Here is a 57671-nt window from a genome sequence, read left to right as displayed (position 1 = left end):
AAGCCCACCACGAAGTCCTGGTAGGCCTGGAACATCTCGGCCATCAGCCCTTCGGGGAACAAGCCGTCGACGGCGTGCCAGGCCAGCTCCAGATTGCCCCCGAACTCCAGCAGGAAGTGGTCGATCGTCACCTGAGGCGTCTGCGAGATGAAGTAGTTCTGCTCGCCGAGCCAGTCCACGGGGGACGGCGCGGGCTTGCCGTCGACATCGCTGCCCAGTGCGCTGGTGAACACGACCGGCATGACGTCGCCGGCGCCCCCGCGCGCCCTGGCCCGTTCGCGCAGGATGCGCACGCCGCTGACGTAGCGGTGCTCGAAGTCGTCCCAGCTCTGCCGTTGCAGCTCGCGGACCAGCTCGGCGAAGTCGCCCGCCGACACCGCGTCCACCTCCAGCAGGTCGAAGGAGGCGAACTCGCCCACCAGGGAATCGACTTCCTCGTGCACCGGCAACCGGTTCACGGCCGTGAAGTTCAGGGTGAACCGCTGGCTCTTGCTCCAGGTGCCGATGGTGACGGCGAACGCGGCGAGCATGGCACTGGACGCGGTGACGCCGAACTCGCCCGCCCTGGCCTTGATCCGGCCCCACACCTCGGCGTCCAGCCGGGCGTGCCTGCGCACGAACGCCAGTCGTTCCCCGGTGCCGGTGGCCTGCACCGTGGGCAGTTCGGGTGCGGAGGGCAGTTCACGGACCCGCTTGCGCCAGTACTCCAGTGCGCGTGCGTAACGCGGGGTCCGTCGCAGTTCCTCCTCCGCGAGCACGTAGTCGCGGAAGGACAGGGTCAGCGGCGAGGGGTCCAGTTCGGGCTCGTGGTAGAACTCCCGCCACTCGGGCAGGAGCTGGTAGAAGAACGAGGACACGTCGGCGACCAGCAGGTCGAAGCTGATGTGCACGCGGACGAGGTGGTCCGGGAGCAGGCTGACCCTGACCTCCCACAGCGGCCAGACGTCGGCGCGACGCACTTCGGTGCCCATCCGGTCGCGGATCGCGGCGAGTTCCCGTTCGGCCTCCGCGGCCTGCGCGCCGCGCAGGTCGAGCACCTCGAACCGGTAGGGCGTGGTGTCCGGCAGGACGCGTTGCCGGCCGTCGGGGAGGACGACCATGCGCAGCATGTCGTGTCGCTGCACCACCCGCTGCCAGGCGGCTTCCAGCCGGGTGACCTCGATGGTGCGGCTGTCGAACTCGAAGTACAGGTGCGGGGCGACACCGCCCATGTCGAAGCTGGACAGTCGACCGATCCACTGCGCCTGCTGCATCTCGGTGAGCGGGAACGGTTCGAAGCGTCGCTCCGGCTGCGGGACCACCGCGGTCAACCGGTCGTCGACCTCGGTCGCGCCGGCCTCGCGCAACTGCTCGGCGAGTCCGCCGATGGTGGGCGTGGCCAGCAGCTTGCTCAACGGCACCGTGACCCCGGCCGTGGCCTGGAGTCGGTTGAGCACCTGGGTGGCCAGCAGCGAGTGGCCCCCGAGTTCGAAGAAGTTGTCCCGGGTCCCGATCGGCGCGATGCCGAACAGTTCCTCCCAGACCCCGGCGATGGTGTGCTCCAGCTCGTCCGCCGGCTCCACGTAACCGGTCACCAGGGTGCTCGGCCGGGCCGCCCGCGTGGGCTGCTCCGCCTCGGGCTCCTCGTGCTCGGCGATCTGCGCGCCGATGTCCGCCGTGGCGGACGTGCTCGTGCCGCGCGGCTCGATCCAGTACCGATCGCGCTGGAACGGGTATCCGGGCAGCTCCACCCGGTTGCGCCGGCCCTCGTGCAGGGCGCGCCAGTCCACGGCGCCGCCGAACAGCCAGATGTCGCCGACGGCGGTGCGCAGCACCTGCCCGTCCTCGGCGGACTCGTCCGGCCTGCGCATCGTGGTGACCGCGGCCGACCGGGGGCGGTCGTCCTGAGCGCCGGCCCGGGCCAGGGTGCTCAGCGTGTTGCCGGGCCCCACCTCCACGAGCACGGCGGGTCGGTCGCCGACCGCGGTGCGCACCGCGTCGGCGAAGAGCACGGGGCGACGCATGTGCGTGCCCCAGTAGCGCGGGTCCGTGGCCAACTCGGTGGTGAGGGGTTCCCCGGTGACGCAGGAGACGAACGGCCGGCCGGGTGGGACGAGCACGGACTCGGCCACGGCGCGGGTGAACGGCTCCACCACGGGGTCCATCATCGCGGAGTGGAAGGCGTGCGAGGTGTGCAGCGGGCGGACGGTGACCTCCCGGGCGGCGAGCCGTTCGCAGAGCCGGGCCACCGCCTCGTGCGGCCCGGAGGCCACGCACAGCGAGGGCGCGTTGACGGCCGCGATGGACACCCCGGGCGGCAGCAGTCGCTCGACGTCCGCAGCGGCGGCGGCGACCGAGACCATGGCTCCCGTCGGCTGGTCCTGCATGAGCTTGCCGCGCAGGGCGACCAAGCGCGTGGCGTCCGCCAGGGACAGCACCCCGGACAGGCAGGCCGCGGTGAACTCACCGATGCTGTGCCCCACCATGACGTCCGGTTCGACGCCCCAGGACAGCAGCAGTTGGGCCAGCGCGTACTCGGTGGCGAACAGGGCCGGCTGGGCGAGCGTGGTGTGGGTCAGTCCGTCCTCGGCGGGGTCGCTCGGGTAGAGCACGGTGCGCAGGTCGATGCCGAGGGGCTCGTCCAGCAGGCGGGCGCATTCGTCCATCGCCTCGGCGAACACCGGCTCGTTCTCGTACAGGCCCCGGCTCATCCCGGGGTACTGGGCGCCCTGCCCGGGGAAGAGGAACACCACCTTCGCCGGGGCGAGGCCCGCGTCCGCGCTGCGCACCCGGCCCGGCTCCGCCCCGGACAGCAGTGCCGCCGCTTCGGCGGTGTCGGCGGCCAGCACCGCCTTGCGGTAGCGCATCGCCCCGCGACCGGTCTGGAGGGTGTGCGCGACGTCGGTCAGCGGGCGTTGCGGCAGTTCGGCGAGGCGCTGCGCGACCGCCCCGCTGAGTGCGTCCAGCGCGGCCGGGGTCTTCGCCGAGAGGACCACCAGCTGCGGTCGGTCCCAGGGCGCGGTGGGGGCCGGTTCCGGCGCTTGTTCCAGCACCACGTGCGCATTGGTGCCGCCGATGCCGAACGAGCTCACCCCGATGCGGCGGGGGAACGGTCCGTTCGGCCACTCGCGCAGTTCCGTGTTGACGAAGAACGGAGTGGACGGGAAGTCGATGCGCGGGTTGGGCTGCTGGAAGTGCAGGCTGGGCACCAGGGTGCGGTGCTGGAGCTGGAGCACGGCCTTGATGAAGCTGGCGATGCCCGCCGCCGACTCCAGGTGGCCGATGTTCGACTTGACCGAGCCGACGGCGCAGAACTGCGTGTCCGCGGTCTGCCTGCCGAACGCCCGGGTGAGTGCCGTGATCTCGATGGGGTCACCGACACGGGTGCCCGTGCCGTGCGCCTCGACCGCGGTGATCGAGCGGGCGGGCACCCCGCTGTCGGCGATCGCTTCGGCGACCACCGCTTCCTGTCCGCGCACGCTCGGCGCGGTGTAACCCACCTTGTCCCCGCCGTCGTTGTTCACCGCGGAGCCCTTGAGCACGGCGAGCACCCGGTCACCGTCGCGCTGGGCTTCGGTCAGCCGCTTGAGCACCACCACGCCGACCCCGTTGCCGAAGACCGTGCCCGCTCCGTCGGCGTCGAAGGGACGGCAGTGCCCGTCCGGCGAGTAGATCAGGCCCTGCTCGTAGCGGTATCCGACGCGGTGCGGCACCCGGACGCAGACGCCACCGGCGAGGGCGAGCTCACAGCTGCCGGAGCGCAGCGCCGCGGCGGCCTGGTGCACCGCCACCAGTGAGGTGGAGCACGCCGTCTGCACGTTCACCGCGGGTCCGGTGAGCCCGAGCTTGTAGGCGGTCCGGCTGGCCAGGTAGTCCTTGTCGTTGTGGATCTGCAACTCGAACATCGTCGAGTCGAGCACGATCCGATCGCCGCCGAGCAGGTTGGACATCAGGTACGCGGGCATGTTCCCGCCGGCGAACACCCCGGCGGTACCGGACCGGGCGGGGTCGATCCCGGCGTGTTCCATCGCGTGCCACGCGCTCTCCAGGAAGAGCCGCTGCTGCGGGTCGAGCAGCGCCGCCTCCCGTGCCGTGAAGCCGAAGAACCTGGCGTCGAAGAGGGCGATCCCTTCGAGCGTCGGCGCGACCGGTACGTAGTCGGGCCCGCTGATGAGGTCCTGGCTGAGCCCCTCGGCCCGTAGCTCATCCTCGGTCAGGAGTTCGATCGACTCCACGCCGGAGCGCAGGTTGTGCCAGTAGGCGTCGAGGTCAGGGGCGCCGGGGAACCGGCCCGCCATCCCGACGACGGCGATGTCGACGACAGCGCCGTCGTATTGAGCACCCGAGACGGGGACTGCGGATGTCACCGGAAGTTCTCCTTTGCAAACGAAGCATCGACCACGGGTCCGTACGCATCAGCTAGGGGTGGGTCGGGTCGGGCAGCATGAGGCGTTCGACGCGGTAGTCGGTTGCGCCGTCCACGCACAGGTCGGCGCAGACCTTGCCCAGCAGCGGCACGAACTTGAACCCCCACCCGCCGGTGGCGATCACCACGTTGTCCCCGCCGTCGAACAGTCCCTTGGCCGTGCCGAGGAAGAACTGCCGTTCGGGGTCGGCGGGCAGTACGGCCAGACAGGTCTCGCGGGCCAGCGGTCGCGCGTCCACCAGGGGCAGGTGCCGGTCGACCCAGCCGCACACCCGGGACACGTGGCGCGGGTCCGGGCTGCCGGTCGCCCGCTCGGGGTCGTCCAGCGGGTTCACCTCGAACACGGGGCCGACCCGGACCACGTCGGTGTCCTGCCACGCGTTGGGCGGGAAGCCGTAGAACAGGTTGGTGTCCTCCTCGGTGGGCTCCTGGAAGACGAACCAGAACGGGTAACGGGCCCGGGGGTCCCGTTGCCGCAGGGTCACCAGCGCCATTTCGAAGACGTTGAGGTCCAGTCGGGCGCCCAGGGGCTCCAGCAGCCGGTTCGCGTAGGGGCCGTTGGCCAACACCACCTTGCCCGCCCGGCACCAGCCGCGGGGGGTGCGCAGCCGCACGCCCTCGCCGTCGGGCGCCAGTTCCTGCACGGACTCGCCCGCCCGCAGCACGACACCCGCCGACTCGCTCAGCCGGAGCAGGCCGTCCACCGTGGCCCGCACGTCGACCGCTCCGCCATCGGGCTGCACGAACCCCTCGAAGTGACGGGGCAGGTCGGCGAACCCGTAACGCCGCTCGATGTCGGCGGCGGTGAGCCACTCGTAGGGGATGGACAGCTTGTCCATGGTCCGGGCGGTCGCCGAGATCTTGCCCTCGTTGGTGGCCACGTCGATGTCGCCGAACCACAGGCTGCCGAAGGCGTGCAGCAGTTGGTGCCCGCTGGCCCGTTCGAGCTCCCGCCACAGGGGCAGGGCTTCCCCGGTCAACTGACACAGGTCCGGCTCGGTGTACTGCAACCGCCAGTGCCGTTCCGCCCCGCTGGTGCCGCACTGTTCGTTGCCGAAGGCGAACTGCTCGAAGACCGCCACGCGTGCGCCGCGGCGAGCGGCGTGCCACGCCGAGGCGAGACCGACCGGGCCTCCGCCGACCACAACGATGTCGTAGTGCTCTACTTCGGACACTGCGGGTTTCCCTCCACCTCGTGCGCCGCTGACGACGTGATCGGTGCGTTTCGGACCTCCTGGCGGAGGACGGTGTCCAACCTGGACACCACTTGGTCGACCTGCCGGTCGGTCATTCCCGGATGGCACGGCAGGTTGACCTGTTGCTCGAACCACATGCGCTCGGCCACCGGGCACTCACCGGCGTCGTGGTCCCTGGCCCGCCATTCGGGGAGCAGGTGCAGGGGGAAGTACCGCAACTGCATCTGCACGCCGTGTGCGTCGAGCCGGGACACCAACCGGTCCCGCAGGATGCCGCTGGCCGGGTCGACGAAGAACGTGTACAGGTGGTAGCCGTGCCGGACCGGCTCGGGACCCTCCTGCGTCCGGACGCCGGGGAACTGTTTGAGCACGTCGGTGTAGGTGGTGGCGATCTCGGTCCTTCGCCTCACCAGTTCGTCCAGTTTGGCCAGTTGCACGATGCCCACCGCCGCGTTCGGCTCCGCCAGCGTGGCGTTCGTGCCGCCGTAGCGGATCGCGGCGCAGCCGTGGGTGAAGGCGAAGCCGGGGTGCATCATCCACGGGTGCGCGCTGGTGCGCTCCCCGATGGCCCGCACCTTCTCGTGGTAGACCGCATCGGCCTCGTTGGACCGGATGCGGTCCACCCGGTCGGCCAGCGTCCGGTCGAACAGCGTGATCATCCCGCCCTCGCCGAGGGTGGTGATGTTCTTGCTGGAGTGGAAGCTGAAGCAGCCGATGTCGGCCAACGTGCCGGGTTTGCGGCCCCGGTACTCGGAGCCGAGCGCGTGCGCGCAGTCCTCGATGACCGTGATGCCGTGCCGGCGCGCGATCGCCATGATGGGGTCCATCTCGCACGGCAACCCGCCGTAGTGCACCAGGATCAGTGCCTTGGTGCGACTGGTGATCAACGATTCGAACTGCTCGGGTCCGATGTTCAGCGAGACCGGGTCCACATCACAGAAGCGCACCTTCACCGGGTAGTTCAACAGCGGCTGCGCGCTGGCCTTGTAGGTCTGCGGGGTGACGATGACCTCGTCCCCGACGGCCAGGTCGAGCAGGCGTATCGCGATCTCCAGCGCGACGGTCCCGCTCGTCACCGAAAGCGCGTACGGCACTGAGAGGTATTCACGGAAACACCGCTCGAACTCCTCCCGACATCGCCCCCCCGACAGGTTCTCACCAGAGTTGACCAACTGGGCTAGCACTCCGATTTCCTGCTCTCCGAGCACGGACCCGAGTTGCGGGTAAGGAATTGCGTACGACTGCTCCACCGCCCACCTCCAAGACCCCCAACTGCCTGAACACCGTGCCACCCGAGGGATCGGGTATCGGTGCGTCCATCCGAGACGGCACCGCCCTGAGAACCAGGAAGAATCTTTCACGGCTACCACCGCACGCCGCAGGCTTGCGATATTTGTCCGGCATAACCCAAGAATCTCAAATCCCGCCACCATCGGGAATACACCGGTTGATCTAATGCCGTTCTACGACCTCGCCACATCACACCTGAGCTGGGGGTGGGTGAAGATCAGGATTTACCGAGTTCGATGGAACAGGTGTGCAGGTGGGCTCGTTGACCTGCCGGTTTCGCCTGGTGTCCGAACCAACCCGGACCGCCTACGACCGACGTACTAGGCCATTGTCACGTCAGCAGGTGTCGATTAGCCTCGGCCTGCGCCGCCGCAACGCCGTTCCGCAAGAATGTCGAAAAGTCGCCACCCCGGATCTTCACCGTCTGACAACAAGGGGACGTCACCGTGTCCGTGGACATACTGAAAAATCTGTTGCTGGATATCGGGATCGCGGGGGAAAAGCTGGACGAGATTCAACCGTATACCCGAATCCGAGCCGATCTCGGCCTCAGCTCGATCGAAACCACCGACTTGGAGATCCAGTTGCGCGAACGATTCGACGTCACGATCAACCTGTGGGACCAGGTCGACTACACGATCGAACAGCTGGCGGGCGGCATCCGGGAGACGCCCCGATGAGCCCGCTCGACGTCCGCCCGCTGGATCCGGACGTACCCACGATCGACCGACGACGGGCCGAGGACTACCTAAGCGCCGGACTGTGGCGCGAGGAGCGGATCGCCGACCTGCTGCGGGCCGCACGTCTGCGCTCCCCCGATCGCCGTGCTGTGGTCAGCGGGACGACGACGCTGTCGCACGGCGAACTGCACCGGGCGGTCACCGTGGCCGGACGACGTCTGGAGGGGCTCGGCGTACGCGCCGGCGACCGGGTGGTGGTGCAACTCCCCAACTGCACGGAGTTCCTGGTCCTGGCCCTGGCACTGATCGACATCGGGGCTCCCCCGGTCCTGGTGCTGCCCGGGTTCGGCGAGTACGAACTGAGTCATGTGGTGCGCACCGCCCGACCGGTCGCCCTCGCCGTGCGCACGGGCAACAGGTCGGCGCTCACCACGGAGTCGACCCGACGTCTGCGGAAGGAGCACGCGTCCCTGCGGCACGTCCTCGCCCTCGGTGCCGGCACGGCCGGGGACGTCGACCTCGCCGCGTTGTGCGACCCGGGTGCACCCTGGGACGAGCAGGTCGCGCAGGCCGTCACCGCGCCGCGCCGGAGCGACGGTTGCGCTGTGGATGCCGCCGTGTTCCTGCTGTCCGGCGGCACCACCGGACCGCCGAAGGTGATTCCCCGGGGCAATGCGGGTTACGCCTACATGATCAGGGCGGCGACGGAGATCGCCGGGGTCACCGAGGATTCCGTCTGTCTCGCCGTGATGCCCGCCGCACATGGCTTCGTGCTGAACTGCCCCGGAGTGCTGGGCACCCTGGCCGCGGGCGGCACGGTGGTACTGGGCGACCCCACCGATCCCCGGCAGGCGTTCGACCTGATCGAACGGGAACGCGTGACGCACTGCGCTCTCGTGCCGACCGTGGCGATGCAGTGGCTGACCGCCGCGGCCGGGACGAGCGCCGACCTCAGCAGCCTGCGGGTGATCCAGGTCGGCGGCGCCCGCCCCGTTCCGGAACTGGCGGGCCGGATCCGCTCCGTGCTGGGCGCCACGCTCCAACAGTGTTACGGCATGAGCGAGGGCCTGCTCTGCTACACGCGACTCACCGACGACGAGGCGGTCATCGTCCAGACCCAGGGACGCCCCACCTCCCCGATGGACGAGGTGCTGATCGTGGACGAACAAGGCCGTCAGGTCCCGAACGGCACCACCGGGGAACTCCTCACCAGGGGGCCGTACACCGTCGCGGGCTACTACCGGGACCCGGCCGCCACGGCGAAGGCGTTCACCCCGGACGGCTTCTACCGCACGGGCGATCTGGCGACCAGGACACCCGAGGGCGACCTCGTCGTCAACGGCCGGGTGCGCGACATCATCAACCGCGGCGGCGAGAAGATCCCGGCGGAGGACCTGGAGCTGTTGGTCGCGCGACACCCCGCCGTACGGGCTTCCGCTGCCGTCGGCGCACCCCACGAGCTGTACGGAGAGGTCGTCCACCTGTACGTCGTGCCGGAAACGGGACAGGAACCGACCCTGTTGGAGCTGCGCCGGTTCCTGCGCGAACTCGGGTTGGCCTTCTTCAAGCTGCCCGAGCAGATGGAGGTCGTGGCGCAGTTGCCCACCACGGCCATCGGCAAGATCGACAAGAAGGCACTGCGCGCACGCATCGCGCGACGCCGGGCTGCGGAGGCATAGGGCGTGAGGCATCGCATCGACGCGGACCTGATCATCCCCGGGTCGGGAGCCCCCACCGTCAACGGAACCGTGGTGCACGCCGACGGCCGCATCCGGTTCGCGGGACCGACGGCCGAGCTCAGCGAGGACGACCGGTCCTTGGAGCCGACGCGGGTCACCGCCCTGCTGCCGGGCCTCTGGGACTGCCATGTGCACTTCGCCGGCATCCGCGGTCGGGTGAACACCGAGGAACTGATGCTCACGCCCGAGGCGTTGGCGGTCGCCCGCAGCGTCAAGGACGCCGAGGCGGCGCTGCGCGCGGGGTTCACCAGCCTGCGGGACATGGGCGGCCACGGCTGCGTGCTGGCTCAGGCCGTCCGGGAAGGCACCCTGGTCGGCCCGAACATCTACAGTGCGAACCAGGTCATCGGGCAGACGGGTGGGCACAGCGATGCACACCGCCTGCCCTACCGCTGGGTGACCGACCCCTGCCGCAGTGGCGGTACGCTCCGCATCGCCGACGGTGTGGACGAGTGCGTCAAAGCGGTGCGCCTCCAGCTCAGGGCGGGGGCCGAGGTGATCAAGATCTGTACCTCGGGCGGTGTGCTGAGCGAGGTGGACAACCCGCACCACCAGCAGTACCGCAGCGAGGAGTTGCACGCGATCGTCACCGAGGCCGCACGGGCGGACCGGGTCGTCGCGGCGCACTGCCACGGACGGGCCGGGATCCTGGCCGCGATCGAGGCCGGGTGCCACACCATCGAGCACGGCACCGAACTCGACGAGGAGTGTGCCGCTCTGTTGGCCGAGCGGGGCATGATGCTGGTGCCCACGCGCACCATCTACGAGGCGCTTCGGCACAACGTCGCTGCTCTGCCGCCCAGTTGGCGGGACCGTTTCGAGCTCATGGCCGAGCGGCACCTGAGGGCGATCCAGATCGCGCACCGGGCCGGGGTCTCCCTCGCACTGGGTACGGATCTGGGCACGAGCGACCGGAACGGGCCGCTCTCCTGGGGCAAGCACGCCAGCGAGTTCGCCCATCTGATCGCTGCGGGACTGAGCCCGCTGGAGGCGATCGAAGCGGCCACGGCCCACGGCCCCGACACGCTCGGGCCCCGGGCCCCGCGGTCCGGTCGGCTGGCTGCCGGCTACGACGCCGACCTCCTGGCGGTGGACACGGACCCCCTGACCGACGTCACGTTGCTGGCCGACCAGGACCGCATCACCCATGTGTGGAAGTCCGGGGAACTCGTGCACCAGCGCATGGCCGACGACGCCGTCGACCGGCCCGCCTGAGCGAGGGGTCGTCCGCATCACTGCGCCAGGTGGCCCTGCGGGCACGGAACCCGGGCAGCCCGGTCCGCAACCACTTCAAGGAACCGTCCGCGACCGCGCGGACGGTTCCTTCGGTTCGGCGCCGGCCCGGCCTTCCCGAAGGGCCGGTCCGCCGCTCCTCAGCTGCTGCGATCCCAATCGGCGATGAACTGCGACATCGACAGCACGCCCGAGTTCACCTGGGCGAAGGCGTCCATCGCCTGCTGGTTTCCCTCGATGTTCTCCAAGAGTTTCTGCAACTCCGGGGGAAGGGGTTCCAGGGTGGAGACCTGCATCGTGAAATCGTAGACGGGTTGCGCATGCTGATCACGGGCCGACTGGTAGTCGGCCATCGCCACGTCGAACGGCTGGCGCCCGGACAGCGCGTCGTCCAAGCCGCCGGCGCAGAGCTCAGCGGAAATGAACGCATCGCTGATTCCCTGGGCGGTGAAGAAGTCCTTGCAGTAGCCGGCGTCACCGACCAGCGCCCAGCCGGGCCCGTAGGGCTTGCGGAAGTAGTTCGGGAGGGCGGCACCGACCACCCGCGCCTCACGCTTGGCCCCGCGAATGCGCTCGGCCCATGCCGGCGCCAACGCGAAGTTCTTGAGGTAGTTGCCTTCGAGGTCCTTCTTCACCTCGTTGAACTCCGCGAACGGCCAGCAGCCGCCGACCAGGGTCAGACCGTCGTGCGTCGGCCATGCCCCGAACCCGCGGTAGGGGCGGGAGTGCGCCCTGAAGACGCCGTCCATGTCCAGCCCGCTGTAGTAGCTGTAGTAGCCGCACATCAGTTTGGGGTTCTCGTTGTACTGCGGTGCGGCCACCGCCCGCGCGACCAGCGAGTGCAGTCCGTCCGCACCCACCACCACCCGCGCCCGCTCGGTCACCACCGGACCGTCCTGCTCACGCCCGCGCACCCCCACCACCCGGCCGTCGTCGTCGAAGACGACCTCGGAGACCGTGAAGCCCTCCCGGACCTCCACGCCCGCCTGGACCGCCGCGTCCACCAACAGCTTGTCCAGCACGATCCGACGCGGCCCGTACGCCACCGGTTCGGCCGCGGTGCCGGGACCGCCCGTGAGCACGACGGAACCGAAGTCCAAGGCGTACGTGTGGATGGGAGGACACCCCGTCGACACGAGTCTGTCGAGCAGACCCCACCTGCGCAGCGCCGCGACGCCCGGTGGGTGCACCAGATGCGTCGACAGCGTGTCGCTGGGGAAGGTCGCCCGGTCCACGACCAGGACCCGGTACCCCTTCCTCGCCAACAACATCGCGGTCGGTGACCCCGCGCACCGTGCTCCCACGACGATCACGTCGTAACCGGTTCCGCTCATCCTTCGCTCCTGCCCGCTGTCCTGTGGTGGTTCTTCGGATGGCTGCTGCTCGACCCGGCGCCGATCTCGGGGCCTCCCGCGGACGCGGACCCGGGCCGACCGCGGCGAACCGAGCACCCGTGTCGGTCGGGAGGCGTCGTTCCACCGCGGTCGAGGCGGACGTGGGGGCGGTGGTCGCGCAGTTGCTCGCCGCGCTCACCGTCCGCACGGTGAAGTCGAGCCGAGAAGCGCCGGGACATCCGATGGCGACATTCCGCTGGCCGCGCTCATTTCCTACCGCAGCCCGATCGGTGGTGAGCATGCGAACGCCGGGTCCCCATCGCTCCTGCTTTTCCCTCTCAGAGAAGAGGCAGCACACAGCAGACTACGCACACGCCCGCGACTACGGCAATGAGACTAAATCCACGGTTGTAAAACCAGGCGTTCCATCGGATGACGACCTGGGGCTAGCGGCAGAAGTATCCAGCCTTGTACCTTCGGAAGGGACTGCGGAGGCAGCACAGAGATTCCCCTGTCTGGCCGCCCGAGTTTGAAACACATTCACTATCCGCGTCTACTCAGCCGACCATTGAAAGAGAATGCCGAGGAGCAAGGCAATGACCTCACGTGCCGCATCCGCACTCGACAATTCGTGGGATAGCCCGCCGGAGGCGCAGGACCTCATTCAGGAAGCAATGGCCTGGCATTTCGACCCGAAGACCGGATCCCCGTTCTGGCAGGAGTTGGGGAAGAAACTGGCCTTCGACCCGCGCAAGGACGTGCGGACCGTGGAAGACCTTTCCCTGTTTCCCAACGTCGTCGACGAGCTGCGCAACGTCCGGATGGAAGACCTGGTGCCCAGGGGGTACGGCAGCATCGACACGCTGCCCACTCCTCCGGTGGTGGGCGAGAGCGGCGGAACGACCGGCTCGCCGAAGCGGGTGTTCGTCCTGCCCGACGTCCGCGAGCAGTCCTGGGCCTGGTACCACCACCGTCTGGTCGAGCACGGGATCGCCACGGGGGACAACTGGCTCGGCGTCATGCCGGCCGGACCGCACATGGCCGGCATCCTCGCCCAGGACACCGCCCTGCGGTTCCGGAGCATCTTCTTCACGCTCGACCTGGACCCCCGGTGGGCGAAACTCGTCACCGCCCGGGGCGCCGTCGGCGAGCTCAAGGAGTACGTCAATCACCTGGTCAACCAGATCGAATGGATCCTCCAGAGCCAGGACATCCGCGTGATGGTCATCACGCCGCCGCTCATCGAGGCGGTCTGCCAACGCGAACACCTGGTGGACCTGATCAACGCGAAGGTCAACACGATCATCTACGGCGGCACGTCGATGGACGAAGACACCCGTCACCTGTTGCGGACCGAGGTCTTCCCGCAGGTCAACTTCGTCAGCATCTTCGGCAGCACGATGATCTTCTGCGCGATGCCGGAACGGCCCGGGGCACCGGCCGGCGAGTCCCCGATCTTCGACCCGCCGTCCCCGTTCTCCATGTTCTCGGTGGTCGATCCCGCCACCGGGCAGAACGTGGCCTACGGGGAACGCGGTCAAGTGGTCACGCACCACATCACGCGGAACCTGTTCCTGCCCAACAACCTGGACCGGGACACCGGCATCCGCCATCCGCACCGACTCGGCTACCCGGGCGACGCGGTGTCCGAGATCAAGCCGGTCCAGGAGTTCGGCGATGCCACCGTGATCGAAGGGGTCTACTGACGTGCGGAGCCCGTCCACCGCACCGGCACAACTCCACGCCCTCGGCATCGGAGGGCCGTACCAGAGCCGCAACCGCGAAGTCGTCCGCGCCGTCACCTCCGAACCGGTGGCCGAACTGAGCCTCGTGCCGTGGCTGTTCGCCCAGCGGAACATCCGGGCCCTGCGCCGGGCCACCCCGCCGGATCCGGCACGCCGCAAGAAGCTCCTGACCAGGGCGGGTTGGCTCTTCGCCAGCGGCTCGGTCGACGGCGTCTCCCCCGATGCGTACCACCGGACCGTGGCCGAGGTGTCCGGCATCCCGATCTCCGTCGTACGGCACCTGTCGCAGGAGGTCGGCGACTACGCGGCGACCGCGTGCGAGAGCGTGCGCCAGGCCCGCCCGATCGGGGCGACGGACAGTTGGCGCGACGAGCGCACCAAGCTCGGTTCCGGGGTGTGGACCCGCCGCGGTGAGGTCCTGATGGTCCACGCGCCGGCCAACTCCCCTGCCGTGCACACCGCATGGCTGGACGCGCTGGCCCTCGGCTACCGGGTGGCGATCCGGCCGTCCGGGCGGGAGCCCTTCACCGCCCACCGGCTGGTCGCCGCACTGCGCCAGGTGGGCTACGACAACGATCAGGTCGTCCTGCTGCCCACGGACCACCAGACGGCCGACCGGCTCGTCGCCGAAGCGGACGTCGCCATCGCGTTCGGCGCCGACGAGGTGGCCCGGAAGTACGCGGCCAGCACCCTCGTCATGCCGTTCGGGCCCGGCAGGTCGAAGATCCTGCTCACGTCCGGGGTGGATGTCGTACGGCACCTGGACACCATCACGGAGTCCATCGCCGGTCACGCCGGCACCGGTTGCGTGAACGCCACTGCGGTGTTCGTGGAGGGCGATCCCGCACCGGTCGCCCAGGCGATCGCCACCCGGTTGGGCGGGCTCCCCTCGCTGCCGCCGGGTGACGAGCGCGCCAGGCTGCCGGTCCGCCAGGCCGCCGTCGCACGCACCGTGGACGAGTACCTGTGGGCCAAGACGGGGAACGCACGTCCGTTGTTGGGTGCGGACTCCGTCGTCCACGAACTCGGTGACGGCTCGGCGGTGTTGCGCCCGGCTGTGTTCCTGCTCGACCGCCAGGACGCCCCGCAGGCCCGGATCGAGATGGGGTTCCCCTGCGTATGGGTCCTGCCGTGGCGACGCGAGGGCGACTGGATGGCACCGTTGCGCGACACCCTGTCGCTCACGGTCTTCACCGATGACGGCGGGCTCATCGACTCACTGGTCGCCGAGCCGACCATCAACAAGATCCATGTCGGCGACCACCCGACCACCTGGACGCGCCCCGGCCTTCCCCACGAGGGATACCTCGGCGGATTCCTCATGCAGACCAAAGCGGTCGTCGTCGGCTGACCACGCCCGGCGACAACACGCGGGTCCGACCGACGAACCGCCGGTCGGACCCGTGAACCGCGCCGATTCCCCCACTACTCGGGCACGCTGGCCTCGATCATGTGCAGGGACGAGTCCACCGGGCGCACCCCGTGCACGATCAGGCCGGCCCGCTCCGCGATCGTCAGCAACCCGGCTCGGGTGTGCTTCCTGCCACCGATGACGAGCAGCATCCGCAGGTCCATCGCGGAGGCGAGCTGCTGCCCGGGGCCGTCGGCGTCGACGAAGTTGTCCACGATGACCATCCGGGCCCCCGGCCGCGCCGCCTCGACCGCATTGCGCAGGATCAGGACCGACCGGTCCTCGTCCACCCCCAGGATGTTCTTGAACAGGTAGAGGTCCGCCTGCACGGGAATCTCCCGGAGGCAGTCGCCGGGTACCAACTGCACGCGGTGGGCCAGCGCACCGCCGGGGTGCACCCGGGCGTCGGCGTTCGCCACCACGTCGGGGAGATCGAGGAGGAAGCCCTGGAGTCCCGGGTGCCGTTCCAACACCGTGGCGAGGACGAGTCCCTGCCCCCCGCCGACATCGGCGATCGTGTCGACACCGGACAGGGGGAGCAGGTCGGCGAGGACGGCTGCGGACAACCTGGTCTGCTGGGTCATGGCACGGTCGAAGGTCTTCGCCGACTCCGGCCACTGGGTGTGCAAGTGCTCGTAGAACTTCCGGCCGTGCTCCTGGGTGAACACTTCGTTCCCGGTCCGGACCGACTCGTCGAGACGGCCCCAGAGCGACCAGAGCCACGGCTCGGTGCACCACAGCACGAGGTGCTTGAGGCTGTGCGGGGAGTCCTCGCGCAGGGCCCGTGACTTCTCCGTGTGGACGAACGCCCCTTCGCTGTCCTCCGCGAACACCTTGTAGGACGTCAGCGCTCGCAGCAGCCGTTGCAGGGCTGTCGGATCCGCGCCGACCGCGGTCGCGAGTTCATCGACCGTCGCGGGCTCGTCGCCGAGGGCCTCGGGCAAGCCCAAGGTGACGGCCGCGCGCACAGAAGCCGCACATGCAGCGCTGAGCGCGTGCTCCAGCAAGCCCGACGCCAGGGACTCGGCCGACTTCGCACTGCTCATGACGGACACCTCTCTCTGCCAATCCAACCATCGGTGATCATTGCCGGTTCAGCGCTGCGCCCGCCGATTCGTTCGACGGGCGCCCCTGTTCGTCGTCAGGGCGTGAGGCGGCGTGCGTCCTGGTTCCGGAGGATCGTGCAGACGTCCCGTAGCGCGGACTCCGTCCGTGCGATGTCCTCGTCCGTCAAGAAGAGGGACGGTTCGAATCGGACGGAGTTCCCTGCGGGCCCGATCGGCAGGACGCGTATCCGGTGCTCGCGCAGGATGTACGCCGCGATCAGGTATCCGAGCATCCCTGATCGGGCCTTTTCCTGCATGAGCTCCGAGGACACGTTCGAGTGGTCCCGGAACTCCAGGGCGAGCATGAGGCCGATGCCCTCCACGGTGTCCACGACATCCGGGAAGTCGGACTTGAGCGAGTTGAGCATGTCCTTCAACCGGTTGCCGCGCTCGGCAGCCACCTCGTACGCCCGGCCGCCATCGGCCTCCAGCATCTCCAGCACCTTCAGGGCGATGGCCCCGGAGAATCCGTCCTTCGCAAAAGTGGAGCTGTGCATCACCTCGAACTCCGGGCGGAAGCGGTCCTGCCGGAAGAGCGCCACGGAGTTCTTGGCGACTCCGCCGCCGATGCTCTTGGCCAGTGCGTAGTAGTCGCCCTGCAACCCCATGTGGGAACTGGCCAGGAAGGCGCCCGTGCGCCCCATGCCGCTGTGGATCTCATCGACGACCAGGGGACATCCGACCGCGTCGCACAGTGCTCTGATCTCGCGGGCAGCCGCTTGCGTTACCGGTCGCATGCCGTTCGCCCCCTGAACCGGCTCGACGAAGAAGGCTCCGATGACGGGGAAGTCCCGCTCCACCACCTGCACCACGCCGTCGCTCACCACGACGTCCAACAGGCTCTCGCGGAGATCCTCCACCGCCTTCGCCATGGTGTCCGGCTGATCGGCCCGGAGGAAGCGGGTCGTGGAGGCCAGCGAGGTGAACGGCGTACGCCAACTCGGGTTCTGGGTCAGCTGCACACTGGCGACCAGCTTGCCGTGGAAGGCGTTCTCCAGCGCCAGGTGTACGGGCTTCTCCGTCACCAGCTGCGCATTCCGGCGCTCGATCTCGGCGATCAGGGATTCGAGTGCGTCGCTGCCGTCAGGAAGGTCACCGACCGGCACGTACGGGTTCTCGGCTACCGTGGCCCGTCCTGCTCGCACTTGCGCTCGCGCTTCCTCGATGTGCGCGCCGACGTCATCGGTGAGCTTCGCCACCCGGGCCTGGCGCTCCAGTTCCGCATGCTTCAGGCAGATCTCGATGGCCTCGGCTCCGCTGTTGGCGAAGATCGCCGAGTAGTGATGGTCTTGGTTGGTTTCGCGGCGCAGGATGCCGTTGAGCACCGCCGCTATGTCGTTGGCATGGGGCTGCCGGGACAACTGGACGAACACCGGGACCTGCCGGTCCAGAACGGACTTCGCATGCTCTCTGATGTCCCGGTTGTTATGGCCGAAGATCAAGGACCCGAAGCCACACACATGGTCGAGAACGGCAACTTCCTGACCGTCTTCGTCCACGAAATACAGCGTGTTCCCTTCTGCTCGCGTGTACGCGATGTCCAGCCCCACGCTGCGCAGCCAACCGTTCAACAGGCGGTCTGCGAAGATGTGCTCGTCGGTCGGGTCTCCCATGCCGTGCCCCTATTCCTTGAGGAATCCTGCTCCAGGTGCGCACTCACTCATTCATTTCACGTGATTCTCGACGCTACAGGCGGGCATCCGCACCGGCAACGGGTTTAGATCTCCAGGTTTAGCCGGGCTCGAACTTTCGTTTATGTTCCTCATTGTCAACCCCATTGCCAGGGTAGGGTGATCTGACGACTAAACAAGTCCACACCGGCTACGCGACCGCGCCACCTTCCGGTCCGGACAGTAGAGATGGCGGACAGCTCATGAAGCATGACAACACCTATGGCGAAGAGGGAAATGGGCCGGCCTATTTAACGCCAAGTTCCACCAAGGTCACACCCGACGACATCCGTTACGAGAACCTGCGTCGCGCGTACAACTACCGGTTCACCGCGAAGCCGGACTATTTTCGGCTGGTTCATTCTCCTCGGCAGGTCGAGGAGGCGGTTCGCGAGGCGGTCACCGCAAGAAAAAGGATCACGGTGCGATCGGGCGGTCACTGCGGCGAAGACTTCGTGGCCGCACCCGATGTCGACGTGATCCTGGACCTCTCGCCGATGTCCCATGTCGGCTTCGACCGGGAACGCCGTGCCTTCGTCATCGAGGCGGGCACCCGTGTGGGGAAGATGATCAATGATCTCTTCCATCACTGGGGGGTGACCGTCCCCTGTGGATTCTGCATGGGAGTGGGAGCGGGCGGCCACATCAGCGGTGGTGGCTACGGGCCCCTCTCCAGGCTGATGGGGCTCAGCGTCGACCACCTGTACGCGATCGAAGTGGTGGTCGTGGACGGGGACGGCGAAGTGTCGACGGTGGTGGCAACCCGTGAGGAGGACGACCCGAACCGGGATCTCTGGTGGGCGCACACCGGTGGCGGCGGAGGGAACTTCGGGGTGATCACCCGGTACTGGATGCGTTCCCCCGAAGCGTCCGGCACCGATCCGGCCGAGCTGCTGCCCCACCCGCCGAACGCCCTGCACATCGCAGAGGTCAGCTGGCCGTGGGACCGGCTCGCCGAGGCGGACTTCGTCCGGTTGATCAGCAACTTCACGGACTGGCAACTGGCGAACAGCGCGGCGAACTCACCGAACATCGACCTGTACGCCCTCGTCAACTGTCTGCACCGGTCCGCGGGGAACATCGCCATGAACGCGCAGATCCCGGCGGATGCGCCGAACGCGCAGGCCCGCATGGACCGATTCCTCGAAGAACTCAACGCCGGCGTCGGGGTCGCCCCGACGGTCAGACGGCAGACCCTGCCGTGGCTGGCGGCGACCCGGTACCTGGCGGTTCCCGATACCGGACCGACCGCCCTCGCCCTGCGCTGCAAGGTCAAATCGGCGGATCTGCGCGCTCCGCACGATGCGGAGCAGCTCGCCACCATCTACCGGCACCTCACCCGGGACGACTACCGGGGCACCTACTCGGCGCTGGAGTACATCGCCTACGGCGGCAAGGTCAACACCGTGCCCTCCGAGGCCACCGCCATACCGCGGGGCGCCCTGCTGAAGACGTTCTACATGGTGACGTGGCAGGACCCGGCCGCGGACGACGAGCACCTGCGGTGGATCCGGGAGTTCTACCGCGACGTGCACGCGTCGACCGGCGGAGTACCGGTCCCGAACGGGATCAACACCGGCGCCTACATCAACTACGCGGACGTCGATCTGGCAGATCCGCAATGGAACACGTCTTCCACCCCCTGGCACGCCCTGTACTACGGCGAGAACTATCCCCGGTTGCAGGAAGTCAAGGCGAAGTGGGATCCGTTGAACGTCTTCCACCACGCCCTGTCCGTCACCAAAACGGCATGAGACCCGGGCCGGGCGGCGAAGGAACGCTCCTCGGCCCCGTACGGACCGGTCGGGACGGATCGAGCGACGTACCACCCGAGTACTCGGGGCCGCAGGGCCACCGGTGGACCACCGGAGCCGTCACCCGACGGGCATCCCGGCGGATTCCTCATGCGGACCAGGACCGTCGGCCTCTCCGCGGCACCCGCCTCCAGGAAGGAACACGCATGACACCGTACGCAGACGAACCCCGGTACACCGACGGGGAAGGACCGGTGACGTCGTGACGGTCGAAGCCGACGCCCGCCGCACCGTGGTCGCGGGGATCTTCGGGACACTGGCCACCCAGGCGATCGGCGCCGCCGCGCGCCTGGACCTGGCCGACCGCATCGGCGACGGCGAGGCCGCATCCGTCGAGCTGGCCGCGGCCTGCGGCCTGCCCCCGGAACAGTTGGAGCGGCTGCTGCGCTCCCTGGCCTCGCTCGGCCTGTGTGCCGAGCGCACGCCCGGCCGGTTCACGCTCACCGAGGCGGGAGCCCTGCTCCGCCGCGACCACCCGGCCTCCCTGCTGGCCTTCGCCAAATTCCTGACGCACCACGTCTTCCAGCGCAACTGGCTGAACCTGGAGGAGTCGTTGCGCACCGGTCGGGCCGCCTTCGACGCGGAGTTCGGCGAGCCGGTCTACGACTACATGTCGGGCAAGCCGGAGCTGGCCGCCCTGTTCCACGCGGCCATGAGCAAGCGCCACCTCCCCGAGGAGATGGCCTCGGCGATCTCCTCGGCCTACGACCTGGGCCGCTTCAGCACGGTCACCGACGTCGGCGGCGGTGACGGCACCCTGCTCGCCGCCTGGCTCGATCGGTACCCCCACCTGACGGGCACCGTGCTCGAAACCGAGGCGGGGGTGGTGCAGGCCCGGACGACCATCGCCAAGGCCGGGTTGGAGGAGCGGTGCCGCACGGTCGCGGGTGACTTCTTCGCCGAGGTGCCGCGGGGCTCCGACCTGTACTTCATCAAGAACGTCATCCTCAACTGGGACGACGAGCGCGCCTGGGTGATCCTGCGTCGGGTCAGGGCAGCCATGCCGGACCACGGGAGGCTGCTCATCGCCGAGCCGGTGTTGCCCGACACCGCCGACGTGGACACCCTCAACCACGCGGCCATCGAGAACCCGTACCTGACGGACCTGCACATGCTGGTCACCATCGGCGGCCAGGAGCGCACCCGGGCGGAGTACACCGCGCTCTGCGCCCGGGCCGGGCTGCGCGTCACGGGGGTCGTGCCGCTGGAACAGGAGCTGAACGCATCGCTGATCGAGGCCGTGCCCGACACCACCCCCTGAGTCCGAGGTGGCGGCAGTGGGGTCGGCTCACCAGCGCTGCCGCCACCACCCGGCACGCCGACGTCAGGGTGCTCCGCCGCGGGACGGGGTGCCGATCGCCGGCGGCCCGGTGCGGGCGGTGCCGCCGACGATCCAGCGAGTGCACTGTGGTCCTGGGGGTCAGCCACAGAGGACGGGGCGGTTCAGCAGCGGTCCGTCGTCATCGTCCCCAACCCGTTCCCGGTGGGGAGGAACCGCGGGGGTCAGGAAGGCGTGTCCTCCCGGCACTGGTACGGAACCAGCCCCTGGCGCATGGCGATGACCACTGCTTCCGTTCGGTCCGCGACACCCAGCTTGTGGTAGACCATGTGCAGGTGGGCCTTCACCGTCTGCTCGGTGATGTGCAGGGAGCGGCCGATCCGACGGTTCGACAGGCCCTGGGCCAGCAGGTTGAGCACTTCCTTCTGGCGCCGGGTGAGGGGCAGCGGCGGCTTCTGGGGAATTCCGGACCGTGTTCCCCCTCCGATGGACTCACTACAGGTCTCGTCCTGGGGCCGCAACAGGGTTCTGGGAGTTCCGGGGGCTGGTACCTGGTTCTGGTTGCCTCGGACGGCCCGGTCCCGGTGTCGGGGGGCGACCAGGTTCTTCCGTGCACGGCGAGCAATGTCACCGAGCTCCTGTAAAAGCGTCAACACTTCGTCGATCTGGGCGATGGCCGCCTGGGCTTCGTCTTCGTCCTGGCGTTCCGTCAACGGTATGACGTTCGCACGATCAATCACCGGGTGATTCGCCTTTCGTTTGGACGAGTCATTTTGACGAGCACTTCGGACTTCGGTGGGTCACTTCGCGATGCCAGTGGAACTAAGAAATCCGGCAATGATCCGAAGGCCAATGTGGTGAAACTCATCGACGTACGAGTCCGGGACCCGGATGCGATTGTGGCTGCGGCCACGGCTGTCGTCAACGGGCGAAACGATGTCGCGACGGCCGTCGGTCCGGGCCATCGTGGCGGGGACTACTTCCCCGCTCTATCGATGGCGCCGACGTTCCATGGATATCGCGTCCCCAGTGGCCGAGGTCCCTGTCATGGGTCCTGGAAATCCATCGAGTTCCTCGTTGTGGGGACGGTTTTCGGCAGCATGCTCGCCTCCCTTCGCCTGGTCGACCACCGGGACCCGGGCCCGGATCGTCGATCTTCCGGCCGCTTTCTCCAGCGCACCGGTCTCCTCGCTGTGCGGGTTCCCGCCTCAACGGCCTTGCCGCACGGGGTGAACAGCGCTCCACGCGGCGACGCCGTCTCGGCGACGCTCAGATCACCTCCGCGTCGAGCACGCGACCGGCACCACGGGTCGTTGCGTTCAGCATTTTCCCGAGGGGCCATAGTTCATTGCCTATACCTATCAAGAAACCCATGCACATTGCACCTTCCTATCAGTCGACGAGCTGTCCCGCAATCCCCGGCGAGCGCGCGACCGCAGTCACGGCTGCGCGCCACCCGGTCAAAACATCCTGATGTACCCGGTTTTTGACGCTCCTTCACCTCGTGGCGCCATCGCGTCCGACGTCGCGTGCTGCCGTCCCACGGATTGCGGAACAGCCCTGGGTGCCTGGCGCTGCCCTGCTCAGATGCCGCGGTCAGAGTCGCGGGTCGGCGGAGCACTCATCGGTTCTTCACTCGCTCGGCGCGGGCGGGTAGCGGGGCGACGCGCTGCGGTGAGAACGCGAGGAGCAGGCCGCCGGTGGCCGGATGGGTCAGATGCGTGCAGGTGACTCCGAAGACCTTCAGGACGAGTTCCGGGTTCAGCACTTCCGCGGGCGGACCGTCTGCGACGATGCGCCCTTCGTGCAGGACGTAGAGCCGGTCGCAGTAGGCGGCCGCGAGGTTGAGGTCGTGCAGGACGCACAGCGTGGCTCGGTTGAGGTCACGCACGAGTTCGAGGAGTTCGAGTGCGGCGTACACGTCGAGGTGGTTGGTCGGCTCGTCGAGGAGCAGCAGCGGGCTCTCCTGCGCGAGTGACCGGGCCACCAGGGCCCGTTGTCGCTCGCCGCCGGACAGGGTCGACAACCGCCGTGTGCGGTGGTCGGCCAACCGGACGCGCTCCAGTGCGCTGATGATCCGTGCGGCGTCACGGCCGGTGGTGCTTTCGAACGCCCGGAGCCAGGGTCCGCGGCCCATGGCCACGAGTTCCTCGACGGTGAAGTCGAAGTCCGGGGTGCTCTCCTGGGCGACCAGGGCGGCGCGGCGTGCGACTTCACGCTGGCTGAGCCCCCGCACGTCGTCGCCGGCCAGTTCGACCCTGCCGGCTACGGGGTCGAGGGCCCGGTAGATCGTGCGCAGCAACGAGGTCTTGCCGCTTCCGTTGGGCCCGACGAGACCGACGCGTTCGCCGTCGTCGACGGTGAGGTCGCAGTCGGCGACGATCGGGGTGGAGCCGAGCCGGACGCTCACGCCCGCCAACGAGAGTCTCATGACGCCTCCGAGCGCCGCAGTAGCCAGAGGAAGACCGGTGCGCCGAGCAGGGCGGTGACGATGCCGATGGGCAGTTCCTCCGGGCGGACGACGATGCGGCAGAGCAGGTCGACGGCGACGAGGTAGATCGCTCCGAGGAGCATGGCGATCGGGAGCAGCCGTCGATGGTCGGGGCCGGCGACCAGGCGCACCAGGTGCGGAACGATGAGCCCGACGAAGCCGATGCCACCGGACACGGCAACCAGCACACCGGTCAGGAGCGAGGCCACGATCAGGAGCTGGATGCGGGCGCGGTGCACGGAAACGCCGAGGGAGAGCGCGGCGTCGTCACCGGCGGCGAGTGCGTTGAGCGTCCGGGTCTGGAGGATCAGGTAGCTTCCGGCGATCAGTACGGCCGCCGCCGGCAGCGACAGGTTCGACCACGACGACGCCGACAGCGAACCCAGCAACCAGAAGAGCACCGAGTGCGCCGCGTCCGCGTTGGCGCTGCGGAAGATCACGAAGCTGGTGGCGCCGCTGAACAGGTAGGACAGCGTCACCCCGGCGAGGATCAGACGGCTCGGGACGACCCGTCCGGCCCGGCGCGACAGCCCGAGGACCGCGATCGTGGCCACGAGGGCTCCGACGAAGGCCGCGGCCGAGGTCGACAGGCCGGCCACCGCCACCGAACCGAGCGTGATCACCACGGCGGCCATCAACCCCGCGCCCGCGGAGACGCCGAGGACGTAGGGGTCGGCGAGCGGGTTGCGGACGGTCGCCTGGAGCGTGACGCCGACGGCGGCCAGGCCCGCGCCGACGACCGCGGCCAACAGGACGCGCGGGAGCCGCAGGTTCCACACGATCTGATCGTCCATGACGGTGGCGGACGTCTTGGCGCCGAGCAGGTGATCGGCGATGACCGTGGTGACGGTCTTGAGCGGCACGCCGACGGAACCGATCGACACGGCCACGCAGACCGTGACGACGAGGACGAGGAGCAGGATCGGCACCACGATGGGGAGGGAGGTGCGCCAGCCGCTGCGGCCGGACGTCCCCCGAGGGGTGCTCTTCGAGCGCCCCTCGATCTCGGTGGCCGCCGTCGGGGCCGGTGTGTGCTGTGACATCGCGGATCCCTACTGCGAGCGGAACGCGCTGGGGTGCAGGAAGCGTGCGACATCGACGACACCGTCCACCGGCCTGGTGCTGCCGCGTGCGCCGGTCTTGGCCGAGTCGATCGCGAGGATGCGGCCCTTCTTGACGGCGTCGGTGTGGGGGAACGTCCGCTTCAGGAACTCGATCGACTCCTGCTGCCCCTGCGTCGACGCGGTGAAGTCGTCGACGATGATGGCCCCGGGGTTGCGCGCGATGATCTGTTCGGCGCTGATCGGTGCGAACTGTCCCGGCAGGTCGGCGAAGACGTTCGTGCCGCCCGCCCGCTTGAGCACGTCGTTCGAGAGGCCGCCCGAGGTCACGTAGAGCTGGCCGGCGACGCGTGAGATCTCCGCGACCTTGCGCTGGGGCTGCTCGGCGATGCGCTTGCGGACGTCGTCGAGCTTGCCGTGCAGGCGGTCGGTCAGCGCATCCGCGCGCTTCTCCACCGTGAAGATGGTGCCGAGTTGGTCGAGGTCCGCGTCCAACGACGCGAGTCCGGAGGTGTCCGCGGCGAGGTCCTTGGCGCAGCCGCCGCTGACCACGTAGGTCGCTATGCCCAGTTTCTTCAGCTCGGCGATGGTCGGGCTGCCCTGGTTGCCGGAGACCTTCTCGATCTGATCGGTGATCAGGAGATCGGGCTTGGCGGCGACCAGCGCCTCGGTGCTCGGATTGCGCGTTCCGAGACTGGGGAGGGCGGCCAGGCGCTTCTTCAGCTCGGGGGCGGGTGCGGACTCGCCGCGCGTCTTGGCGACTATCCGGTCTCCGACTCCGAGCGCGAACAGGGTGTCGGCGAGGGCGTCCGTGGTGATCACCACGCGCTTCGGGGCACGGTCGAGTTCGAAGGTCTTGCCGCAGGACTTGAAGGTGATCGCGCCCAAGCCGTCCGCCTCGCCGGAGCCGTCGTCGGTGTCTGCGCACCCCACGGCCGCGAGTGCGACGAGGGCGCTGAGCAGGGCGGCTCGAAGCCGGTTCGGAACAACGCGCGGTCTACGGCTACGTGACTGATGGTCAAGGTGCGGATGGGGCATGAAGTGACGTTCCCTTCAACGGAAAAAAGCACGGCGAGACGGTGTGCACATTATTGAATGAGACTCAGTCGCCATGTTAGGGTACCCTAATGAAATCATCAACATCACAGACGCCCGGGCTGGCCGGCCCGGGCGCTTTGTTTCGCATGTTGGCTCCGATCCGGACCCATCTCCTGGTCTGCGCGATCCTCTCGACCTTGAGCGCGGCGGCGGGCATCGTGCCCTACATCGCCGTCGCCGAGATCTCACGACTCATGCTCGACGACCCGTCAGGGTCGCACTCGGCCATCTGGACCTGGGTCGGCATCGGCGCTGCGGGCGCCAGCCTGTGGCTGGTGCTGTTCGTGCAGTCCGCTCGTGTGGGGCACTACGCGGACGCGGCGATCCTGCACGACGTACGCGTGCGGATCGTGCGCCACCTCGGCACGCTGCCGCTCGGCTGGTTCCGCGCCTCTGGCTCGGGCAAGGTCAAGCGGGCGATGACGGGCGACCTGGAAGAGATGCACGAGGTCATCGCGCACGCGCTGGGTCAACTCACCGGTGCGGTCACGGTGGTGGCCGTCGGCGCCGGCTACCTGTTCTTCGTCGACGTCAAGATGGCGCTGGTCGTGCTCGGCGTCCTCGGCGTGATGGGCATCTTCTACCGCATCTCGATGCGCTCCATGACGACTCACATGAACCGACTGGTCGCCGCCGACGCACGGATCAGTGCCGCCAGCGTCGAGTACGCCGACGGCATCCAGGTGGTCAAGACGTTCGGCACCGGGGGTCGTGTCCTGCGCCGCTTCGACGACGCCGTGGACGAGCACACCCATGCGTTCGCCGCCTGGGTCGCCGAGGTGCGCTACAGCTCTGCGGCATCCCGGCTGTTCGGCTCGGAGATGGCCGTCCTCGCCGCCGTGACGGCCGTCGGGCTGGTCTTTGTCGACCGGGGATCGCTCGGCGTCGCGGACCTCGTGGCGTTCCTGGTGGTCGCGGTCGGACTGCCGAACTCGATCCTGCCGGCCGTGAGCGCCGCCCAGGGCGTGCGCAAGGGCCGCATGGGCGCCTCCAACATCGAGCAGTTGCTGGCCCGCACCTCGCTGCCCGAGCCGGAACAGCCGCAGACGCCGCAGGGCCACGGCGTCGAGTTCGACCGCGTCTCGTTCTCCTACGACGGGGTGACCAACGCGATCGAGGACGTCAGTGCCGTGTGCGCACCGGGCCAGGTGACGGCGATCGTGGGACCGTCCGGCGCCGGCAAGACGACGCTCACGAGCCTGCTGCCGCGCTTCTACGACGTCACGGAAGGCGCGGTCCGGATCGGCGGCGTCGACGTGCGCTCGATCCGGTCGGCCGATCTGTTGGCCTCGATGTCGTTGGTGTTCCAGGACGTCGCGCTGCTGCGCGACAGCGTGGAGGAGAACATCCGCATCGGCCGGCCCAACGCCACCGACGCAGAGGTCCGCCAGGCGGCGGTCGCCGCGCAGATCCACGAGGTGGTCGAGGCTCTGCCCGAGGGGTACGACACGCTCCTCGACGCGAACGGGGGCGGCCTGTCCGGCGGTGAGCGCCAACGGCTGACGATCGCGCGGGCGATCCTGTCCGGGGCGCCGATCGTCGTCCTGGACGAGGCGACGGCCGCGTTGGACGCCGACAGCGAGTCGGCGGTGCAGGAGGCACTCGCCACCTTGGCGATCGGCAAGACGGTGATCGTGATCGCCCACCGTCTGCACACGATCGCCGGCGCCGATCAGATCCTCGTGTTCGACGGCGGACGGCTGGTCGAACGGGGCGGCCATGAAGAACTACTCGCGCTCGACGGGCTCTACGCCCGGATGTGGGCCGCACAAGAAGGGGTGCTCGCATGATCCGCCGGCTGTACCGACTCTGGCCGGAGCCGAAGCTGTTGGCCCGCCTGTGGCTGCTCACGGGGGCGCAGGCCATTCTCCAGGGCCTGCTGCTCGCCCTGCTCGTCCCGATCCTGGACGCCGTCGTCCGACCCGAACCCGATGTCGGCGCGGCCACCCCGTGGCTGGTTCTCGGCGCGGTCGGCGCGGTCGCGTACGCGGTGCTGAGCATCATCGCCACCCCGGTGGGCTTCAAGGCGTCGGGCGCACTCGCGGCGCAGTTGCGTCGACGGTTGATGCGCCATGTGAGTACGTTGACGCTGGGGTGGTTCACCGCCGAGCACAAGGCACGGCTCGCGCGCGGGGTGACCGCGGACGTGGGCAACGCCGCGCACCTGGCCGTGACCGTGGCCGGACCCGCGATCACCTCGACCCTGCTGCCGGCGACGGTCGTTGCCGTGACCTTCGTGGTCGACTGGCGGATGGCGCTGCTGTTGTGCGCGATCGCCCTGGTCGCCTTCTGGGCGCTCCAGCGTGCCGCACGGATCGCCGAGATCGCCGAGATCGAGTTGGAGCGGGCGGCGACCGGGGTCGCCAGCCGGGCGATCGAGCTCGGTCAGGCCCAGCCCGTCCTGCGGGCGGCCGGCCACGCCGACGGCACGCCCCGCATGCGGGCCGCACTTGAGGACCACCGCGAGACCTACCGGGAGGGCATGCGTCGCGCACGGCGACCGTTCTTCGTCTACACCGGCGTGATCATGGGCGGGTTCATCGCGGTGCTGGCGCTGGCCGCCGAGCTCATGCTGAGCGGGCGCATCGAGGTCGCCGAGGCGATCGCGTTGCTCGTGCTGGCCTCCCGCTTCCTGGAGCCGCTCGGCAATCTGATCGACCTCATCGGGGCCCTGCGCGCGATGCGGAACCAGATCGGGCGCATCGAGGAGCTGTTGGCCACGCCCACCCTCCCGATGCCGGCGGAGCCGGTGAACCGGGTCGAAGAGGCCGACGTCGAGTTCTCGAACGTCACCTTCACGTATCCGGGCGGCGACGCCCCCGCGATGAAGGACGTGTCCCTGCGCTGCCGGCCGGGCACCACCACGGCGCTGGTCGGACCGTCGGGTTCCGGCAAGACGACGGTGACCCGGCTCATCGCCCGGTTCTTCGACGTCGACTCGGGACAGGTGCGCGTCGGCGGCGTCGACGTGCGCGAACTCGACCAGGCGGCCCTGCTCGACGAGATCGCCATCGTCTTCCAGGACGTCTACCTGTTCGACGACACCATCGAGGACAATCTGCGACTGGCGCACCCGGAGGCGACCTGGGACGAGCTCAAGGAGGCGGCCGGCGCGGCCCGGCTCGACGAAGTGATCGAGCGCCTGCCCGATGGCTGGGACACCCGCGTGGGTGAGGGCGGCGCCCAGTTGTCGGGCGGCGAACGCCAGCGCGTCGCGATCGCCCGGGCGATCCTCAAGCGGGCGCGCATCGTGCTCGTCGACGAGGCCAGTTCCGCGCTCGACCCCGAGAACGAAGCCGCGATCACCCAGGCCATCGCCAACCTCGGTGACAGCCCCGACCGCACGGTGATCGTCATCGCCCACCGTCCCGCCACCCTGGCCGCCGCGGATCACGTGGTCTCGCTGGACGACGGTCGCGTGGTGGAGTCCGGCACGCCCGCGGAGTTGCTGCGCACGGGCGGGGCGTTCGCGCGCCTGAGTCAGCAGTACGAGCGGGCGCGACACTGGCGCATCGCCAACGCCGCCCTCTGATCCGCGCCGCTGCCGACGACCCCCGCACGAGGTCGTCGGCAGCTCACAGCGGTCAGTTCTCGACGCGTAGGTAACGGTGTGCGAGGTCGGTGATGTCGGCGATGAGCTCGTCGGCCAGCCGGTCGATGTCCTCGGCCTCGTGGTGCAGCAGCGCATGGGTGGCCCCGTACCAGGCGCTGTAGATCAAACTCGCGGCCATGGCGGGGTTCGGAGCGTCCGACGGCGGGTTCGGGCGCTCCGCAATCAGTTGTCGGAACGCTTCGACATGCGGGTTCTCAGGACTGACCTGGATATCCGTCTTGGCGTTGATGGGGGTGTGTCCGTAGAGCACGTCGTGCAATTCGGCATGCTCCACGTAAACACGGACCGCATCGCTGAGCCAGGCGTCCAAGCGTCCGATCCAGTCGTCGGCGGGCAGGTGTTGCACCACTGCGTGCTGCCGTTCGACCAGCCGATCGATAAAGCGGGCCTGCAACGCGAGCATGAGGTCACGCTTCGATCCGAAGTGCAGATAGAACGTGCCGATGGCGACGTCCGCGCGCTCCGTGATCTCGTCGATTCGCGCAGCGTCAATTCCGCGCTCGGCGAACACTCTCTCGGCTGCGTCGAGGAGGTCGGCACGCCGTTCCTCGGCGGGTTTGGTTCGCGGGCGGCCCCGCGTTGATCGACGCTGACTCATCCGTGCAGTTTACGCGTTCACCGGCGACGTTGTCGGCAAAGGGCGAGTCTCCTTCACCACGCCATTTCGGGATGCACCAATGGCAGTTGGGCACGTCATTGCCCATATTGGTCAATTCGACTGAAGCTCATTCACCATTTGCCGTGCGATAACAGTGGATCAACGGCCCGGGCTCCGGACGTCGACGTGACGCGGGACCACGGTGCAGCAATCGGCCCCGCCGGGCGGGAGCCCGGCGGGGCCGATGACGGCCCGCCCCCGACCACACCGGTGCGGTCGGGGCGGGCACTCACGGGTCGGTCGATCAGCCGAGGGTGGCGATCGCCTCGTTGAGGGTCGTCGACGGACGCATCACGGCCGCCGCCTTGACGGGGTCGGGCTGGTAGTAGCCGCCGATGTCGACCGGCTTGCCCTGGACCGCGATCAGCTCGTCGACGATCGTCTGCTCCTTGGCGGTCAGCGTCTCGGCGAGCGGGCCGAACGCCTTGGCGAGCTCCGCGTCGTCGGTCTGCTTGGCCAACTCCTGCGCCCAGTACTGCGACAGGTAGAAGTGGCTGCCGCGGTTGTCGATGCCGCCGACGCGCCGGGTCGGCGACTTGTCCTCGTTGAGGAAGGTCGCCGTGGCACGGTCGAGGGTGTCGGCGAGGACCTGGGCACGCGCGTTGCCCGTGGTCTGCGCGAGGTGCTCGAAGCTGGCCGCGAGGGCGAAGAACTCGCCCAGGCTGTCCCAGCGCAGGTAGTCCTCCTTGACGAGCTGCTGGACGTGCTTCGGCGCGGAACCGCCGGCGCCCGTCTCGAAGAGGCCGCCGCCCGCCATCAGCGGGACGACCGACAGCATCTTGGCGCTGGTGCCCAGCTCCAGGATCGGGAAGAGGTCCGTCAGGTAGTCGCGCAGCACGTTGCCGGTGACGGAGATCGTGTTCTCGCCGCGGCGGATGCGCTCCACGGAGAGCTTGGTCGCCTCGACCGGGGACAGGACCTGGATGTCCAGCCCGTCGGTGTCGTGCTCCAGGAGGTACGTCTTGACCTTCTCGATGAGCACGGAGTCGTGGGCGCGGGTCTCGTCCAGCCAGAACACCGCCGGGTCCCCGGTGGCGCGGGCGCGGGTGACGGCGAGCTTGACCCAGTCGCGGACCGGGGCGTCCTTGGTCTGGCAGGCGCGGAAGATGTCACCGACGGCGACGGGCTGCTCCAGGACGACGTCGCCCTGCTCGTCGACGAGACGGACGGTGCCCGCGGCCGGGATCTCGAAGGTCTTGTCGTGGCTGCCGTACTCCTCGGCCTTCTGCGCCATCAGACCGACGTTCGGCACCGAACCCATGGTGGACGGGTCGAAGGCACCGTTGACGCGGCAGTCGTCGACGACGACCTGGTAGACACCGGAGTAGCTGCTGTCGGGCAGCACCGCGAGGGTGTCGTGCTCCTGACCGTCCGGACCCCACATGTGGCCGGAGGTGCGGATCATGGCGGGCATGGAGGCGTCGACGATGACGTCCGAGGGGACGTGCAGATTGGTGATGCCCTTGTCGGAGTCGACCATCGCCAGCTCCGGGCCCTCGGCGAGCTCGGCGTCGAAGGACGCCTTGATCTCGGCTCCCTCCGGCAGGGCCTCCAGGCCCTTGAAGATGCCGCCGAGGCCGTCGTTCGGGGTCAGGCCGGCCGCGGCGAGCGTGTCGCCGTACTGCGCGAACGTCTTCGGGAAGAAGGCGCGCACGACGTGGCCGAAGACGATCGGGTCGGAGACCTTCATCATCGTCGCCTTGAGGTGCACCGAGAACAGCACGCCCTCGGCCTTGGCGCGGGCCACCTGGGCCGTCAGGAACTCGCGCAGGGCGGCGACGCGCAGCACGGAGGCGTCGACGACCTCGCCCGCCAGGACGGGCACCGACTCGCGCAGCACGGTGGTGGAGCCGTCCTCGCCCACCAGCTCGATGCGGAGGGCACCGGCCGTGGTGATCACCGCGGACTTCTCGGTGGAGCGGAAGTCGTTCTCGCCCATGGTCGCGACGTTCGTCTCGGACTCGGAGGTCCAGGCGCCCATGCGGTGCGGGTGGGTCTTGGCGTAGTTCTTCACCGACGCGGGGGCGCGACGGTCGGAGTTGCCCTCGCGCAGCACCGGGTTGACGGCGCTTCCCTTGACCTTGTCGTACCGGGCGCGGATCTCCCGCTCCTCGTCGGTCTTCGGGTCGTCCGGGTAGTCCGGCAGCGCGTAGCCCTGCTGCTGGAGCTCGGCCACCGCGGCCTTCAGCTGCGGGATGGAGGCCGAGATGTTCGGCAGCTTGATGATGTTGGCGTTGGGCTGCTTCGCCAGTTCACCGAGCTCGGCGAGCGCGTCGTCGATGCGCTGGGCCTCTTCGAGGTGCTCGGGGAAGCTGGCGATGATCCGCCCGGCCAGGGAAATGTCACGGCTCTCGACACTGATCCCGGCCGTCGCAGCGTACGCCCGGACCACAGGCAGGAACGAGTGCGTCGCCAGGGCCGGAGCCTCGTCGGTGTGCGTATAGATGATGGTCGAGTCAGTCACCAGTACTCCGCTTCACGGCTACATCGTCTCGACATCAAGATATCTCGTGATCGGGTCTTTCTGACACCGCCCCCCGCACCTCTGTTCCCGCACGGTGATGCGCCGGCCGCGCGGCGGGGTGCGCGGTCCGGGCTCGGAGCCGTGATCACCGTCGGGATCGAGGCGATCGCCCGCCGCTGCCCGACCCCGAAGACCGGGAGTGCACGGAGCCACCCCTCCTTCACTTGCGACGAATTTCGTTGTTCAGTCACCTTGATGCAACGAATTTCGCCATAGTCATGGCCTTGCAATGACTGAATCGGTAGTGTCGCGAGAGCCTTCCGCTAGGGGCGCGCCCGTGGTGCGTCCGGCGGAAGGCTTCAGGCCGGTACGGACGAAAGAGCCGATATGAAGCAGGACCCGCTGTCGCCGGAGCTGCCCGGAACCGATCGCACACGTCATCGCCGACTGCGGGAGCAGGGCAGCGGTGACCGCGCAGTGCTGGACGCCGTCCTGGCCGCGGGGTTCATGTGCCACTTCGGGGTGGTGGTCGACGGCCATCCGATGGTGGTGCCGACCGTGTACGGGGCCGACGGGCTCCACCTGTACTTCCACGGTTCCGTGGCCAGCAGGAGCCTGGTCGCCGCGCCGGGGGCGACGGTCTGCGTGACGGTCACCCACGTGGACGGCCTGGTGCTCGCCCGATCGGTGTTCGAGCACGGGGTGAACTACCGCAGCGCGATGGTCTACGGCGTCCCGCGGCTCGTCACCGACCCCGCCGAGAAGCTCGCCGGTCTGCGGTGCCTCACCGAGCAGAGCGCACCCGGGCAGTGGGACTACGCGCGCCGGCCCAGTCGGAAGGAACTGGCGGCGACCGTGCTGCTCGCCCTGTCCCTGGAGGAGGCTTCCGTCAAGGTCCGTCAGGGTGGTCCCGACGACGGCGACGGCCCCGACGCCGCCCTCCCGATATGGGCCGGCTCCCTGCCGCTGGTGACGACCGTCGGCAGGGAGCAGGCCGACGCGACCCTCCCCGACGGCATCGCGGTGCCGCCCCACATCGCCGCCCGGGTGGGCGCCCGGCTCGGCTGAACGCACCGGGCGAGGGGCGGCGGGCACGCGGGGACGACCCTCGTGCCCGCCGCCCCGGTCAGGTGCGAAGGACGGAGCGCGGGATCAGAAGGACAGCGTCCAACTGTTGATGTAGGCGCCGGGATCCGAGTACGCCCCGGCCCGGGCCCGCAGTTTCCAGGTGCCGTTGGCGGTCTCCGCCGAGGCGTCCACGCCGAGCGTGGCGACGTAGGGGCTGTTCTCCAACCAGGGACCGTTCGCCAGGGGGTAGGCCGTGCCGTCCGGTGCCACCAGTTCGAGCGCCGCCCTCGGGTCGCCGACGGTGTGCAGGTCGACGAGGAGGATGCTCGGCGCCTTGCCGGGGACGCCGCTGACGGTGATCGGCGACTCGGCTGCGGCGGGCAACACGGGCAGGGGGACGTCGTCGTTGTTGGTGAAGACGGGGCCGGGCGGCCGGGGGGCGGGGTTGCCGGGTCGAACGCCGACGTTGACGGCGCCCCAGGCGTCCATCACCCCGCGGTGGACGGCCGAGTCCGCGCCGTAGAGGTCGGCGGCTGCGGAGAGGGTGGCCGCGCGGGCGCCGGCGTAGTCGGTGGTGGACGTCATGTAGAGGGTGAGGGCGCGGTACCAGATCCGCTCGGCGGCGGCCCGTCCGATCCCGGTGACCGGCAGACCGTCGTGGGTGGGGCTGTCGTAGGAGACACCGTTGATCGTCTTGGCGCCGCTGCCCTCGGAGACCAGGTAGAACCAGTGGGTGGCCGGACCCGCCGTGTATCCGGGATTGGAGCTGGAGGCGAAACGGGGGTGCCAGTAGTTCGCGCTCCGGTCTCGCTTGGCCGGGCGGTCCATGTGCCGCAGCGGCGGGTTCAGTCCGCCGACGTCGACCTTCTCCCCGGTCGTGTAGTCGGCCACGTCGTGGCTGTTGTCCGCGTGGAACTCCACCGCGGCCGCGAAGATGTCACCGGTCGCCTCGGCGATGCCGCCGGACTCTCCGTAGTAGCTCAGCTTGGCCGTGTTGTCGATGAGGCCGTGGGCGAGTTCGTGCGCTGCGGTGTCGAGGGAGGTGTAGGGCGTCGTGCCGCCGTTGCCGTAGGTCGCGCAGAAACAGGAGTCCCGCCAGAAGGCGCCGCGGTACCCCTCCTGGAAGTGGACGCGGGAGCTGGCCCCGTCGCCGTCGTTGCGGATGCCGTAACGACCGTGCACCTCGGCGAAGTAGTCCCAGGTGGCCTGGGCTCCGTAGGCGGCGTCCACGGCGTCGGTCTGTCTGCTCGTCGAGGTGCCGTCGCCCCAGACCCCGTCGGTGTCGGTGAGCAGCTTCCCGGTGCCTTCCCCGGACGACAGGCCCGTGAGGTCGTAGGTCCGGTGGCTGCCGCGGCCGGTGTCGGTCAGGTTGTGGAGCGAGCCGAACCGGGACGTGCCGAGGGTGACCTGACCGCTGTGCCGGCTGTGGCCGATGCCGCTGTGCCGCTTCACCGCCTCGTAGCTGTACAGCTCGGCGCCCGTGGTGGCGTCGGTGATGACGTGGAGTTCGCTGGGGGTGCTGTCGGGTTGGGTGCCGTGCACCACGGATTCCCAGGCGAGGACCGGACGTCCGGAGGCCGCCCAGATCACCGCGCGCGGCTTGCGGTGGAGCTCGGCGCGGTCGGTGCCCTCCGACTCGGCCTTGGCCAGGGCGAAGGCGCCGGCGGTGGTGGCGCTGCGGGTCGCAGCGGTGCGGGGAACGGCCAACCGGGCGCTGGTGGCCTTGGTCACGCCCTCGGTGGCTCCGGACGGTGTGCTGTGGACGACCAGGTCGCCGCCGAGGACGGGTAAGCCCTCGTAAGTGCGTTCGTAGCGGGTGTGCACCGTGCCGTCGGCGTCCTGGAGCACGCTGCGGGGCAGCAGTCGCTCCTTGCGCCCCAGGCCGAGGGCGGTGGCCGTCTCGACCCGGTCGGCCTTGGCCCGCGACAGCAACGCGGCCTGGCGCTGGGCGTCGAGCTTCACCGGCAGGGCGCCGGCACGTGGCTGCGGGGCCGACGGGGCGGGCCCGACGGGCGCGGCACCGGCCGTGCCGGAGGGAACGGCCAGGGCGATCAGTGCGACACCTGCGAGCAGGGCTCCGGCGGCCGAGGCCCTGGGGGAGATCCGTCTCATATCAACTCCTTGCGCGCCGACCGTGCGTGACGGCCGGAACAGGACCCGTCGACGGGGTGTGCCGAACGGGCAGGGACGTCAAGTGCGGTGGTGGTGTCGATCCCTTCCGGAGGACACGGGGTGCATGCGCCGGTGGTGCATGAGTGGCGCGGTGCTTCGGCTCAGGGACCGCCGGGGCGCGAGGGGGTTGGCACCGCGGGAAGCCTGACACTGGAGGGGGGTGTGCGCCAGGTGGGGACACGGGGACTTGGCCGTATCCCGTGTGCGGCGCGGGGTGGCCGTCCGGGCAACGGCACCGGTTCGGACGTCGTCGCACGGTCCGCCGGGGCGCTGGGCGCGGGGGCTCCGGCGCCCGTCCGGGTAGTGGCCAGAAGGCACGGTCCGGTGCCCGGGCGAGGTGGACGGAACGTCAGGGTCCGCTCCGGAGCCGACGATCCGCGCGCCGTCCCGGCCGCCGTCCGGGCTTTGCGCGCGGGGGGTCGCACGGGCGTCATAATGGGTGTCCACGCAGGGAGTGCGGTGGGGACGCGAGGTGCACTGGGGGGTGCGGGTGGAAAGCGTGTCGGACAGGTACGAGGTCACGGGGACGCTCGGACGGGGTGGGATGGGCGTGGTGTACGCGGCCGTCGATCGCGATCTGGGCCGCGAGGTCGCGGTGAAGGTGCTTCCGCCCGAGTTCCTGCGGGAGTCCCAGTTCCGGACCCGCTTCCACCGGGAGGCCCGGACGATCGCCCGGCTGAACCATCCGGGGATCGCGGTCCTGCACGACATCGGTGAGGACGAGACGCAGGACCCGCCCATGCCGTTCCTGGTGATGGAGTTGGTCCGGGGGAGGACCCTGGCCGAGATCGCAGCCGCGGGGCAGTTGAGCACCGAGCAGGCGGTGCGGATCACCTTGGAGATCCTGGAGGCGCTGGAGCACAGCCATGCCCAGGGCGTCGTGCACCGGGACATCAAGCCCTCCAACGTGATGGTCGTCGGGCCGCTCGCCGGGGGCACGGGCAGCCGGAACCGGGTGAAGGTCCTCGACTTCGGCATCGCCCAACTGCTCGCGGACACCTCCACCCGGCTGACGGCCACGGGGGTCTCGGTGGGGACTCCGTCCTACCTCTCGCCGGAGCAGGCCGACGGCAACGGCACGGACGCGCGTTCCGATCTGTACTCCGTGGGCTGTCTGCTCTACGAGTTGCTGACCGGGAACCCCCCGTTCCGCGGCGACTCGCCGTTCGTGGTGCTCCTCGCCCACATCCAGAAGCCGCCGGTGCCGCCCTCGCAACTGCGCCCGGGCCTCAGCCCGGAGGTCAATGCGGTGGTGCTCACCGCACTCGCGAAGCGGCCGGAGGACCGGTTCGCCGACGCGACGACGATGCACGCGGCGCTCGCCCACGCCCTGGACCCCTCCCGGCCCGCGTTCCCGCCCCAGCCTCCGCCGGCAGCCCCGCTCCCCCGTCAGGCGACGGCGGTTGACCACCATTCCGTCACCGCGCCCGCGTACCCCGCTCCGGTGCACCCGGCTCCGGTGCACCCCGCGCCCTGGGTGCACGGCGCCCCCACGGGTCCCGTACCGGTGCCGGCCACCTACGTGGATCTCCCCTCCGTCCCTGCGGAGCCCGAGCCGCCGCCCGTCCGACCGGCCGGGTTCGGGCAGCGACTCGGAGCGCGGTTGATCGACCTGGTGCTCCTCTCGCAGGTCGCCCTGCCGGTGATCATGATCCTGGACAGCTCCCTGGGACCCTCGACGGACCCCTCGGTGGCCGACGGCGCGCAACTGACGTTCGCGTTCGCCTTCGTGTACGAGCTCCTCGGCGTCGGCCTGTTCGGGAGGACGATCGGCAAGCGCCTGGTGGGGCTGCGGGTCGTCCACCGGACCACCCATCGCCGACCCGGGTGGAGGGCCCTGGGGCGGGCCAGCGTGTTCTGGGGGCTCTTGGCGGGCCTCTGGGCACTTGAGGCGGGCGGGCAGTGGCTGGTCCTCGTCCTGTTGGTCGACCTGATGTTCCTGCTGCGCAAGCGCACCAGGCACCGGCTCCTCCACGAGCGGGCCAGTGCGACGATCGTCGTACGCGCCTGACGGGCCGGCCGGCGGCCCGACCGGGGCCGGAGCGGGGACACGGACCGCAGGCCCGGGGCCGGCACCGGTCGAGCCGCGCACCGTCGGGAGACAATGACCGCATGTCGACACACCCCGCCCGCGGCCGGCGCACGGCCCGTCTCTCCGCCGATGCGGTGGTGGCCACCGCGATCCGGTTGGCGCGGTCCGAGGGGCTCGCGGCCGTGAGCATGCGGCGGCTGGCGGACGAGTCGGGGGTCTCCCCGATGGCCCTGTACCGGCATGTCGCGGACCGTGCGGACCTGTTGCTCCGGATGCTGGACGCCGTCGCGGACGAACTCGCTCCACCTCCCACCGGGGGGACGCCGCGGCAGCGTCTGACCGTCGTGATGCACGACATGTACGACACCTTCCGACGGGACCCGTGGGTGGTTCAGGTGCTGGCCACGGAGGGGCTGGCGAGCACCCGGGTGCTGCCGGTCCTGGAAGCCGTGTTCGCCGCTTTCGCCGATGCCGGTGTCGAGCCCGTACGGGCTCGGGACGCCTACGCGATGCTGTTCAGCTTCGTGTTCGGCGAGACCCTGGTGGCGCACCACGACCACGCGGACTCGCAGGCCCGGAGCATGATGCGGGCGATCGACCCGGCCCGGTACCCGCACCTGTCCGCGGTGATCGCGTCGAGCGCTCCGCCCGGGGTCCGGGACCGGGAACGGTTCGCCGGGAACCTGGAACTCCTCCTCGACGGGGTGCTCGGCGTCGACTGAGGCCCGGCGGCCCTGCGGACACCGCTTCCGCCCGGCGCGGGCGAGAGCGTCCAAGCACGCTCCCCCAACGGGTCGTTGGCTGCGGAACCGTGCCGGGGCGACCCCGGATGCCCTGCTTGACAGTCCAGAAACACTTAGTGCAGCCTAACCCGAAGTATACGGCGTATACATGAGGGAAGGCGGGACATGCCCGGAACCAAGGACGACCGACGGCAGGGCGGGCGAGCAGCTCCGGCACCGGCACCGGCACCGGCACCGGCCGCGTACTCGCCTCCGGAGGCCCCCGCCGGCACCGGCCTGGCCGCGCTCCTGGCTCCCGTACGGGGCCGACTCGCCCTCGCAGTGCTGCTCCAGGCCGTCGCCGCCCTGGCCTCCGTGGTCCCGTTCATCGCGGTGGCGGAACTCGGCCGGGTGCTCCTGGACCCAGGACCCGACGGAGAGGTGGACCGGGACCGCGCCTGGTGGGTCGCCGGAACCGGAGCCGCGGCCATGCTGACCGGGCTCGCGCTCACCCTCGCCGCCGGCGCCCTCACCCACCTCGCCGACAACGACCTCAGCCTCGCGCTGCGCCGACGGCTGGCCGCGCACCTGGGACGCGTACCCCTCGGCTGGTTCACCGACCGCAACTCCGGGCTCGTCCGCAAGGCGGTGCACGACGACGTCTCGGCCATGCACCACCTCGTCGGCCACACCCTCACCGACCTCACCCGTGCCGCCGTCGTCCCCCTGGTCTCCGTCGCGTACCTCTTCGTCATGGACTGGCGGCTCACCCTCGTCACCCTGGTCCCGGTCGTCATCGGTCTGGCCCTGTACGGCCGGATGGCGGGCAGTGCCTCCGCCCGGGCCGGCCACGCCCGCTACGACGAGGCACTCGCCCGGGTCGGCGCCGCCTCCGTGGAGTTCGCACACGGCATCACCGTGGTGAAGACCTTCGGCCGGGCCCGCCGTGCCCACCGCCGGTTCACCGACGCCACCGACGCCCTGTCCGCCCACTTCCTCGACTGGGTACGGGGCATGATGCGCACGGGTGCCACCGTCGAACTGATCCTCTCGCCGGTGTTCCTGTTGTTGTGGATCCTCGGCGTCGGCGTCCTGTTCGTCTCGCGGGACTGGGTCGAAGCCGTGGACCTGCTGCCCTTCGCCCTCCTCGGACTCGGGCTCACCGCCCCGGTCCTGGGGCTCGGCTACTCGGCCGAGGACGTCCGCAAGGCCCGCCAGGCGGCCGACCGGGTCGGCGCGATCCTCGCCACCCCCGCCCTGCCCGAGCCCGCACCGGGACGTCGGGCCACGGCGGACGGCACCACCGTCGAGTTCGACCGGGTGTCCTTCGGCTACGACGACCGCTCCCTCGCCCTCGACACCGTGTCCCTCACCCTGCGGCCCGGCAGCGTCACCGCCCTCGTCGGCCCCTCCGGCTCCGGAAAGACCACGCTCGCCCGACTGTTGCCGCGCTTCTACGACGTCACCGGCGGAGCCATCCGCATCGGGGGCGCCGACCTGCGCGAACTGCCCGCCGAACACCTCTACCGGCTCGTCTCCTTCGTCTTCCAGGACGTGCAACTGCTGCGCGCCAGCGTGCGGGAGAACCTCACCCTGGCCCGCCCCGACGCCACCGACGAGGAGGTCGCCTCCGCCGCGCGGGCCGCGCAGATCCACGACCGGATCCTCGAACTGCCCGACGGCTACGACACCGTCGTCGGTGAAGGCGCGCTGTTCTCCGGCGGTGAGGCCCAGCGACTCTCCATCGCCCGGGCCCTGTTGGCCGACACCCCGGTACTGGTGCTCGACGAGGCCACCGCCTTCGCCGACCCGGAGTCCGAGGCCGCCATCCAGGAGGCCCTGTCCCGACTCGTCGTCGGACGCACCCTGCTCGTCATCGCGCACCGGCTCGCCACCATCTCCGGCGCCGACCAGATCGCCGTGCTCGAACGCGGCCGGATCGTCGAGCGGGGCACCCACGCCGAACTCCTGGCCCTCGGCGAACGGTACGCCCGCTCCTGGGCGATCGACGAACGGTCCGGCCAGGGGGACCCCGCCGTGCCCCCGGCCCCCGCTCCCCGCCCCGCTGACGACCCCACGGAGGCCACCCCGTGATCCGCCGACTGCTGACCGTGCTCGACCCGCCCGGCGCGGCACTGCTGCGCCGCATGCTCGTGGGCCTCGTCCTGTGCGCGGTCCTCCAGGGCATCGCCTTCGCCCTCCTGGTCCCCCTGTTGCGGGAACTCCTCGGCGACGGCGGCCCGTCGGGAGCCGCCCGCTGGTTCGGAGCCCTGGCACTGGTCTTCGCCGCGTACGCGGTCTGCTACTGGGACAGCACCCTGTGCGGCTACCGCGCCGGCGCGGGACTGTCCCGGACCCTCTACCGCCGTCTCGGCGACCACGTGGCGACCCTCCCGCTGGGCTGGTTCACCCCGGAGCGGACGGATCGGCTCACCCAACTCACCGCCAAGGGCGTCATCGACGTGATGGGGGTGCCCGCCCACCTCCTGCGCCCGGTCATCAGCGCGTTCGTCACCCCGCTGGTCGTGGTGGCCCTGATGTTCCTCTTCGACTGGCGACTCGCCCTCGCCGCACTGGTCGGTCTGCCGCTGGCCGCGCTCGCACACCGGGTCACCGGCCGGGTGGTGGCCCGCAGCGACCACGCCCACCACGCGGCCTCCGCCGAGGCCGGCGGCCGGGTGATCGAGTTCACCCGCAGCCAGCCGGTGCTCCGGGCCTTCGGCCGCACGGTGCACGGGCACCGGGCCCTGGACGACGCCCTGGTCGCCCAACGCGACACCGGACGACGACTGCTGCTGCGCGCAGTGCCCGGGTTCGCCGCCTTCGTGATGTCCGTCCAACTTGCCTTCACCGTCGTCCTGTTGACCGGTACGGTACTGGCCATCGGCGGATCGGTCGGCGCCCCGGAGTTGATCGCCCTGCTGGTCCTGGCCGCCCGGTTCGTGGAACCGCTGGTGGTCGCCGCCGACCTGGCCGCCGCGGTGCGCATCGCGGACAACGCACTCGCCCGGGTCCAGGCCGTCCTGGAGACCGCTCCGCTCCCCGAACCCGAGGTGCCGGCCACCCCCGCGGACCCGGATGACACCTCCGTCGAACTGGCCGGGGTCACCTTCGGCTACGATCGCGCGGATCCGGTGCTCCGGGACTTCTCCCTGCACGTCCCCGCGCGGTCCATGACGGCCCTGGTCGGCCCCTCCGGCTCGGGCAAGACGACGGTCACCCGGCTCGTCGCCCGGTTCTTCGACACCGACGCGGGACGGGTCCTGGTGGGCGGCACGGACGTGCGGGAACTGGGCACCGAGGCCCTGATGTCCCGGATATCGCTGGTCTTCCAGGACGTCTACCTGTTCGACGCGACGATCTCCGAGAACATCCGGCTGGCCCGCCCCGAAGCCACCGAGGAGGAGTTCCGCCGGGCGACCCGGCTCGCCGGGGTGGACGAGATCGCCGCACGGCTGCCGGACGGTTGGGACAGCCGCGTCGGCGAGGGCGGCACGGCCCTGTCCGGCGGCGAACGGCAACGGGTGTCGATCGCCCGCGCCCTGCTCAAGGACGCTCCGATCGTGCTGCTCGACGAGGCGACCGCCGCCCTCGACCCGGAGAACGAGCACATCGTGCAGAACGCGCTCACCGCGCTGGCCCGCGACCGTACGCTGCTGGTGATCGCCCACCGCCTCCAGACGATCACCGCGGCCGATCGGATAGTCGTGCTGGACGGGGGACGCGTCGCCGAATCCGGAACCCACGACGAGCTCCTGGCCCAGGGCGGCCGGTACGCGGACTTCTGGTCGGAACGCTCCCGTGCCGGCGGCTGGCGGCTCGCGGAATCCCGCTCCTGAAGAGGGGAAGGGCGCGCCCGTCCTCACCGGGGCCGGCGTCGGAACGCCGGACCGGGTGAGGTCACCCACAGGCAGACCGCGGAGGCGACCGCGCTCCCCGCGCCCAGGGCGATCGCCGTGTCCAGGTCGAGGGCCCCCAGGCCGAGCGAACCGGACGCGAACCCCACCGTCTGGACGACATGGGCGACCGAGAACCCCTCGGACCTGCGCGCCCGCGGCAGTACGCGCTGGAGGTTGACGGAACTGACGGCGCGCAGCGGACCGGTGCACGACCCCACCAACACCAGGCCCCCGACCAGCGGGAACCAGCCGTCGCCGAAGGCGACCACGGCGCCACCGGCCGCCAGGCCCGACAGGCAGAGCACGGCCAGCGCGGTCGTGGCCCGGCCGCGCCAGGCGAACAGCGTGCTCCCGAGGATGCTGGCCACCGCCAGGACCGCGATCAGCGACGCGGCCGTGTGGTGGTGCGCGCGGCCCTCGGGCTCGGTGAGCCGGGCCGCCAGCGGCAACGCGCCGACCTCCACAGCGGCCAGGAGTTGTCCGATGGTGAACAGACAGGCCAGCCAGCCCAGCGTGCGGAACCAGTCGATCGGCTCCGCACCGGCGTCCGACTCCCCCTCGGTGCCGGTCGCGCAGGGCGTCCCGACCGGCAGGACGAGGGAGCTGATGACGAACGCGGCGGCCATGCCGACCACGGGAGCCCACGGGCTCCAACCGGCTGAGGCCACGGCCAGCGCCGGCCCCGCGATGATCACCACTTCCAGGAGGGTGGCGTCCACGCCGACGGCGCGCAGGAGGAGCTCCTCGGGCACGGTGCGGGCCAGCAGGGTGCGGAATCCGGCGGACAGGCCGCCGGCGGCGGCGCCGCACACCCCGGCCGCCACCAACAGTCCCCAGACGGGCACTCCGACCCGGGCGGCGGCGCCGACGGCGAGTGCCGTACCGGCCGAGCACCACAGCAGCCGGCGCAGCCCGCGGCTCGGGGCGGTGCGGTCGAGCAACCGTCCCACCGGGATCGACACGGCCAGTTGGCCGGCCACGAACGCCACCATCATCATCGCGCCCGCCCGGTAGGAACCCGTGGTGGTCGTGGTCAACGCCGTGAAGGCGAGCGGGGCCATGGTGCCGGGCAGCCGGCTGAACTGGGTCGCCGCGGACCACCGCCAGTACGGTCGGTGGCGCAACAGGGAAGGGCGGGCACGGTCGGTACCGGTCGTCGTCACCTGGCGAACCTGGCACCGGGCCCGCCGCACCCGCCATTGGTTCGGAACTGGCCGAATCCTCAGGGAGCCGGGATGATCGAGTTCACGCTCACGCCGTCGGGTGGGCACCGGGTGCGCTTCGCGATCTCACCGTTGGACGAGGTGCTGGCCGCGCTCCAGGCCGCGATCGGACTGCGCGACCATCCGCCCGGGGTCCCCCGGCTCGCCGTGGACGCGTTGGGTGCGCTGCCGATCGCCGAACTGCTGTCGGTGCTCGGCGATCCGCGCTACGTCTGCGAGTTCCTCAGCCCGCCGACGACCGGGTACGACACCACCGCGGCGGCGCAACTCGCCGAGGTGCGCCGCACGCCCGCCGCGCAGGTACGGACCGAGCTGGACGCCCTGAACGTCGACGTGGGCGGGTGGTGTTCCGATCCGGGACGCGCTCGCGATCTGCTCGCGGACCAGTTGGAGACCGTCTGGACGGAGCTGATGGCGCCGCACTGGCCGGCTCTGCGCGACGTCCTGCACGCCGACATCCGCTACCGCTCGGGCCGGTGGGCTGCGGGCGGGCTCGACGCCGCGGTCGCGGGGCTGCACCCGGACGTACGCATGACCGAGCGCGCCGACGCCGACGCCGTGGTGGTCCGCAATCCGGCGCGGGCCCGCGTGCCGTTGGACCGGCGCGGGCTGCTGCTGGTGCCGAGCGTGTTCACCTGGCAACGGACCAGTGTGATCGCCGTCGCGCCGTGGCGGCCGTCGGTGATCTACCCCGCACGCGGTATCGCGGGACCGGGTGCGGTGCGGTCGGACGGCACGCGGCTGGCCCGCGTCGTCGGCCGCACCAAGGCGAGACTGCTGGTCGCCCTGGCGGAGCCGACGGACACCTCCGCCCTGGCGCGGTTGCTGCACCTCGCCCCCAGCACCGTCTCCGAGCACCTGGTCGCCTTGCGTGACGGCGGACTCCTGACCACCGCCCGGCGCGGTCACCTCGTGCTGTACGCGCGCACCGCCCTGGGGGACGAACTGGCGTGCCGTTGAGGGGAGGAGCGGGGGGGGCGGAGGCGGTCCGGGTCAGGAGTCCCCGTCCGGGACGGTGGTCCGTAGCGTTCCTGACTCGGCGAGGGGCGCGTAGTGCTCGGTGAACAACCTGCTGACGAGTTCGCCCCTGCTGGAGACGGCGGCCTTCTCGAAGACCGCCTTGATGTGGTCGCGGACCGTGTGGGGCGACAGGTGCAGTCGGCGGGCGATCTCTCCGGTCGGGAGTCCACGCGCGATGTACTGGGTGACTTCGGCTTCCCGGTCGGTGAACTCGTAGGCGTCCACGATGAGGGGCACGACGTCGGAGGCTCGGGCGGGTTCGATCACCACGGCGGAGGGCCCCGGTCCGCCGTCGGCCTCGCGCAGGCACGAGGCGTGGCAGATCAGCCAACGGCCGGTTCGGGTGCGGACGCGTATCCGGGCCCGACCCCGGTCCCGTTGCTGGGCGACGGCACGCGCCTTCATCGCGGTGGTCTGGATCCAGGTGGGGATGCGCAGGCCCAGGGCGGACGGCACGGCGGGTCCCTCCGGAACGTTCGCCAAGTGCACGCGGGCCTCGTCGTTGGCCGACAGCAGCACGCCGGAGGCGTCGAACAGCAGCAGCCCCGGTCCGTGGAACGCCGCGGGCGCCAAGGGCGCGGTGGGTTCGGAGAACGTGCGCAGTCTCCGGGCGAGCGGGGTGCTCAGTGCGGCGAGCAGCGCGGTGTCCCGGGAGTCGAAGGCCGCACGGCCCTCCGCCCGGAAGAGGCTGATGTGTCCGTGTGGACGTCCACCGACCCGTAGGACGGCGCGCAGTTCGTCCCGGAGGCCGCGGGGACGCATGAAGTCCTGGTAGAGGGTGGACCGGGCGGGGAGGTCACCGGTGGTCCTGCGCAGTCCCGCGACCGGCACCGGGGCCAGCGCGAGATCGCGGAACAAGTTCACGTTCTCGGTGAACAGTTCGCTCTCCCAGTACGCGGCGCAGCCGCCCTCGTCGAGGTTCTCCACTCGAACGGGTGCCGTCATCATGCCGGTGACCGGGTCGGTGACCCGCCACACGGCGGCGTCGTACGGCAGGAGTCGGCGCAACCGTCGGGACACCTCGGCGAACATGCCCAGGGCGTCGACGGCTTCGGCGGCCCGCGCGAGCAGTTCTCGCCGGCCGGTCGGGGAAGGCGCAGGGACCGTTGTCGTCACCGGGCAAGCCTGGCACAGGGCGCGTGCCGGACCCATCCCTCATCTGAGGGGGGTGGGCTCCGCTCCGTCCCCTGGCGAGGGGATGGGACCGGGGTCCGGGCGGGGACAGGCTGGTGCCGGTGCCGGCCGCCTCGGGTGGGCACTTCGGCGCTGTACGGCAGGAAGGGCTCGCCGCCATGACGGACACACGGTTCCCCCCGCTCGCGAACGAAGCGTTGGACCGGCTCGTACTGCGGGTCGCCGGTGAGGTGTTGCTGCCGGGCGAAGCGGCCTACGCACGCGAACTCCACGGCTTCAACGAGATCGCCCGGCACCGTCCGTCGCTGATCGTCCTCGCGATGGCCCCGGACGACGTCCGGGCCGCGGTGGAGTTCGCCGGCCGGCAGGGCCTTCCGGTGGGGGTGCAGGCCACCGGGCACGGCATCGCCGCACCGGCGGTGGGGGGCGTGCTGGTCAGCACCCGGCGGATGAACGGCGTGAGCGTCGACCCGGTGGCCCGTACGGCCCGGGTGGCGGCGGGGGCACGGTGGCAGCAGGTCATCGCCGCGGCGGGGGTCCACGGACTCGCTCCGTTGAACGGCTCGTCCCCGTCGGTGGGTGTGGTCGGCTACACCCTGGGCGGTGGTCTCGGCCCGTTGGGGCGTCGGTACGGGTATGCCGCCGATCACGTCACGCGCATCGAACTCGTCACCGCCGACAAGGTGTTGCGGACGGCGTCGGCCACCCGGCACCCCGATCTGTTCTGGGCCCTGCGCGGCGGGAAGGGCAACTTCGGGATCGTCACCGCCCTGGAGTTCGCATTGATGCCGGTGCGACGGATCTACGGTGGCGCGCTCCACTTCCCCGGTGCGCTGGCCCCGGAGGCGCTCCACGTCTGGCGGGAGTGGGTGCGGTGCGTGCCGGAGGAGATGACCTCCTCACTGGCGCTGCTGAGGCTGCCTGCGGCGCCTGCGGTACCGGAGTTCCTCCGCGGCAGGGCGGTGGTGCACCTGCGGATCTGTCACGCGGGCGACCCACGGGTGGGCGAGCGGCTGGTCCGGCCGCTGCGTGCGATCGGGTCCGCCCTGTCCGACTCGGTGCGCGAGCGGCCCTACACCGAGGTCGCGGAGATCCACCAGGATCCGACCGATCCGCTGCCTTACCACGAACGCAATCTGGTGTTGCGCGATCTGGACCGGGCCGCGGCGGAGGAGATCATCGCGCTGGCCGGTCCGGGAGCGGACTGCACCGATCTCATGGTCGAGTTGCGGCAGTTGGGGGGAGCGCTGTCGCGACCGGCCGCGGTACCGAACGCCGTGGGCAACCGGGACGGGGCGTTCACCCTGTCCACCTTGTCCCCGCCCGGCTCACCCGACCGGGTGCTCGCCGGTATGGCGGCCCGGGGGACCGGCGGACGGTACCTCAACTTCCTCGCCGGGCCGGACACGGTGGACGACGTACAGGACTGCTTCGACGCGCCCACGCTGGCCCGACTGCGTCGGGTGAAGGCGTCCTACGACCCGCGCAACCTGTTCCGCCTCGGCCACGCCCTGCCCCCGGCGAACTGATCCGGTACGGGTACCGGACTCCCGATCCACCCGTGTCTTCGAAGGAGCTCCATGAGCAGCAACCGCGCGGGTCGGATCACGCCCCCCGTTCTCCCCTCCCCCGCCGCCGGTGCGGACGCCCCGCGTTCGGCGGGCCTCCGCTACGGCCTGCTCTTCGGGCCCGCCGTCTTCGGCGTCACCGCCGCCGGTGTCGCCCTGCCCGAGGTCGCGTCGGACCTGGGCGCCTCCGCCTCCGCCGCGACCTGGGTACTGACGGCACACGCCCTCGCGCTCGGCATCGGCACCGCGCTCTTCGGCCGGCTCGCCGACTCCCGGGGCCTGCGTCCCTCCCTGCTGGCAGGGTCGTTCCTGCTGCTGGTCGGCACCGTGCTCTGTCTGGCCGCCCCCGATCTCGGTGCCCTGGTCACCGGGCGGTTCGTGCTGGCGGCCGGGTCCGGTGCGATGGTGTCCGGCGCGTTGGCGCTGACCGCCTCGTCCACGCCGGCACAACGGGCCCGGGTGCTGGCGGGGTTCGGCGCGACCATGGCCGTCTTCTCCGCCAGCGCCACCCTGGCGGGTGGGGCCCTCACCCAGTGGCTGACCTGGCGCCTCACCCTGGTGCTGCCGGCGCTGTCCCTGTTCGCCGTGCCCCTGTGCCTGCGGGCGGCGTCCACCCGGCGCGGCAGTGGCCGGGCCCTGGACCTGCCCGGTGCGGCCCTGCTCACGGCGACGGCCGCCGCCTTCCTCCTGCTGGTCCAGACCCCTGCGTTGGGGACCTCCGCTGCCGGGGTCGTCGCCCTCGCCGCCCTGCTGCTCCTCGCCGGCGCCGGCCTCGCCCGGCGCATCCGCTCCGTCCCGGCTTCCTTCGTTCCCCTCCGGTTGATCGCCGACCGGGTCTTCCTCCGGGCCTCCGTCGTCGGCGTCGGCGTGTACGCCGGGCTCTTCGCCGCCGTGTACGCGGTGCCGCAGGTCCTGGTGCGCGCACACGGATGGGACGTCCTCGCCATCGGTCTGTGGCTGCTGCCCGGCGCGGTCGTCGGCGCCGGGCTCTCCAGGGTCGCCGGCAAGCTCACCGCGGGCGCCGGGGGCGGTCGTCTGCTCGCGGTGACCGCCCTGGTGACGGCCGTCGCGATGGCGGCTTCCGCTGCCCGGCCCGGTCCGGTGCTCCTGATCGTCGGGGCTTCGCTGGGGTTCGGCGCCTTCGCGGTCGTCCAGGTCGTCGCCACCGCGCTGTTGTCCACCCGGGTCGAACCCGCCCTGCGCGGGGGCGCGATGGGACTGCTCAACCTGACCTTCTTCGTCGGTGGCGCGGTGGGCAGCGCCGCGGCGGGGGCGCTCGCCCAGGTGTGGTCCCCGACCACCGCGCTCGGTGTCCTGGCGGGCTTCCCCCTGGTCGCCGCCCTGGTCGCGAGCACCCTCGCTCCGCAGGAAGGTTAGGCCTCCCGGACGCTGACGGTGGAGCGGTGATGACGGGGGGCCTCGATCTCGTCGAGCAGGGCGACCGCGAGGTCCGCGTAGGTGATCCGACTGTCCGGGTCGCCGTGCTCCGCGATCCGGTACCGCCCCGTGCCGGTGCCCTCGTGGTCGAAGTCGCCCGCCGGAGCGACGTACGCCCAGTCCAGGTCGCCGCTCCGTAGGGTGTCGACGCCCGCCGCGTGGCCGAGGTAGAAGGAGCGGTACTCGTTCGGATAGCCGGGCTCGTCCATCAGGGGAGCCCCGGACACCCCGGGCAGGATCGCTGCGAGCCCGACCACGACCAGGCGGTGCACACCGGCCCGGGTCAGGCCGGTGGTCAGGGCGCCGGAGGACGCGGTGAAGAACTCGTGCGGCGGGACGGACAGGTCGACGGCAGCAGTGACGGCGGCGTCGTGTCCGGCGGCCACCCGCTCGACGCTCGCCGTGTCGGTGACGTCGCCCGCGACGACCCGGGCGCCGGAGGGGTCGCCGTGGCCCGCGGGGTCCCGCACCACCGCGGTGACCTGATGACCGCGTCGCTGCGCCTCGGTCACCGCTCGCCGGCCGGCCCGACCACCCGCGCCGAAGACCACGATCTTCATGAGGAACCGCCTCTCACCAGGGTGGGAGCCCTTGTGCTCCCACCACTGCTTCGACGCTATCCGCGGGAGTGGTTTCCCTCCGGATACCGGCTACCGTGAGGTCATGAGGGAACCTCTACCCGCCGACCTGTTCGACGAGTTGTGCCCGTCGTCGCTCAATCCGTTCCGCTTCGGCGACAAATGGGCGCCGCTCGTCATCAGTTGCCTCCAGGACGGGCCGCGCCGGTTCTCCGAGCTGCGCGTGCCGCTGGCTCGGGTCACCCCCAAGGTCCTCACCAAGTCCCTGCGGTCCCTGGAACGGGACGGGCTGGTGACGCGGACCGTCCGCGCCGGAACCACCCCGCACGTGGAGTACGCGTTGACCCCGTTGGGCCACAGCCTGCTCCGTCCGATGGCGGTGGCCTGCGCCTGGGCGAGCGACCACTGGGACGAACTCCTCGACGCCCGCGAGTCGTACGACGCGAACGCCCGCGGCTAGGACTCCGTCCGCAGTCCGCGTCCAGCCGCTCGACCAAGAAGGCAGATCATGATCACCACTGTGCTCGCCGTCGTCGGGACGCTCCTCGGATCGATCGTCACCGGCACGTTCCAACACCTGGCGGCCGGCCGCGCCGAACGCGCGGCCAGCGCCGAGCAGTTGCGCCGCGTTCGACTCGACGCGGTGACCGCACTCGCCTCCGCCGGCTCCGACCACCGTCGGGCCCTGTGGATGCGCGGGGAGGCTCGGCTGCGCGGCGCCAGCGGCCCAGAGCTGGAAGAGCTGCGGACCAGGTCCCACAGCACCCGCTCCGCCGTCACCCGCCCCCTGGTGGCGTTGCGGCTCCTCGTGCCCGACCCGACCGTCCACACCACGGCACAGGCGATGGTGGTCGCCACCTACGACATGGTCGATTCCGTCACGAGCATCGAAGAGCTCACTGCTGCGCAGGACGTCGCACGGGACGCACACGACCGGTTCGTCGATGCGGCAGCCGCCTACTTCAGCGCCCACACCTGACGGGTGGAGCGCTAGTACGGCAGGTAGTAGCTGAGGAGGTCGGCGGTGAGGGGCGGGAAGAGCGCTCGGAACCGTTCCTCGTCGGCGGAGTAGACATCGGGTCGGATCCGGGTCAGGCCCTCCATTCCCAGCGGACCGAACAGCAGTGCGGGCAGGTGGTCGGGGGCCACTCCGGCGCCCTGCACGGCCCGGGGGCCTTGCATCGCCCCTCCGGTGACGACCTCGCCGAGACCGTCGGCGCGAACGGGTATCCGGTAGTGGGCCCCGAAGGTGGAGAGGACGATGTCACGGCCGCCGCGCTCCAGCCCGGCCGCCGTGAGGCGCTGCCAGAACAACGGGCGCAACCGGTCGAGCAGCAGGGCGACGTCCGGGATGCGGACGTAGTACTGCTCCGCTGCGGCCGGCGGCTCGTGGACCAGCAGGTCCTGCCAGGCGCTTGCGGTGACCGTGCCGGCCCGGTGGACGACGCGGAGCCGCTCCTCGGGGTACCGTGCCGCGACCGCCCGGAGCAGGTCCAGCGCCGCCGCCCCGTCCACCGCGGCGGCCTCGGCCAACAGCACCCCGCCGTCGGGGGGCGTGGTGCGGACGGTGGCGACCGCGGTGCCGTCGCGCTCCAGGGCCCACAGGGCGCTCGCCCCGTGTTCCCGTAGCCACCGCCAGCGCTCGGCCGAGTGCCCCATGGCCACGTCGAACCCTGCCTGGGCCGAGTGCTGGAGGGCTGCCAGGGCAGGAACGTCGGCGGGCCGGGCCGGGCGGAGCACGGCGTCGCTCCCGCCGGGCGGTGGGGTGCGCACGCGCAGCACCGGGGGGATGTCGATGGCGTACTCGTAGCCGAACAGCCGGTAGAAGTACGGGATTCCGATCATCGCCTGGAGGACGTGGCCCCGGGCGGCGGAGCGCTGGTGAGCCCATCGCATGAGCGCCCGTACCAGTCCGCGCCCCTCGTACGCCCGGTCGGTGGCGACCAGTTCGACCTGGCCGGCGGGCAGGCGGAGGTCACCGATGCGCACCTCCTCGTCCAGGAGCGTCGCGGTGGACACCACCCGATCGCCGTCCACGACCACGGCACAGGCGGACCAGCCGACCTCGGGGTCCGTGACGACCAGTCGGTGGTCCAGGGCGTCGTTCGGATCACCGCGCTCGGACAGGAGGGCCCCGATCTGGTCGAGGTCCGCGGGGGTCGCCGTGCGCAGGATGAGCCCATCGGCCAGGGCGAGCGGCGCCGGGGATGCTGGATGTGTGGCCATGACGGGACCATGGCACCGCTCTGACCTGCGTGTCCACCGAAATATCCCGAGTGTCACCCGCTCGCCCCCGGTTCCGGTACGGCCCGGGGGCCGACCGCACCGGTGGCGAATCCGACGGGAACGACTCGCCACGACTGATCGTTACGGGATCGTCCGGCTGTTCGAGGGGGCGATCCCCCGGCCGGACTCTGACATGAGCGGCCGGTTCGGCCGGCCGCGACGGCCCGGGGAAACCCGGCGAGGAAAGGAGCGACGATGGACACCGGGGCGCAGGTACGGCCGGCAGGGGTCGCAGACGTACCGGGTGCGGTGGGAACCCTCGCCCAAGCCTTCTCCGACTACCCGTACATCCGGCACGTGGTCGCCGCGAACGACCACGAGGAGCGGGTCCGCCGCTTCCAGGAACTGTTCCTGACGGAGGTGGGCATGGCGTACGGGCGGGTCTGGGTCACGGAGGACCGGCTGGCCGTCGCCGCCTGGACGACCCCCGACCGCGATCCCTCCCCCGGGTTCGCCGCGGTGGGGCCGCACATCGCGGAGTTGGCCGGCGACCGCATCGACGCCTTCACGGCCGCCGAGGCCGCGGTGGAGCCGCACCGGCCGACGGAGCCGGTCTGGTTCCTGGCGACCGTCGGCGTCGCGCCGGGCGCACAGGGCCGTGGGCTCGGCAGCGCGGTGCTCCGCCCGGGCATCGAGGCCGCCGAACGGGCCGGGTACCCGGCGTTCCTGGAGACGGCGACGGAACGGAACGTGCGCCTGTACGAGCGTCTGGGGTTCCGTGTCACTGCCGAGGTCGAACTGCCGCACGGCGGACCGCAGTTGTGGTGCATGCGACGCGACCCCTCCTGAGTCCGGCCGGCGCGTGCCGCCCCGTGGATCTCCGCGGGGCGGCGGCGGGCCCTACACCCGTACGAGTTCCCTCAGCCGGTCGGCCATGGTCCGGATGACGTCCTTCTGCTGGGCCGCCAGGTAGAAGTGCCCGCCGGGGAAGACCTTCAACTCGAAGGAGCCGCCGGCGTGCCGCTCCCAGGCGGCGGCCTCGTCCAGCGTCACCTTCGGGTCGCTGTCGCCCACCATGGCGAGCATCGGGGAGCGCACCGACTCGCCGGCCGCGCACGTGTAGGTCTCGGCCGCACGGTAGTCGGCGCGCATCGCCGGCAGCACCATGCGCAACACTTCCTCGTCCCCGAGGAGTTGGCTGCTGGTGCCGTCGAGGCTGCGGACCTCGGCGAGGAGGCCCTCGTCGTCGAGGAGGTGCACCGTCTCATGGCGGTGAGTGGACGGGGCGCGGCGACCGGACGCGAACAGGGCGGTGGCGACCACGTCCTTGTCGCGCTCCAGGCGTCGGGCGACCTCGAAGGCCACCGAGGCGCCCATGCTGTGCCCGAAGAAGGCCAACGGCCGGTCCACCCAGGGCAGTAGGGCGTTGTACACCCGGTCGGCGAGGCCGGCGACGTTGTCGATGAGGGGTTCCGTGCGACGGTCCTGGCGGCCGGGGTACTGGATGCACAGCACGTCGGCGAAGTCCGGCATGTCGCGGGAGAGGGGGAAGTAGAAGCTTGCGGAGCCTCCCGCGTGCGGCAGGCACACCAGCCGGACGGCAGCGTCGGGACGGGGGTGGAACCTACGGACCCAGAGGCTGCTTTCCTCGGTGGGCTGGGTGTTCACGGTGATCGTTCCTTTCGGAGGTGCCGGACGTGTCGGGGGCCGCCGGGTCAGGCGCCACGGCTGCGCGAGGACCCGCCCTGGTGACGCCCCCTACGGCGAGCCCCCGTACCGCTACCCCAACTATGCCCTGGTGACGCGGCATTGGGGTGCAGCACCCGGCACGATTCAGGCGCCCGCGGTCAGGGCCTTGACCGCGCGGTCGGCCCTCCGTTCGCCCTCATGGACGGCCGGTGCGGGTGCGGCGCGCCGCGGGGGTCGGCCGGTCGTCGGTGGCCCCGGCGTCGTCCACCTCGAGGAACCGGCCCACCGCTTCCGTGAACTCCGCGGGTGCCCCGCGGTGGATCAGGTGTCCCACGGGGATCGTCACCAGACGTCCGCCGGGGATGCGCCGGGCCAACTCCGCCACGCCGTCCTGGGGTACGTGGCTGCGCGGGCCGCCGGCCACGACGAGGGTCTCGGCGGTGATCCGGCCGAGCCGTCGCCCCCACCGGGGGTCGGGCCGGTCGAGTTGCCGTCTGACGTCGAGGACCATCTGCCAGTCGAAGGACAGGTCACCGTCCGGTCGGGTCGGATGGGTCGGCTCGCGGGGTCGGGGAACCGGAACGTCCTCCAGGACCAGTCGGTGCACCCGCGCCGGGCGGTCGGCGGCGACCAGGTACGCCACGATCCCGCCGAGGGAGTGCCCGACCAGGTCCACCCGGTGCAGGCCCAACTCGTCCAGGAATCCCTGCACATCGGCCCGCATGCGCTCGACCGAGTACTCCCCGGGCCAGTCGCTCCGACCGTGCCCGCGCAGGTCGAGTGCGTACACCCGGCGGTGGAGCGCCAGCAGGGACGCCACCGGTTCCCAGTCGCCGGCGGTCTCCCCCAGGGCGTGCAGGAGAACCAGCGGCGGAGCACCCTCGGGGCCCGCCACCCGGTAGGCCAGTCGGACCCCGTCCACGTACGCCGAGCAGTGATCGACCATGTCCCGGAGGGTACGCGGCGGTTCCCGGCGACGGGCCCCGCGTTCACCAGCGGCGGAACCCGTGACCCTCGGCCGGCAGGAGGTGACCTAGTCGGCGGTGGGGCGCCACGAGCGGGCCGCGCGGATCGCGGAGCGCGCCCCCAACGCACCGACGAGGAGCGCGACCAGGACACAGCCCAGTGCCCCCGCCACGAGGACCGTCCAGGAGACGCTGCCCTCCCCCGCGGCGGCGATGAAGAACAGGGAGTGCCACGCGGTGACGGCCGTCGCGACGACGGTGGCCACCAACAACGGCAGGGTCAGGTGCCAGAACGCGACGGACCGGAAGACGGACCGGCTGCCGGTGAGGACCGTGAGGGGGGCGAGGACACCGCGGATCCGCACGAACTCGGCCGCCGCGCCCAGGCCCCCCGTGAGCGCGAGGACGGCCAGGCCCGTCACCCCGTACAGCAGGACCCAGTTGTTGGCGCGGGCCTTGCCCGCCGCCCCGCTCGCCCAGGTGTCCCCCAGCGGCTCGGCCGTCGCCAGCACCGCGAAGGCGGCCCGTTTCACCTCGGACAGTCGCCCGCGTTCGGCAACGACGAGGGCGGAGTCCTGTGCCGTCAACCCGAAGGGTGCCGCCACCGCCCGGACCCGGATGTCCGGGGTCGACCAGCGTCGGATCTCCTCGATCCGCCGGTCGCCGCCGGTCGCCGGGCTCAGTTGCGCGGGGCATTCCAGGTCCAGGGAGCGCAGCGCCCGGCAAGAACCCTGCAACGAGGTGCTGCCCCGGCCCTGGTCGTCGTAGGTGGTGCTCCGCTTCAGGAGGAAGGCCCCGTCGGGGAGGGTGCGCGCGAACGCGTCCACCGCCCGCGGTGCCATAGGCGTCACCTGTACGGCGAGCACGCCGTCCCCGATGCGGGCCTGGGTGAGTCGGGCCAGCTCCGCCTGCTCGCCGAGTCGGCTGTTCCACACTTGGAGCTGCGCCACGATGCCGAGGCCGATGACCATGGCCAGGGCCAGGCGTACGACCACGCCGGGGTGGGCGGCGGTCCACCGGCCGCCGATGAGTTGGCCGGCCCGTCCGGTGCGCGCGCCGCGCGCAGCGAGCCCGGCTCCGACCCGGCGGGTGACCAGTGCCGCGACCGAGGGCAGGAACCCCCACATCAGGACGGTGCCGAGGGCGAAGGGGGCGAGGGCGTTGCGCTCCGGGAGGTACTGGCTGGTGACCACCAGGGCCACGCCGAGGCCGCAGCACGCCGGTCGCCAGTGGGGAACGGAGGACGAGGCCGCACCGGGTCGGGTGGAACGGCGGTCGCGCGGCGCGCGGTGGGTGAGGACCACGACGGCGAGCAGGAACAGCACGGACAGCAGCAGGCCGGCGGACGCGGTCGGCCACGCCGCGCGGATGTCCCGGCTGTCCAGGACGTAGCCGGTCGGGGGCAGCCGCAGGTCCCAGCGGGACGCGGCGAGTTGGGGCAGCGCCATGAGGAGTGTTCCGAGGACCAGGGGCGCCGCGGCCTCGCCCACCTGGACCAGGGCACGGTGCCGCCGCCCGGCGCCCAGGGCGTGCAGCAGACCGCTGCGCCGGTCCCGGGTGAGTGAACCCACGCGGGCCGCGATCACGGACAGCGCCAGGGCCGGAACTCCGGTGAGGGCCCAGAAGGTGAGCAGCGGATCGGTGACGGGGCGTTGGTCCACCATCTCGCCGATCGGGAGGGCCTTGCCGAAGCCCTCGGCGTACCACCAGCCTTCGGCGTCCCGCGCGGGGGCGTGTGCGGGACGCACGTAGGCCAGGCGCTCCGAGGGTGCGGCCAGGCCGTCCTTGCCGATGGTCCCGGTGGACTCGCCGTACCGGTCGTGGATGCCGAGGTGTCGTCCCCGTGCGGCGAGTTCGGGCGAGAGCACCGCCTGTCCGGGTTCGGGCCAGGCGCGCAGCCCGGGGGGCAGCGGGGCGTCGTCGGTGAGCGGAACCAGGTAGAGGACGCTGTGCTGCACCTCATCGACGGTGTCGAGGACTTCGCGGTACATCAGCGCGGCGTCTTGCCGCGCGTCGGTGAGGATCGGTCCCCGTGCCTCGTTGCGTTGTTCGCGTCCCTGGTGGGTGGCGACCGCGGCGACGGTGCCGAGGACGACGAGGGCGACCGTGGCCGCGGCGGCGAACAGCGCCCACCAGCGCAGCCGGTCGCCGGGGGTGCCCCGTCCGGCGGCGAGCCCGATGCGCAGGAGTCGGGTCCACAGCCGCCGGTCCCGCGTCATGCGGACGCCCCGGTGCCGGCCAGGGTTCCGTGGTCCAGGCGTCGACGGTGGTCGGCGCGGGCGGCGACGGCGGGGTCGTGGGTGACGACCAGCAGGGCGCAGTCGCGCCTGCGGGCGGCGGTGAACAGCAGGTCGGCGACACCGTCCTTGGTGTCGGGGTCCAGGGCGCCGGTGGGTTCGTCGGCGAGCAGTACGGCCGGGTCGGTGATCAGTGCCCGGGCGACGGCTGTGCGCTGGCGTTCGCCGCCGGACAGTGCGCCGGTCGGGGTGGTGCCGTGCGGGACGCCCAGGTCGTCGAGGAGTCGGGCGGCCTGCCGGTAGGCGGTGCGGTGGTCGCCGCCGTCGAGGAGTACGGGGAGCGCGACGTTCTCCACGGGGGTCAGCTCGGGGAGCAGTTCACCGAACTGGAAGACCATGCCCAGGGTGTCGCGTCGGATGCGTGCCAGTCGGGCGGACCGCTGCCCGGTGATCTCCCGTCCGGCCACGGTGACCCGTCCGGCGTCCGGTGTGATGAGCCCGAGGATGCACATGAGGAGGGTGGACTTCCCCGATCCGCTCGGTCCGGTGATCGCCGTCGACTCCCCCGGGCGGACGGTCAGTTCGAGGCCGTCGAGGAGCACGCGGCCCGCGACCTCGTAGCGGAGGCCGCTGATGCGGAGGCCGGACGCGTCTGCCTGGGTCACCGGGGTGTTCTTCCTCTGGGATGCGGGGTGCCGCCGTGCGGGCGCGGGCCCCCGCGGCGGAGTGCGCCGGTGCGTGACGGTGTGGTGGATCGGTCAGTTGTACGCCCAACCGGAGCAGTCGTCCCTGCTTCCGAAGTTCTCGTCGCACGCCTTGAACTTGAAGATCTTGGAGCCGTCACCCGAGTAGACGGTCGTGAGGGTGCCGTTGTGGTTCCACAGCGTGCGCTTGCGGTCCGAGCTGGCGGTGCGGAAGTACTCGGCCTTCGCCGGGTCGCTGTCCCGGCTGCCGTCCTTGACGGCGATCCTCCCGGAGTCCCCCCGTGCGGGGGACCAGGCGGTGGCGCCGCCCCCGGTCACGCTGGTCGCCGTCGCGGTGACGGTGGGCAGGGCGAGACCGACGGCGAGGAGCAGCCCGGCCAGGGTCGTCGATGTGCGCATTGCGGATTGCCTCCCTGGTGCAGGTAGGTGTCCTGGAGCACGGGCAGCACGCTGCCAGCACCGTGGAGGCGGTGCAATCGAAGGGCCGGATGACGCTCAACTTCGGCTGGTTCCCGGTTCCTGGTTCCCGGTTCACCGATGAGCGGCCCCGGGTGTTCAGGGTCCTGCGCGGACCTGGTCGATGCGGGCGGGGGCGGGGTGGGGTGGTGCTGCGGGGCGGTGGGCCCGGGGGCCGGGGGGGGGGGGGCGGGGGCCCCGCGGGTACAATTGCCGGGGGGGGTACAACGGGGGGGGGGGGGGCGATTGGTGAG

42 protein-coding genes (1 of these 42 only partly in view) are annotated in these 57671 nt (G+C 70.7%); 20 read left to right on the top strand and 22 right to left on the bottom strand.

Features of this window, described 5'->3' with window-relative positions:
- The 3 genes in view from ACFV88_RS18945 to ACFV88_RS18935 are tightly spaced (at most 52 nt apart) and all read right to left on the bottom strand, a layout consistent with a single transcriptional unit that may run on beyond the window.
- Positions 1–4346, bottom strand: the 5' portion of a protein-coding gene (locus ACFV88_RS18945; protein WP_385492616.1) for an amino acid adenylation domain-containing protein. Its footprint begins 3142 nt before the window's first position; the window shows 4346 of its 7488 coding nt (coding positions 1–4346); it begins with the start codon at positions 4344–4346; its stop codon lies beyond the left edge, outside the window.
- A gap of 52 nt (positions 4347–4398) precedes the next feature.
- Positions 4399–5580, bottom strand: coding sequence for an NAD(P)/FAD-dependent oxidoreductase (locus ACFV88_RS18940; protein WP_385492614.1), 1182 nt, complete (start codon positions 5578–5580; stop codon positions 4399–4401).
- Positions 5568–6809: a DegT/DnrJ/EryC1/StrS family aminotransferase gene (locus ACFV88_RS18935; protein WP_385492613.1), complete on the bottom strand. Its 1242-nt coding sequence runs from the start codon at positions 6807–6809 to the stop codon at positions 5568–5570. Before ACFV88_RS18935 ends, ACFV88_RS18940 begins: the two co-directional genes overlap by 13 nt.
- 528 nt (positions 6810–7337) lie before the next feature.
- Here ACFV88_RS18935 and ACFV88_RS18930 point away from each other — a divergent pair.
- From ACFV88_RS18930 to ACFV88_RS18920, 3 genes are read left to right on the top strand one after another with little or no spacing between them, the layout of a single operon-like run.
- On the top strand, positions 7338–7571 hold the full coding sequence (locus ACFV88_RS18930) for an acyl carrier protein (RefSeq protein ID WP_385492612.1): 234 nt from the start codon (positions 7338–7340) through the stop codon (positions 7569–7571).
- Positions 7568–9250, top strand: coding sequence for a (2,3-dihydroxybenzoyl)adenylate synthase (locus ACFV88_RS18925; RefSeq protein WP_385492610.1), 1683 nt, complete (start codon positions 7568–7570; stop codon positions 9248–9250). The genes ACFV88_RS18930 and ACFV88_RS18925 overlap by 4 nt, the downstream gene beginning before the upstream one ends.
- 3 nt (positions 9251–9253) lie before the next feature.
- Positions 9254–10525, top strand: coding sequence for an amidohydrolase family protein (locus ACFV88_RS18920; RefSeq protein WP_385492609.1), 1272 nt, complete (start codon positions 9254–9256; stop codon positions 10523–10525).
- A gap of 158 nt (positions 10526–10683) precedes the next feature.
- Here ACFV88_RS18920 and ACFV88_RS18915 read toward each other — a convergent pair whose 3' ends face one another.
- Positions 10684–11877, bottom strand: coding sequence for an NAD(P)/FAD-dependent oxidoreductase (locus ACFV88_RS18915; protein WP_385492607.1), 1194 nt, complete (start codon positions 11875–11877; stop codon positions 10684–10686).
- Between the two features lie 674 nt (positions 11878–12551).
- Between ACFV88_RS18915 and ACFV88_RS18910 the strand changes: the two genes are divergently transcribed.
- Complete coding sequence (locus ACFV88_RS18910; protein WP_385492604.1) at positions 12552–13583, top strand: phenazine antibiotic biosynthesis protein; 1032 nt, start codon at positions 12552–12554, stop codon at positions 13581–13583.
- A 1-nt stretch (position 13584) separates the two neighbouring features.
- Positions 13585–14973 carry an aldehyde dehydrogenase family protein gene (locus ACFV88_RS18905; RefSeq protein ID WP_385492602.1) on the top strand — a complete coding sequence of 463 codons (1389 nt, stop codon included), beginning with the start codon at positions 13585–13587 and terminating at the stop codon, positions 14971–14973.
- Between the two features lie 74 nt (positions 14974–15047).
- Here ACFV88_RS18905 and ACFV88_RS18900 read toward each other — a convergent pair whose 3' ends face one another.
- Both ACFV88_RS18900 and ACFV88_RS18895 read right to left on the bottom strand, forming a co-directional pair.
- Positions 15048–16079, bottom strand: a complete 1032-nt coding sequence (locus ACFV88_RS18900; protein ID WP_385492600.1) for a methyltransferase — start codon at positions 16077–16079, stop codon at positions 15048–15050.
- Between the two features lie 95 nt (positions 16080–16174).
- Positions 16175–17752, bottom strand: coding sequence for an aspartate aminotransferase family protein (locus ACFV88_RS18895; protein WP_385492599.1), 1578 nt, complete (start codon positions 17750–17752; stop codon positions 16175–16177).
- Between the two features lie 260 nt (positions 17753–18012).
- On the opposite strand from ACFV88_RS18895, the gene ACFV88_RS18890 reads away from it, so the two are divergent.
- Positions 18013–19563, top strand: coding sequence for a BBE domain-containing protein (locus ACFV88_RS18890; protein ID WP_385492597.1), 1551 nt, complete (start codon positions 18013–18015; stop codon positions 19561–19563).
- Positions 19564–19825: 262 nt separating this feature from the next.
- Entirely contained in the window at positions 19826–20884 is a 1059-nt protein-coding gene (locus ACFV88_RS18885) for a methyltransferase (RefSeq protein ID WP_385492595.1), read from the top strand.
- Between the two features lie 242 nt (positions 20885–21126).
- Here the strand turns inward: ACFV88_RS18885 and ACFV88_RS18880 are convergent, their stop codons facing one another.
- The 4 genes from ACFV88_RS18880 to ACFV88_RS18865 form a co-directional block, all read right to left on the bottom strand.
- Positions 21127–21615 (bottom strand): response regulator transcription factor, encoded by a 489-nt coding sequence (locus tag ACFV88_RS18880; RefSeq protein WP_385492593.1) that lies wholly within the window; start codon positions 21613–21615, stop codon positions 21127–21129.
- Between the two features lie 908 nt (positions 21616–22523).
- Entirely contained in the window at positions 22524–23333 is an 810-nt protein-coding gene (locus ACFV88_RS18875; RefSeq protein WP_385492590.1) for an ABC transporter ATP-binding protein, read from the bottom strand.
- Positions 23330–24436 carry a FecCD family ABC transporter permease gene (locus ACFV88_RS18870; protein ID WP_385492587.1) on the bottom strand — a complete coding sequence of 369 codons (1107 nt, stop codon included), beginning with the start codon at positions 24434–24436 and terminating at the stop codon, positions 23330–23332. The genes ACFV88_RS18875 and ACFV88_RS18870 overlap by 4 nt, the downstream gene beginning before the upstream one ends.
- A 9-nt stretch (positions 24437–24445) precedes the next feature.
- On the bottom strand, positions 24446–25387 hold the full coding sequence (locus tag ACFV88_RS18865; RefSeq protein WP_385492585.1) for an ABC transporter substrate-binding protein: 942 nt from the start codon (positions 25385–25387) through the stop codon (positions 24446–24448).
- 251 nt (positions 25388–25638) lie between these two features.
- On the opposite strand from ACFV88_RS18865, the gene ACFV88_RS18860 reads away from it, so the two are divergent.
- Together ACFV88_RS18860 and ACFV88_RS18855 are read left to right on the top strand one after the other, a co-directional pair.
- Positions 25639–27342, top strand: coding sequence for an ABC transporter ATP-binding protein (locus ACFV88_RS18860; protein ID WP_385492583.1), 1704 nt, complete (start codon positions 25639–25641; stop codon positions 27340–27342).
- Positions 27339–29084: an ABC transporter ATP-binding protein gene (locus ACFV88_RS18855; RefSeq protein ID WP_385492581.1), complete on the top strand. Its 1746-nt coding sequence runs from the start codon at positions 27339–27341 to the stop codon at positions 29082–29084. Before ACFV88_RS18860 ends, ACFV88_RS18855 begins: the two co-directional genes overlap by 4 nt.
- Before the next feature lie 52 nt (positions 29085–29136).
- Here the strand turns inward: ACFV88_RS18855 and ACFV88_RS18850 are convergent, their stop codons facing one another.
- Both ACFV88_RS18850 and ACFV88_RS18845 read right to left on the bottom strand, forming a co-directional pair.
- Positions 29137–29763: a TetR/AcrR family transcriptional regulator gene (locus ACFV88_RS18850; protein ID WP_385492578.1), complete on the bottom strand. Its 627-nt coding sequence runs from the start codon at positions 29761–29763 to the stop codon at positions 29137–29139.
- A 304-nt stretch (positions 29764–30067) separates the two neighbouring features.
- Positions 30068–32287: an NADP-dependent isocitrate dehydrogenase gene (locus tag ACFV88_RS18845; RefSeq protein WP_385492575.1), complete on the bottom strand. Its 2220-nt coding sequence runs from the start codon at positions 32285–32287 to the stop codon at positions 30068–30070.
- A 387-nt stretch (positions 32288–32674) separates the two neighbouring features.
- Between ACFV88_RS18845 and ACFV88_RS18840 the strand changes: the two genes are divergently transcribed.
- Positions 32675–33355: a pyridoxamine 5'-phosphate oxidase family protein gene (locus tag ACFV88_RS18840; RefSeq protein WP_385492574.1), complete on the top strand. Its 681-nt coding sequence runs from the start codon at positions 32675–32677 to the stop codon at positions 33353–33355.
- Between the two features lie 84 nt (positions 33356–33439).
- Here the strand turns inward: ACFV88_RS18840 and ACFV88_RS18835 are convergent, their stop codons facing one another.
- Positions 33440–35467 carry a M4 family metallopeptidase gene (locus ACFV88_RS18835; RefSeq protein ID WP_385492573.1) on the bottom strand — a complete coding sequence of 676 codons (2028 nt, stop codon included), beginning with the start codon at positions 35465–35467 and terminating at the stop codon, positions 33440–33442.
- 559 nt (positions 35468–36026) lie between these two features.
- On the opposite strand from ACFV88_RS18835, the gene ACFV88_RS18830 reads away from it, so the two are divergent.
- The 4 genes from ACFV88_RS18830 (at position 36027) to ACFV88_RS18815 (ending at position 42120) form a co-directional block, all read left to right on the top strand.
- A complete protein-coding gene (locus ACFV88_RS18830; RefSeq protein WP_385492570.1) occupies positions 36027–37538 on the top strand; it encodes a protein kinase in 1512 nt (503 codons plus the stop codon).
- A gap of 101 nt (positions 37539–37639) precedes the next feature.
- Positions 37640–38281: a TetR/AcrR family transcriptional regulator gene (locus ACFV88_RS18825; protein WP_385492567.1), complete on the top strand. Its 642-nt coding sequence runs from the start codon at positions 37640–37642 to the stop codon at positions 38279–38281.
- Between the two features lie 186 nt (positions 38282–38467).
- The gene (locus ACFV88_RS18820; RefSeq protein WP_385492564.1) at positions 38468–40375 is read left to right on the top strand and encodes an ABC transporter ATP-binding protein; all 1908 of its coding nucleotides are present in this window, start codon (positions 38468–38470) and stop codon (positions 40373–40375) included.
- Positions 40372–42120: an ABC transporter ATP-binding protein gene (locus ACFV88_RS18815; RefSeq protein WP_385492562.1), complete on the top strand. Its 1749-nt coding sequence runs from the start codon at positions 40372–40374 to the stop codon at positions 42118–42120. Before ACFV88_RS18820 ends, ACFV88_RS18815 begins: the two co-directional genes overlap by 4 nt.
- 23 nt (positions 42121–42143) lie before the next feature.
- Here the strand turns inward: ACFV88_RS18815 and ACFV88_RS18810 are convergent, their stop codons facing one another.
- Positions 42144–43343: an MFS transporter gene (locus ACFV88_RS18810; protein WP_385492560.1), complete on the bottom strand. Its 1200-nt coding sequence runs from the start codon at positions 43341–43343 to the stop codon at positions 42144–42146.
- Positions 43344–43415: 72 nt separating this feature from the next.
- Between ACFV88_RS18810 and ACFV88_RS18805 the strand changes: the two genes are divergently transcribed.
- Positions 43416–44363, top strand: a complete 948-nt coding sequence (locus tag ACFV88_RS18805) for a DUF5937 family protein (protein WP_385492559.1) — start codon at positions 43416–43418, stop codon at positions 44361–44363.
- A 33-nt stretch (positions 44364–44396) separates the two neighbouring features.
- Here ACFV88_RS18805 and ACFV88_RS18800 read toward each other — a convergent pair whose 3' ends face one another.
- Positions 44397–45539, bottom strand: coding sequence for a LuxR C-terminal-related transcriptional regulator (locus ACFV88_RS18800; RefSeq protein WP_385492557.1), 1143 nt, complete (start codon positions 45537–45539; stop codon positions 44397–44399).
- A gap of 176 nt (positions 45540–45715) precedes the next feature.
- On the opposite strand from ACFV88_RS18800, the gene ACFV88_RS18795 reads away from it, so the two are divergent.
- The gene (locus ACFV88_RS18795) at positions 45716–47086 is read left to right on the top strand and encodes an FAD-binding oxidoreductase (RefSeq protein WP_385492555.1); all 1371 of its coding nucleotides are present in this window, start codon (positions 45716–45718) and stop codon (positions 47084–47086) included.
- 51 nt (positions 47087–47137) lie between these two features.
- Positions 47138–48502, top strand: coding sequence for an MFS transporter (locus ACFV88_RS18790; RefSeq protein WP_385492552.1), 1365 nt, complete (start codon positions 47138–47140; stop codon positions 48500–48502).
- Here ACFV88_RS18790 and ACFV88_RS18785 read toward each other — a convergent pair.
- Entirely contained in the window at positions 48499–49122 is a 624-nt protein-coding gene (locus tag ACFV88_RS18785) for an NAD(P)-dependent oxidoreductase (protein WP_385492550.1), read from the bottom strand. The two genes, ACFV88_RS18790 and ACFV88_RS18785, sit on opposite strands and share 4 nt — an antisense overlap.
- 103 nt (positions 49123–49225) lie before the next feature.
- Here ACFV88_RS18785 and ACFV88_RS18780 point away from each other — a divergent pair, with 103 nt between their 5' ends.
- Both ACFV88_RS18780 and ACFV88_RS18775 read left to right on the top strand, forming a co-directional pair.
- On the top strand, positions 49226–49600 hold the full coding sequence (locus ACFV88_RS18780; RefSeq protein ID WP_385492548.1) for a winged helix-turn-helix transcriptional regulator: 375 nt from the start codon (positions 49226–49228) through the stop codon (positions 49598–49600).
- A gap of 48 nt (positions 49601–49648) precedes the next feature.
- Positions 49649–50119: a hypothetical protein gene (locus ACFV88_RS18775; protein WP_385492545.1), complete on the top strand. Its 471-nt coding sequence runs from the start codon at positions 49649–49651 to the stop codon at positions 50117–50119.
- A gap of 11 nt (positions 50120–50130) precedes the next feature.
- Here the strand turns inward: ACFV88_RS18775 and ACFV88_RS18770 are convergent, their stop codons facing one another.
- On the bottom strand, positions 50131–51366 hold the full coding sequence (locus ACFV88_RS18770; RefSeq protein WP_385492542.1) for a GNAT family N-acetyltransferase: 1236 nt from the start codon (positions 51364–51366) through the stop codon (positions 50131–50133).
- A 255-nt stretch (positions 51367–51621) separates the two neighbouring features.
- Here ACFV88_RS18770 and ACFV88_RS18765 point away from each other — a divergent pair, with 255 nt between their 5' ends.
- Positions 51622–52215, top strand: coding sequence for a GNAT family N-acetyltransferase (locus tag ACFV88_RS18765; RefSeq protein WP_385492539.1), 594 nt, complete (start codon positions 51622–51624; stop codon positions 52213–52215).
- Positions 52216–52266: 51 nt separating this feature from the next.
- Here ACFV88_RS18765 and ACFV88_RS18760 read toward each other — a convergent pair whose 3' ends face one another.
- The 5 genes from ACFV88_RS18760 to ACFV88_RS18740 all read right to left on the bottom strand — a co-directional run bounded on the left by ACFV88_RS18760 (position 52267) and on the right by ACFV88_RS18740 (position 57360).
- Positions 52267–53034, bottom strand: a complete 768-nt coding sequence (locus ACFV88_RS18760) for a thioesterase II family protein (RefSeq protein WP_385492537.1) — start codon at positions 53032–53034, stop codon at positions 52267–52269.
- A 217-nt stretch (positions 53035–53251) separates the two neighbouring features.
- Positions 53252–54001 (bottom strand): alpha/beta fold hydrolase, encoded by a 750-nt coding sequence (locus tag ACFV88_RS18755; RefSeq protein ID WP_385492535.1) that lies wholly within the window; start codon positions 53999–54001, stop codon positions 53252–53254.
- 87 nt (positions 54002–54088) lie between these two features.
- Positions 54089–56239, bottom strand: coding sequence for a permease (locus ACFV88_RS18750; RefSeq protein ID WP_385492532.1), 2151 nt, complete (start codon positions 56237–56239; stop codon positions 54089–54091).
- A complete protein-coding gene (locus ACFV88_RS18745; RefSeq protein ID WP_385492530.1) occupies positions 56236–56922 on the bottom strand; it encodes an ABC transporter ATP-binding protein in 687 nt (228 codons plus the stop codon). Before ACFV88_RS18745 ends, ACFV88_RS18750 begins: the two co-directional genes overlap by 4 nt.
- Before the next feature lie 93 nt (positions 56923–57015).
- A complete protein-coding gene (locus ACFV88_RS18740; protein ID WP_385492527.1) occupies positions 57016–57360 on the bottom strand; it encodes a hypothetical protein in 345 nt (114 codons plus the stop codon).
- Positions 57361–57671 lie beyond the last annotated feature (311 nt).

Origin of the sequence: Streptomyces sp. NPDC059816, assembly GCF_042732055.1 — a bacterium.
GTDB lineage: Bacteria > Actinomycetota > Actinomycetes > Streptomycetales > Streptomycetaceae > Streptomyces.
This window is presented reverse-complemented; position numbering and strand designations above follow the sequence as displayed.

Coding starts and splice junctions, on each gene's coding strand:
- ACFV88_RS18925 (WP_385492610.1), top strand. CDS start 7,568: ATGAGCCCGCTCGACGTCCGCCCGCTGGATCCGGACGTACCCACGATC.
- ACFV88_RS18915 (WP_385492607.1), bottom strand. CDS start 11,877: ATGAGCGGAACCGGTTACGACGTGATCGTCGTGGGAGCACGGTGCGCG.
- ACFV88_RS18910 (WP_385492604.1), top strand. CDS start 12,552: ATGGCCTGGCATTTCGACCCGAAGACCGGATCCCCGTTCTGGCAGGAG.
- ACFV88_RS18900 (WP_385492600.1), bottom strand. CDS start 16,079: ATGAGCAGTGCGAAGTCGGCCGAGTCCCTGGCGTCGGGCTTGCTGGAG.
- ACFV88_RS18895 (WP_385492599.1), bottom strand. CDS start 17,752: ATGGGAGACCCGACCGACGAGCACATCTTCGCAGACCGCCTGTTGAAC.
- ACFV88_RS18890 (WP_385492597.1), top strand. CDS start 18,013: ATGAAGCATGACAACACCTATGGCGAAGAGGGAAATGGGCCGGCCTAT.
- ACFV88_RS18875 (WP_385492590.1), bottom strand. CDS start 23,333: ATGAGACTCTCGTTGGCGGGCGTGAGCGTCCGGCTCGGCTCCACCCCG.
- ACFV88_RS18870 (WP_385492587.1), bottom strand. CDS start 24,436: ATGTCACAGCACACACCGGCCCCGACGGCGGCCACCGAGATCGAGGGG.
- ACFV88_RS18860 (WP_385492583.1), top strand. CDS start 25,639: ATGTTGGCTCCGATCCGGACCCATCTCCTGGTCTGCGCGATCCTCTCG.
- ACFV88_RS18855 (WP_385492581.1), top strand. CDS start 27,339: ATGATCCGCCGGCTGTACCGACTCTGGCCGGAGCCGAAGCTGTTGGCC.
- ACFV88_RS18850 (WP_385492578.1), bottom strand. CDS start 29,763: ATGAGTCAGCGTCGATCAACGCGGGGCCGCCCGCGAACCAAACCCGCC.
- ACFV88_RS18840 (WP_385492574.1), top strand. CDS start 32,675: ATGAAGCAGGACCCGCTGTCGCCGGAGCTGCCCGGAACCGATCGCACA.
- ACFV88_RS18835 (WP_385492573.1), bottom strand. CDS start 35,467: ATGAGACGGATCTCCCCCAGGGCCTCGGCCGCCGGAGCCCTGCTCGCA.
- ACFV88_RS18825 (WP_385492567.1), top strand. CDS start 37,640: ATGTCGACACACCCCGCCCGCGGCCGGCGCACGGCCCGTCTCTCCGCC.
- ACFV88_RS18820 (WP_385492564.1), top strand. CDS start 38,468: ATGCCCGGAACCAAGGACGACCGACGGCAGGGCGGGCGAGCAGCTCCG.
- ACFV88_RS18805 (WP_385492559.1), top strand. CDS start 43,416: ATGATCGAGTTCACGCTCACGCCGTCGGGTGGGCACCGGGTGCGCTTC.
- ACFV88_RS18795 (WP_385492555.1), top strand. CDS start 45,716: ATGACGGACACACGGTTCCCCCCGCTCGCGAACGAAGCGTTGGACCGG.
- ACFV88_RS18790 (WP_385492552.1), top strand. CDS start 47,138: ATGAGCAGCAACCGCGCGGGTCGGATCACGCCCCCCGTTCTCCCCTCC.
- ACFV88_RS18785 (WP_385492550.1), bottom strand. CDS start 49,122: ATGAAGATCGTGGTCTTCGGCGCGGGTGGTCGGGCCGGCCGGCGAGCG.
- ACFV88_RS18780 (WP_385492548.1), top strand. CDS start 49,226: ATGAGGGAACCTCTACCCGCCGACCTGTTCGACGAGTTGTGCCCGTCG.
- ACFV88_RS18775 (WP_385492545.1), top strand. CDS start 49,649: ATGATCACCACTGTGCTCGCCGTCGTCGGGACGCTCCTCGGATCGATC.
- ACFV88_RS18770 (WP_385492542.1), bottom strand. CDS start 51,366: ATGGCCACACATCCAGCATCCCCGGCGCCGCTCGCCCTGGCCGATGGG.
- ACFV88_RS18765 (WP_385492539.1), top strand. CDS start 51,622: ATGGACACCGGGGCGCAGGTACGGCCGGCAGGGGTCGCAGACGTACCG.
- ACFV88_RS18755 (WP_385492535.1), bottom strand. CDS start 54,001: ATGGTCGATCACTGCTCGGCGTACGTGGACGGGGTCCGACTGGCCTAC.
- ACFV88_RS18750 (WP_385492532.1), bottom strand. CDS start 56,239: ATGACGCGGGACCGGCGGCTGTGGACCCGACTCCTGCGCATCGGGCTC.
- ACFV88_RS18740 (WP_385492527.1), bottom strand. CDS start 57,360: ATGCGCACATCGACGACCCTGGCCGGGCTGCTCCTCGCCGTCGGTCTC.